60 protein-coding genes, 1 other RNA gene, 1 riboswitch and 1 other annotated feature (2 of these 63 cut by a window edge) are annotated in these 57,671 nt (G+C 32.1%); of the genes, 53 read left to right on the plus strand and 8 right to left on the minus strand.

The genetic code is table 11. The features are described 5' to 3' along the window. A protein-coding gene (gene groL, locus G540_RS0103145; protein WP_027106845.1) for a chaperonin GroEL crosses the window boundary here: on the plus strand, positions 1-260 show its 3' portion. 1,360 nt of this gene lie to the left of the window's left edge; the window shows 260 of its 1,620 coding nt (coding positions 1,361-1,620); its start codon lies off the left edge, out of view; its stop codon occupies positions 258-260. A gap of 161 nt (positions 261-421) precedes the next feature. Then, complete coding sequence (locus tag G540_RS0103150; protein WP_027106846.1) at positions 422-1,624, plus strand: lipid II:glycine glycyltransferase FemX; 1,203 nt, start codon at positions 422-424, stop codon at positions 1,622-1,624. A gap of 48 nt (positions 1,625-1,672) precedes the next feature. On the opposite strand, the gene G540_RS06985 is transcribed toward G540_RS0103150, so the two are convergent. Continuing rightward, a complete protein-coding gene (locus tag G540_RS06985; protein WP_051188948.1) occupies positions 1,673-3,004 on the minus strand; it encodes an LCP family glycopolymer transferase in 1,332 nt (443 codons plus the stop codon). Between the two features lie 430 nt (positions 3,005-3,434). Here G540_RS06985 and G540_RS0103160 point away from each other — a divergent pair, with 430 nt between their 5' ends. The 17 genes from G540_RS0103160 to galU all read left to right on the plus strand — a co-directional run bounded on the left by G540_RS0103160 (position 3,435) and on the right by galU (position 23,112). Beyond that, positions 3,435-4,370, plus strand: a complete 936-nt coding sequence (locus G540_RS0103160; RefSeq protein ID WP_027106847.1) for an NAD-dependent epimerase/dehydratase family protein — start codon at positions 3,435-3,437, stop codon at positions 4,368-4,370. Positions 4,371-4,438: 68 nt separating this feature from the next. Next, entirely contained in the window at positions 4,439-6,460 is a 2,022-nt protein-coding gene (locus G540_RS06990) for a polysaccharide biosynthesis protein (protein ID WP_202804127.1), read from the plus strand. 22 nt (positions 6,461-6,482) lie between these two features. After that, a complete protein-coding gene (locus tag G540_RS0103170; protein WP_027106848.1) occupies positions 6,483-7,685 on the plus strand; it encodes a DegT/DnrJ/EryC1/StrS family aminotransferase in 1,203 nt (400 codons plus the stop codon). Continuing rightward, entirely contained in the window at positions 7,676-8,362 is a 687-nt protein-coding gene (locus G540_RS0103175; protein WP_027106849.1) for a sugar transferase, read from the plus strand. Before G540_RS0103170 ends, G540_RS0103175 begins: the two co-directional genes overlap by 10 nt. A 23-nt stretch (positions 8,363-8,385) precedes the next feature. Then, on the plus strand, positions 8,386-9,135 hold the full coding sequence (locus G540_RS0103180) for a glycosyltransferase family 2 protein (protein WP_191975847.1): 750 nt from the start codon (positions 8,386-8,388) through the stop codon (positions 9,133-9,135). Positions 9,136-9,160: 25 nt separating this feature from the next. Next, positions 9,161-10,198, plus strand: coding sequence for a glycosyltransferase (locus tag G540_RS0103185; RefSeq protein ID WP_027106851.1), 1,038 nt, complete (start codon positions 9,161-9,163; stop codon positions 10,196-10,198). 19 nt (positions 10,199-10,217) lie between these two features. After that, positions 10,218-11,321 (plus strand): glycosyltransferase family 1 protein, encoded by a 1,104-nt coding sequence (locus G540_RS0103190; protein WP_027106852.1) that lies wholly within the window; start codon positions 10,218-10,220, stop codon positions 11,319-11,321. A gap of 3 nt (positions 11,322-11,324) precedes the next feature. Then, the gene (locus G540_RS0103195) at positions 11,325-12,422 is read left to right on the plus strand and encodes an EpsG family protein (RefSeq protein ID WP_027106853.1); all 1,098 of its coding nucleotides are present in this window, start codon (positions 11,325-11,327) and stop codon (positions 12,420-12,422) included. A gap of 21 nt (positions 12,423-12,443) precedes the next feature. Beyond that, positions 12,444-13,571, plus strand: coding sequence for a glycosyltransferase (locus tag G540_RS0103200; protein ID WP_081653535.1), 1,128 nt, complete (start codon positions 12,444-12,446; stop codon positions 13,569-13,571). A gap of 2 nt (positions 13,572-13,573) precedes the next feature. Continuing rightward, the gene (locus tag G540_RS07250; RefSeq protein ID WP_051188951.1) at positions 13,574-15,094 is read left to right on the plus strand and encodes a lipopolysaccharide biosynthesis protein; all 1,521 of its coding nucleotides are present in this window, start codon (positions 13,574-13,576) and stop codon (positions 15,092-15,094) included. Positions 15,095-15,110: 16 nt separating this feature from the next. After that, entirely contained in the window at positions 15,111-16,013 is a 903-nt protein-coding gene (locus G540_RS0103210; RefSeq protein ID WP_027106855.1) for an ATP-grasp fold amidoligase family protein, read from the plus strand. A 312-nt stretch (positions 16,014-16,325) separates the two neighbouring features. Further along, positions 16,326-16,874 (plus strand): serine O-acetyltransferase, encoded by a 549-nt coding sequence (locus G540_RS0103215; RefSeq protein WP_027106856.1) that lies wholly within the window; start codon positions 16,326-16,328, stop codon positions 16,872-16,874. A 25-nt stretch (positions 16,875-16,899) separates the two neighbouring features. After that, complete coding sequence (locus tag G540_RS0103220; RefSeq protein ID WP_027106857.1) at positions 16,900-17,970, plus strand: NAD-dependent epimerase/dehydratase family protein; 1,071 nt, start codon at positions 16,900-16,902, stop codon at positions 17,968-17,970. A gap of 16 nt (positions 17,971-17,986) precedes the next feature. Beyond that, on the plus strand, positions 17,987-19,228 hold the full coding sequence (locus G540_RS0103225; RefSeq protein ID WP_027106858.1) for a nucleotide sugar dehydrogenase: 1,242 nt from the start codon (positions 17,987-17,989) through the stop codon (positions 19,226-19,228). A gap of 39 nt (positions 19,229-19,267) precedes the next feature. Further along, on the plus strand, positions 19,268-20,485 hold the full coding sequence (locus G540_RS0103230) for a YveK family protein (RefSeq protein WP_027106859.1): 1,218 nt from the start codon (positions 19,268-19,270) through the stop codon (positions 20,483-20,485). 236 nt (positions 20,486-20,721) lie between these two features. Beyond that, positions 20,722-22,176 carry an N-acetylmuramoyl-L-alanine amidase gene (locus G540_RS07450; protein WP_162139324.1) on the plus strand — a complete coding sequence of 485 codons (1,455 nt, stop codon included), beginning with the start codon at positions 20,722-20,724 and terminating at the stop codon, positions 22,174-22,176. 57 nt (positions 22,177-22,233) lie between these two features. After that, entirely contained in the window at positions 22,234-23,112 is an 879-nt protein-coding gene (gene galU, locus G540_RS0103240; protein ID WP_027106860.1) for a UTP--glucose-1-phosphate uridylyltransferase GalU, read from the plus strand. 100 nt (positions 23,113-23,212) lie between these two features. On the opposite strand, the gene G540_RS0103245 is transcribed toward galU, so the two are convergent. From G540_RS0103245 to G540_RS0103255, 3 genes are all read right to left on the minus strand, one after another. Continuing rightward, positions 23,213-24,547 carry a C1 family peptidase gene (locus G540_RS0103245; protein WP_027106861.1) on the minus strand — a complete coding sequence of 445 codons (1,335 nt, stop codon included), beginning with the start codon at positions 24,545-24,547 and terminating at the stop codon, positions 23,213-23,215. A 149-nt stretch (positions 24,548-24,696) separates the two neighbouring features. Then, positions 24,697-25,380, minus strand: a complete 684-nt coding sequence (rpiA, locus tag G540_RS0103250; RefSeq protein WP_027106862.1) for a ribose-5-phosphate isomerase RpiA — start codon at positions 25,378-25,380, stop codon at positions 24,697-24,699. A 30-nt stretch (positions 25,381-25,410) separates the two neighbouring features. After that, complete coding sequence (locus tag G540_RS0103255; protein WP_051188953.1) at positions 25,411-25,689, minus strand: GNAT family protein; 279 nt, start codon at positions 25,687-25,689, stop codon at positions 25,411-25,413. A 146-nt stretch (positions 25,690-25,835) separates the two neighbouring features. Between G540_RS0103255 and G540_RS0103260 the strand changes: the two genes are divergently transcribed. From G540_RS0103260 to mprF, 18 genes are all read left to right on the plus strand, one after another. Next, positions 25,836-26,375 (plus strand): dCTP deaminase/dUTPase family protein, encoded by a 540-nt coding sequence (locus tag G540_RS0103260; protein ID WP_027106864.1) that lies wholly within the window; start codon positions 25,836-25,838, stop codon positions 26,373-26,375. A gap of 38 nt (positions 26,376-26,413) precedes the next feature. Continuing rightward, positions 26,414-27,787 carry a DNA repair protein RadA gene (gene radA / locus G540_RS0103265; RefSeq protein WP_027106865.1) on the plus strand — a complete coding sequence of 458 codons (1,374 nt, stop codon included), beginning with the start codon at positions 26,414-26,416 and terminating at the stop codon, positions 27,785-27,787. A 35-nt stretch (positions 27,788-27,822) separates the two neighbouring features. Beyond that, positions 27,823-28,977 (plus strand): PIN/TRAM domain-containing protein, encoded by a 1,155-nt coding sequence (locus G540_RS07000; RefSeq protein WP_035463590.1) that lies wholly within the window; start codon positions 27,823-27,825, stop codon positions 28,975-28,977. A gap of 116 nt (positions 28,978-29,093) precedes the next feature. Further along, complete coding sequence (gene gltX, locus G540_RS0103275; RefSeq protein ID WP_027106866.1) at positions 29,094-30,584, plus strand: glutamate--tRNA ligase; 1,491 nt, start codon at positions 29,094-29,096, stop codon at positions 30,582-30,584. 80 nt (positions 30,585-30,664) lie between these two features. After that, positions 30,665-32,074: a cysteine--tRNA ligase gene (gene cysS, locus G540_RS0103280; protein WP_027106867.1), complete on the plus strand. Its 1,410-nt coding sequence runs from the start codon at positions 30,665-30,667 to the stop codon at positions 32,072-32,074. Beyond that, on the plus strand, positions 32,059-32,472 hold the full coding sequence (locus tag G540_RS0103285) for a Mini-ribonuclease 3 (protein WP_027106868.1): 414 nt from the start codon (positions 32,059-32,061) through the stop codon (positions 32,470-32,472). Before cysS ends, G540_RS0103285 begins: the two co-directional genes overlap by 16 nt. Then, complete coding sequence (gene rlmB / locus G540_RS0103290) at positions 32,473-33,237, plus strand: 23S rRNA (guanosine(2251)-2'-O)-methyltransferase RlmB (RefSeq protein WP_051188954.1); 765 nt, start codon at positions 32,473-32,475, stop codon at positions 33,235-33,237. Position 33,238: 1 nt separating this feature from the next. Beyond that, entirely contained in the window at positions 33,239-33,760 is a 522-nt protein-coding gene (locus G540_RS0103295) for an NYN domain-containing protein (RefSeq protein ID WP_027106870.1), read from the plus strand. A gap of 66 nt (positions 33,761-33,826) precedes the next feature. Continuing rightward, the gene (gene rpmG / locus G540_RS0103300) at positions 33,827-33,979 is read left to right on the plus strand and encodes a 50S ribosomal protein L33 (RefSeq protein WP_191975849.1); all 153 of its coding nucleotides are present in this window, start codon (positions 33,827-33,829) and stop codon (positions 33,977-33,979) included. Positions 33,980-34,015: 36 nt separating this feature from the next. After that, positions 34,016-34,183, plus strand: a complete 168-nt coding sequence (gene secE, locus G540_RS0103305; protein WP_027106872.1) for a preprotein translocase subunit SecE — start codon at positions 34,016-34,018, stop codon at positions 34,181-34,183. A gap of 173 nt (positions 34,184-34,356) precedes the next feature. Continuing rightward, the gene (gene nusG, locus G540_RS0103310; protein ID WP_035463591.1) at positions 34,357-34,905 is read left to right on the plus strand and encodes a transcription termination/antitermination protein NusG; all 549 of its coding nucleotides are present in this window, start codon (positions 34,357-34,359) and stop codon (positions 34,903-34,905) included. Between the two features lie 30 nt (positions 34,906-34,935). Continuing rightward, on the plus strand, positions 34,936-35,787 hold the full coding sequence (locus G540_RS07005) for an alpha/beta hydrolase (RefSeq protein WP_051188955.1): 852 nt from the start codon (positions 34,936-34,938) through the stop codon (positions 35,785-35,787). A 116-nt stretch (positions 35,788-35,903) separates the two neighbouring features. Continuing rightward, a complete protein-coding gene (gene rplK, locus G540_RS0103320) occupies positions 35,904-36,329 on the plus strand; it encodes a 50S ribosomal protein L11 (RefSeq protein WP_027106874.1) in 426 nt (141 codons plus the stop codon). A gap of 108 nt (positions 36,330-36,437) precedes the next feature. Next, a complete protein-coding gene (gene rplA, locus G540_RS0103325) occupies positions 36,438-37,130 on the plus strand; it encodes a 50S ribosomal protein L1 (protein ID WP_027106875.1) in 693 nt (230 codons plus the stop codon). 75 nt (positions 37,131-37,205) lie between these two features. Then, positions 37,206-37,325: a sequence feature (ribosomal protein L10 leader region), on the plus strand. A gap of 31 nt (positions 37,326-37,356) precedes the next feature. Further along, positions 37,357-37,863: a 50S ribosomal protein L10 gene (rplJ, locus tag G540_RS0103330; protein WP_027106876.1), complete on the plus strand. Its 507-nt coding sequence runs from the start codon at positions 37,357-37,359 to the stop codon at positions 37,861-37,863. A 76-nt stretch (positions 37,864-37,939) separates the two neighbouring features. After that, complete coding sequence (gene rplL, locus G540_RS0103335) at positions 37,940-38,308, plus strand: 50S ribosomal protein L7/L12 (protein ID WP_027106877.1); 369 nt, start codon at positions 37,940-37,942, stop codon at positions 38,306-38,308. 186 nt (positions 38,309-38,494) lie between these two features. Continuing rightward, positions 38,495-38,794 (plus strand): hypothetical protein, encoded by a 300-nt coding sequence (locus G540_RS0103340; protein WP_027106878.1) that lies wholly within the window; start codon positions 38,495-38,497, stop codon positions 38,792-38,794. A gap of 182 nt (positions 38,795-38,976) precedes the next feature. Beyond that, entirely contained in the window at positions 38,977-41,574 is a 2,598-nt protein-coding gene (mprF, locus tag G540_RS0103345; RefSeq protein ID WP_027106879.1) for a bifunctional lysylphosphatidylglycerol flippase/synthetase MprF, read from the plus strand. Between the two features lie 35 nt (positions 41,575-41,609). Here mprF and nrdF read toward each other — a convergent pair whose 3' ends face one another. The 4 genes from nrdF to nrdH are packed head-to-tail and all read right to left on the minus strand — an operon-like array spanning position 41,610 to position 45,365. Beyond that, positions 41,610-42,572, minus strand: coding sequence for a class 1b ribonucleoside-diphosphate reductase subunit beta (gene nrdF / locus G540_RS0103350; RefSeq protein ID WP_027106880.1), 963 nt, complete (start codon positions 42,570-42,572; stop codon positions 41,610-41,612). 33 nt (positions 42,573-42,605) lie between these two features. Beyond that, entirely contained in the window at positions 42,606-44,777 is a 2,172-nt protein-coding gene (gene nrdE, locus G540_RS07010) for a class 1b ribonucleoside-diphosphate reductase subunit alpha (RefSeq protein WP_035463592.1), read from the minus strand. Further along, a complete protein-coding gene (gene nrdI, locus G540_RS0103365) occupies positions 44,764-45,138 on the minus strand; it encodes a class Ib ribonucleoside-diphosphate reductase assembly flavoprotein NrdI (protein ID WP_027106881.1) in 375 nt (124 codons plus the stop codon). The genes nrdE and nrdI overlap by 14 nt, the downstream gene beginning before the upstream one ends. Then, positions 45,135-45,365, minus strand: coding sequence for a glutaredoxin-like protein NrdH (gene nrdH / locus G540_RS0103370; protein WP_027106882.1), 231 nt, complete (start codon positions 45,363-45,365; stop codon positions 45,135-45,137). The genes nrdI and nrdH overlap by 4 nt, the downstream gene beginning before the upstream one ends. A gap of 206 nt (positions 45,366-45,571) precedes the next feature. Here nrdH and G540_RS0103375 point away from each other — a divergent pair, with 206 nt between their 5' ends. From G540_RS0103375 to G540_RS0103445, 16 genes are all read left to right on the plus strand, one after another. Then, positions 45,572-46,177 carry a class I SAM-dependent methyltransferase gene (locus tag G540_RS0103375; RefSeq protein WP_027106883.1) on the plus strand — a complete coding sequence of 202 codons (606 nt, stop codon included), beginning with the start codon at positions 45,572-45,574 and terminating at the stop codon, positions 46,175-46,177. A 12-nt stretch (positions 46,178-46,189) separates the two neighbouring features. After that, positions 46,190-46,675, plus strand: a complete 486-nt coding sequence (gene tadA, locus G540_RS0103380) for a tRNA adenosine(34) deaminase TadA (protein ID WP_027106884.1) — start codon at positions 46,190-46,192, stop codon at positions 46,673-46,675. 47 nt (positions 46,676-46,722) lie between these two features. Further along, an RNA gene (gene ffs, locus G540_RS07335) (signal recognition particle sRNA small type) lies at positions 46,723-46,809 on the plus strand. Between the two features lie 102 nt (positions 46,810-46,911). Further along, positions 46,912-48,654: a DNA polymerase III subunit gamma/tau gene (dnaX, locus tag G540_RS0103385; RefSeq protein ID WP_027106885.1), complete on the plus strand. Its 1,743-nt coding sequence runs from the start codon at positions 46,912-46,914 to the stop codon at positions 48,652-48,654. 25 nt (positions 48,655-48,679) lie between these two features. Continuing rightward, positions 48,680-48,988 (plus strand): YbaB/EbfC family nucleoid-associated protein, encoded by a 309-nt coding sequence (locus G540_RS0103390; RefSeq protein ID WP_027106886.1) that lies wholly within the window; start codon positions 48,680-48,682, stop codon positions 48,986-48,988. 25 nt (positions 48,989-49,013) lie between these two features. Further along, complete coding sequence (gene recR / locus G540_RS0103395) at positions 49,014-49,613, plus strand: recombination mediator RecR (protein WP_027106887.1); 600 nt, start codon at positions 49,014-49,016, stop codon at positions 49,611-49,613. Between the two features lie 16 nt (positions 49,614-49,629). After that, complete coding sequence (locus G540_RS0103400; RefSeq protein WP_035463593.1) at positions 49,630-49,872, plus strand: YaaL family protein; 243 nt, start codon at positions 49,630-49,632, stop codon at positions 49,870-49,872. 81 nt (positions 49,873-49,953) lie between these two features. Beyond that, positions 49,954-50,586: a dTMP kinase gene (gene tmk / locus G540_RS0103405; protein ID WP_027106889.1), complete on the plus strand. Its 633-nt coding sequence runs from the start codon at positions 49,954-49,956 to the stop codon at positions 50,584-50,586. A 17-nt stretch (positions 50,587-50,603) separates the two neighbouring features. Further along, entirely contained in the window at positions 50,604-51,599 is a 996-nt protein-coding gene (gene holB, locus G540_RS0103410; protein WP_027106890.1) for a DNA polymerase III subunit delta', read from the plus strand. A gap of 19 nt (positions 51,600-51,618) precedes the next feature. Then, positions 51,619-51,960: a DNA replication initiation control protein YabA gene (locus tag G540_RS0103415; protein ID WP_027106891.1), complete on the plus strand. Its 342-nt coding sequence runs from the start codon at positions 51,619-51,621 to the stop codon at positions 51,958-51,960. After that, positions 51,960-52,850 (plus strand): 16S rRNA (cytidine(1402)-2'-O)-methyltransferase, encoded by an 891-nt coding sequence (gene rsmI, locus G540_RS0103420; RefSeq protein ID WP_027106892.1) that lies wholly within the window; start codon positions 51,960-51,962, stop codon positions 52,848-52,850. The genes G540_RS0103415 and rsmI overlap by 1 nt, the downstream gene beginning before the upstream one ends. 22 nt (positions 52,851-52,872) lie before the next feature. Next, positions 52,873-53,616 carry an acyl-[acyl-carrier-protein] thioesterase gene (locus tag G540_RS0103425; protein WP_027106893.1) on the plus strand — a complete coding sequence of 248 codons (744 nt, stop codon included), beginning with the start codon at positions 52,873-52,875 and terminating at the stop codon, positions 53,614-53,616. A gap of 69 nt (positions 53,617-53,685) precedes the next feature. Continuing rightward, the gene (locus G540_RS0103430) at positions 53,686-54,435 is read left to right on the plus strand and encodes a class I SAM-dependent methyltransferase (RefSeq protein WP_035463594.1); all 750 of its coding nucleotides are present in this window, start codon (positions 53,686-53,688) and stop codon (positions 54,433-54,435) included. Positions 54,436-54,541: 106 nt separating this feature from the next. Next, on the plus strand, positions 54,542-55,009 hold the full coding sequence (locus G540_RS0103435; protein ID WP_027106895.1) for a Dps family protein: 468 nt from the start codon (positions 54,542-54,544) through the stop codon (positions 55,007-55,009). 108 nt (positions 55,010-55,117) lie between these two features. Continuing rightward, a riboswitch (SMK box riboswitch) is annotated at positions 55,118-55,214 on the plus strand. After that, positions 55,212-56,399 (plus strand): methionine adenosyltransferase, encoded by a 1,188-nt coding sequence (gene metK / locus G540_RS0103440; RefSeq protein WP_027106896.1) that lies wholly within the window; start codon positions 55,212-55,214, stop codon positions 56,397-56,399. It overlaps the preceding riboswitch by 3 nt. A 183-nt stretch (positions 56,400-56,582) precedes the next feature. Next, positions 56,583-57,671 carry the start of a LysM peptidoglycan-binding domain-containing protein gene (locus G540_RS0103445; RefSeq protein WP_027106897.1) on the plus strand. Its footprint extends 1,101 nt past the window's final position, so 1,089 of the gene's 2,190 nt are visible here — the first part of the coding sequence; the start codon lies at positions 56,583-56,585; its stop codon lies off the right edge, out of view.

Below are 57,671 nucleotides of genomic sequence, written 5' to 3' on the forward strand. Positions count from 1 at the left end.
ATGCAGGTCGTGAAGGCTCTGTAATTGTTGAAAAATTAAAAGAAAAAGATGCGGGAATTGGTTATAATGCGGCTGATGATACATGGGTTGATATGGTTGAAGCCGGAATTATCGATCCAACTAAAGTAACACGTTCCGCTTTACAAAATGCAGCGAGTGTTTCCGCTATTTTATTAACAACAGAAGCAGTTGTTGCTGATAAACCTAGCGAAATGCCAGAAATGCCACCAATGCCAGGTGGAATGGGCGGCATGATGTAAAAATCATAAGTTGAATTAAAACAGTGAGGTTGATTGACCTCGCTGTTTTTTTGTTGGAAATTAATAATTTACTAAAGGAAGGATAAATTCAAACTGAATGAATTCAGTTATGATATAATGTTGAAGATATTAATAATTTTATTATTAAAGGAGCTATCTAAATGTTAAGAATAACAGATCAGATTAATAAAGAAGAGTATGTAGAGTTTTTTAAACAATATGACAATGCTAATATTTTACAAAATTATGATTGGAAAGGCGTTAAAGAAGGTGAAGGTTGGACTTTTACTTATTTAGGCGTTTATGATGATGATAAATTAGTATTAGTAGCAGCGTTACTCAAAAGAACAATTAAAAAAATCTTTAAAATGGCATATATTGCACGTGGCCCAGTCGGGATGATTGATAATAGTGAATATATGCAATATTTTATTGATAATGTGAAACAATTTGTTCAAGATTGTACATTTTTGAAATTTGATGTGAACTGTCTTGAAAGTTCAAGTTTATTAGGCAATGATCAAAGCGTAAATGAATATGCTAAAATCATTGATACAACGTTCAAAAAATCTGGCTATACTAAAGTAGCTAGTGAACATATGTCTGATACAATTCAACCACGCTATAATGCGAATATTTATATCACAGAAGAATCATGTGATTTGAAAAGTTATAATTCCAAATTAAGAAGTTCATTATCTATTAAAAACAAGCCTTATTTAAGTTTTGAAAATGTCGATGAAAAGAATTTAGATGATTTTATTGATTGTATAAATGATACAGAAAAACGCCAAGGAATTCATTTACGGAATCGAGATTATTTCTTGAAAATGATGCAATCTATGCCAGATAATTACTTGTTAACATTAACAAAACTTAATTTGAAAACGGCAGTAGAATATACTAAAGAAAATATAGCGCAATTAGAAAACGAAATTGAAAATGCGCCAAAAAGACAAGTTAAGGCATTGCAAAGCCGTTTGAAAAAACAAAATGAGTTATTAGAGTTTTTCGAAGAAAAATTAGCCGCAGCAGACACTGAGACAGTCTATATTAATGGGCAAATGGTTTTAATTAGTGGTAAAGTCGCTGAAGGTTTATATGCCGGAAATAAAAGTGAATTTATCAACATTCGTGCGATGAATGCTTTGTATTTCTACCAAATTCAACAATGTTATAATCGTGGATTAAAAGTATTCGGCTTAGGCGGGATTGATAATAGTTTATCAGATGGTTTATATCGCTTTAAGAAGAAATTTAACCCACATGTCGATATTTATTTAGGTGAATATGACTTTGTGATTAAACCAATGAAATATAAGTTATTTAATTTCTTGTTAAACGTACGTAAAAAAATGAAATAATAAATAAAAAAACTGCAACATTCATTTGAATGTTGCAGTTTTTTTGTTTTAAGTTGGATTAACAACAACAGCTTGACTATCTTGAGCAGGTTTACTTGGTTGTGGTTTGACCGGATCTGGTTTTGGCACAACAGGTTTCACTGGTTCAGGCTTCACAGGCTGAGGTTGTGGTTTGACTGGTTGAGGTGTAACTGGTTTTGTTTTAGGCTTTTCAACTACCACTTCTTCGTTTGGTTCAGGCCTCGCTGCCGGTTTAGCAGGAACAGTTGGACTAGGAGCAGGGGCATAGTTACCATAATTACCACCAGCAAAAGATGTATAGAAGCTCTTATTAGATGGTTTTAAATCTAAAGCTTTGCGAATACGATCAGAGTTCTTTTTCTTTTCAGCTGGAGAGACAACTTGATAAGAACTACCATTAATCATCGCACCAACACCTTGAACAGTGTAAGATTTGATTGATTTACCAGCATCTGTATAATCAGAAACAATTGTCATCATATCATCATAAGTTAAATCAGTTTTGACGTTATGTTCGATTGTTTTTAAAATCTTCTTATATTGAGTAATTGTTGTTGTTGAAAGTGACTTTTTAATAATCGCAGAAATGATTTGTTTTTGACGTTTTTGACGACCATAGTCACCTTCAGGATCATCATAACGCATCCGAGCATAGTCAAGCGCAGGTGTTCCTTTAAGCGTGATTTTTTGACCTTTCACAACGTGACATGATTCGTAAGTAAATGTTAATGGTGGAGTCACAGTGACACCGCCTAAAGCATCAACTAATTTAATTAAACCTTCCATATCAACTAAGATATAAAAATCAATTGGAACATGTAACATATGTTGAACTGTTCTAATTGAGCCATCAATTCCATCATAAGTATAAGCAGCATTGATTTTGGCGAATGGTACATTGGAACCGATAATTTTAACTTGAGAGTCACGTGGAATACTTGTTAAGGTAACTTTTTCAGATTTAGGATTAATTGTTGCGATAATCATTGTATCTGTCCGACCTTTATAAGAACGGTTCTTAGCACCGGTATCAGTACCTAAAAGCAAGATTGAGAAAGGTTTGCCTTCTTTTAAAACATCGGAAACATTACGAAGTTTTTTAACTTTGGTTTTTTCGTAAGTTTTATTGATAGTTTGTTTCGTATTACTTAAAACAGTTAACCCCCAAAAACTGACTGTGAAAAAGCCAATTAATGAGATGATAAGTAAAATAGCGCAAGTGATTTTTCTTTTTTTATGTGATTTTTTACGAGTTAAATTTGTTGTTGAATAGATTTGAGAATCATTTGATTGTTCTGTTTCGACAGAATTTTGATTTAAATCTTGGTTATCTGTGTTTTTATCCATGTTTTTATCCATGTCATTCTCCTTAGAATATTAAAATTTACAATATACGCTTAATTATACATGGTATTTTGAAAAAATAAAATAATAACTAGCAGTTCAAGGGGTATTTTAATAAAAAGTTAGCTTTTTCAGAAATTAAATATTTAATTTATTTGAAATTTTAAATGATTATATGATGGATAAAGAATATAAATGATAGATAAATTAGTAATTTATTTTGATTTAAGTTATTTAAAGAGTATTATGTTGTAGTGTAATAATATTGAAACTATCTATTTTATATAGGTAGTATGTTTTTTAGATATAGTAGTGTGCATAATAAATATTGTATCAGTATGTAATAAAACAACAGATATTTTATATTACTATAATGAATATGATAAAATAATAACTAATATCAGGTATAAAAAATTTTTAATAAAATTGAAGGATAGTGAATATAATGAACAAATATTTAGTTACTGGAGGAGCTGGATTTGTTGGATCTAACTTAGTACAAGAATTAATTAAAGATGGAAATGAAGTTGTCATTGTGGATGATTTATCCATGGGTGATTTGAATAATTTAAAAAATGTAGATTCCAATAAATATACTTTTTATCAAAGAAGCATTACGGATAAACAATTTATGGAAGAGTTATTAGTTAAAGAAAATTTTGATTATATAGTTTTATTAGCTGCAGTCGCAAGTGTGGCTGATTCAATTGAGCGTCCTTATGAAACACATTTAATTAATCAAGAAGCAAATATTGATATTATCGAAGCTGTACGAAAGAATAAATTAACACCTAAAAAAGTGTACTTTGCGTCATCAGCAGCTGTATATGGGGATGAACCTACTTTACCGAAGAAAGAAACTTCACAAATTAAACCTTTAACACCATATGCAATCGATAAATTTGCGAGTGAAAGATATTTAATTACGTATGGTAAATTATATAATATTCCAACCGTAACAACGCGCTTTTTCAACGTTTATGGACCAAATCAAAATCCAAGTTCACCGTATTCGGGAGTATTGTCGATTATACAAGATAAATTACAAAAAAATACGGAATTTACTTTGTTTGGTGATGGAGAACAAACACGTGATTTTGTTTATGTGAAAGATGTTATTCAAGCTATTCGGATTTTATTAGAAGACGAAAGAGCAGTTTATGATGTGTACAATGTAGCGACAGGAACATCTGAATCTTTAATTAATGTGATTCATCATTTTGAAAAAAATATGAATAAGGAACTACAAATACAATATTATCCTGCTCGAGTTGGGGATATTAAGTATTCAGCAGCAGATATTAGTAAATTAAAAGCATTAGGGTATCAACCTGAATATGATTTAGCAAGAGGATTAAAGGATTATATTACACATTCATAATAGATAAAATATACTGAAAATATGGTATTATAAAGTGATAATGCAGATTGTTTTAAATGGAGGCAAATATGAAATCTATAAAAAATAAAAAAAGGGGCTTAGAGCACTGGCAAGTGATTGCGATGTTGCTATTAGCGTATGATATTTTCGCAGTTAATATTTCGTATTTAATTGCGTTATGGTTAAGATTTGATTTTAGGATATCTTTAATACCAGCAACTTATGTTAATACATGGGAATTAATGGCACCATGGTACACAATCTTTGCCATACTTGTTTTTTATGGTTTAAGACTTTATAAGAGTATTTGGCGTTTTGCTAGTTATAGCGAATTGATGCGGATTGTATCGGCCACGTTAATTACGACAATTTTTTATGTCGGGGTTACTTTGGCACTAGGACAACGGATGCCAATTTCTTATTATGCAATCGGGATGATTGTTCAAGGTGGTTTAGTTTTAGGAATTCGCTTCTCATATCGTTTCTATTTATTCGAGAAAAACAGACGTGGTGTTGAAGAGAAAAAACGCGTTATGTTAGTAGGTGCCGGCATTGCTGGACAAACTATTTTAAGAGAAATTCGTCAATCACATTTAGATAGTGAAGTTAGTTGTATTATTGATGATAACTCTAATAAATGGAATCGTTATATTGAAAATGTGCCAGTTGTTGGTGGTCGAGAAGATATTTTATTAAATGCTAAGAAGTATAATATCGATGAGATTTACATTGCAATGCCAAGCGCTAGTTTGGAAGATAAACGAGATATTTTAAATATCTGTAAAGAAACTGGTTGTGAACTTAAAAACTTACCAGGGATTTATCAATTAGTGAATGGTGAAGTTAATGTTGCTGCGATGCAAAATGTTCGTATCGAAGATTTATTAGGTCGTGATCCGATTAAAGTCGATATGAGTGAAATTTTCCATTCGTTAGAAGATAAAGTTATTTTAGTTACAGGTGGTGGTGGTTCAATCGGGAGTGAGTTATCACGTCAGATTGCAAGTCATAATCCTAAACAATTAATTATCTTTGATATTTATGAAAATAACGCTTATGAAATTGAACAAGAATTAAAGAAAAAATATCCAAGTTTGAATTTAAAAGTCTTAATCGGTTCTGTGCGTGATGGTCGACGAATGAATCAAGTGTTCCATGATTATCGACCAGATGTTGTTTATCATGCAGCCGCTCATAAACATGTACCTTTAATGGAAGGTAGTCCATGTGAAGCGATTAAGAATAATGCCATCGGGACATATAAGACAGCTTATGCAGCTGCAGCGTATGGTTGTTCGAAATTTGTTTTGATTTCAACTGATAAAGCTGTTAACCCAACGAATATTATGGGTGCTTCAAAACGACTTTGTGAAATGGTTGTCCAAAGTTTCGATGCTATGATTAAAGATGGTAAAACAAAGCAATTACCAATTTTAGAAACACATGCAGATGCTGATGAAGTTTTAATTCCAGCTGATGCTAAAACAGAATTCGTGGCAGTTCGTTTCGGTAATGTTTTAGGTAGTAACGGTTCAGTTATTCCCCTTTTCAAAAAACAAATTGAAGCAGGCGGACCATTAACAGTTACTCACCCAGATATTATTCGCTATTTCATGACCATTCCAGAAGCAGTTTCCTTAGTATTACAGGCAGGAACCTATGCTCATGGTGGAGAAATTTTCGTTCTAGATATGGGTGCACCAGTTAAAATTGATACCTTAGCACGAAATCTAATTAAATTATCCGGTTTAAAACCAGATGTAGATATTAAAATTGTTTATACAGGATTACGTCCTGGTGAAAAATTATTTGAAGAAAAATTAATGGCTGAAGAAGGCATGAAGAAAACTCCAAATGATTTAATTCAAATTGGTAGTCCAATTCCATTTAACAATGAAGAGTTTTTAGCATCATTACATGGACTTTTAGAAATTAGTTATGCAAATGATGAAGCCGATATTCGCGCTGCTGTAGCACAAATTGTGCCGACATATCATCCTGCCGGGGAACATGGTTCAGAGAATAAAGGTGCTATGTATCATAAATTACGTGAAATTATGGAAGAAGATCAAACTGATTTAAAAGATTAAGTAATAAAGAGAGGTAATAAAGATGAAACAAATCCCATTTAGTCCTCCTGATGTAGGACAAAAAGAAATCGATCAAGTTATTGAAGCATTACAAAGTGGTTGGATTACAACAGGACCTAAAACAAAAGAATTCGAACGTCAAATTGCAGATTTCTGCCATGTAGATAAAGCTGTTTGTTTAAATTCAGCGACAGCATGTTTAGAATCTATTTTACGTGTTTTAGGAGTAGGACCAGGGGATGAAGTTATTACTTCAGCCTACACATATACAGCATCAGCAAGTCCAGTTTGTCATGTAGGTGCTAAATTAGTAATGGTTGATACACAACCAGATAGTTTAGAAATGGATTATGATCAATTAGCTGCAGCTATTACACAAAAAACAAAAGTTATTATTCCTGTTGATTTAGGTGGTGTAATGTGTGATTACGATAAACTTTTTGAAATTGTGGAAAGTAAAAAAGATTTATTCCACCCAACAAATGAAATTCAAAAAGCTTTAGGCCGGATTGCAGTTGTTGCAGATGCTGCTCATGGTTTTGGTGCTCAACGTAAAGGTGAAAAATGTGGATCAGTTGCTGATTTTACTAGTTTCTCTTTCCATGCTGTTAAGAATTTAACAACTGCTGAAGGTGGCGCCTTAACATGGAAGAATATTCCAGGGATTGATAATGAGGATCTTTATAAGGAATTCATGTTGTTATCATTACATGGTCAATCAAAGGATGCCTTGGCTAAAACTAAATTAGGTGCTTGGGAATATGATATTGTCTCACCTGCTTACAAATGTAATATGACTGATATTATGGCTGGAATTGGTTTGGCACAAATGGAACGCTATCCAACATTGTTGGCGCGTCGTCAAGAAATTATCAAAAAATATGATGAAGCATTACGTCCTTTAGGTGTACAAACATTGCCACATTATACAGATGAAAATCAATCAAGTGGACATTTATATATTACGAGAATTCCTGGTATTACAGAAGAACAAAGAAATGAAATTATTATTAAAATGGCTGAACGTGGTATTGCCACAAATGTTCACTATAAGCCATTACCAATGATGACTGCATACAAAAATTTAGGCTTTGATATTAATAATTATCCAAATGCTTATCGAATGTATGCTAATGAAATTACATTGCCATTGCATACAAAATTAAGCGATGAAGATGTACAATATGTCATTGATAATTTAGTGGAGATTTTAAAATGTTATTAAAAAAGTGGGATGATTTGCCTGCTAAGATGAAAACTCCTGAAGTTAAAAAGTATTATGATGAATTATCAAAAAAGAAGTTTAGTTTAGTTATGAAACGTTTTTTTGATATTATTTTAGCTACAATACTATTAATTTTATTATCACCAATTATGTTGGTGATGATGATTTTGATTAAAACTGGTTCTGAGGGACCAGTTTTTTATCGTCAGGAAAGAGTTACAACTTATGGCAAAAAATTTAAAATTCATAAATTTAGAACAATGGTAGTGAATGCTGATCAAATTGGTTCGCAAGTTACAGTCGGTCGTGATCCACGAATTACTAAAGTGGGGCATTTTTTACGGAAATATCGTTTAGATGAGTTTCCGCAAGTGATTGATGTATTGCAAGGAACGATGACTTTTGTAGGTACAAGACCAGAAGTTCAATTATATGTTGATGCATACACTCCAGCAATGATGGCGACATTATTATTACCAGCTGGAATTACATCAGAAGCAAGTATTAAATATAAAGATGAAGCTAAATTATTAGCTGATGCAGCTGATGTTGATCAAGTGTATATTGAAAAAGTTCTACCAGGTAAGATGCAATATAATTTGACGGCATTAGAAGAGTTTAGTGTTTGGAATGATTTTAAAACAATGATTAATACGGCAATCGGTGTTCTAAAATAATAATGAGAAAGGAGTAAATTACAATGATTAAAGATTTGGTTTCTGTGATAATGCCAACTTATAATAGTGGTAAATATATTAAAGAAACAATTGAAAGTGTAAAACAACAAACTTATACAAATTGGGAAATTATTATTGTTGATGACAAATCTACAGATAATACAAAAGAAATTATTAAAAATTATGTAGATGGCATAAAAATTAAGTATTATTGTTTATCAGAGAACTCAGGAGCAGCTGTAGCCAGGACTAAAGCGATGGATTTAGCAGAAGGTGAATATATGGCATTTTTAGATAGTGATGATTTATGGGAACCTGATAAATTAGAAAAACAATTGCAATTTATGCATGAAAATGATGTAGCTTTTTCTGCTACGGGATATGAACAAGTTGATGAATTTGGTGACAGATTAGATAAAAAAATACTTCCACCTATCAAAACTGATTACAATAGAATGTTATTAGATTGTCCTGTAGGGAATTCTGCGGTTATGTATAACGTGGCAAAAATGGGGAAATTTAAAGTACCTAATATACGAAAACGAAATGATGATGCGTTATGGTTACAAATGTTGAAAAAAGAGTCATATATATATGGAATGGACGATGTTTTAATGCAATACAGAGTTCGTGATAATTCTATATCTAGTAATAAATTTAAAGTTATAAAATATCACTGGATATTGTATCGGGATATTGAACATTTAAGTATTATGAAATCACTATACCATATAGGATATTGGATTTTTATTAAATTATTTAAAATCAAATAAAAATTTTTAAGGAATTAAAATTAATATGGAAAAAATAGGAATAATTGGTCATTTTGGTAAAAATAAAAATTTATTAAATGGTCAAACAATTAAAACAAAAATTATTAGTGAAGGTTTAGTAAAAAGGTATGGTCGAGAAAATATTAGTTATCTGGATACATACAATTCTAAAAAAGAATTTATAATCAAAATAATAATGTTGATTAGGTTAATGCGTAAATGTGAAAATATTATTATGTTGCCAGCTCATAATGGATTAAGAATCTTTGCACCTTTAATGGTACTAATTAATAAATTTTATAAAAGAAATTTATATTATATTGTAATAGGAGGGTGGTTACCTTCCTTTTTGGAAAAGAGACCTAAATTAAAGAAAGATTTAAAAGAATTTACAACTATTTATGTAGAAACTAAAATTATGGCAGCAAATTTAAAAGAACAAGGTTTTAAAAATATTGATATTCTACCTAATTGTAAAGAATTAAAACATGTAAAGGGAAATGAAATTCAATATTATGAAAAAGCACCGTATAAATTATGTACTTTTTCACGAGTTATGCAGGAAAAAGGTATTGAAGATGCCATAAATGTAATTATAAATATCAATGAAAAAAATAATAAAATCATTTATACATTAGATATTTATGGGCAAGTTGATGTACAACAGCAACAATGGTTTGATGATTTAATGAATGAAGTTCCTGATTATATACAATATAAAGGGATGATACCATTTGATCAGTCAACTCAGATTATAAAGAAATATTTTGCATTATTATTTCCTACTAAATTTTATACAGAAGGAATTCCAGGGACTATTATAGATGCTTATTCAGCAGGGATACCTGTAATTGCATCTAGATGGGAAAGTTATGAAGATGTTATTGATGAAAATATTACTGGTATAGGATATACCATGAACGATTTAAATGATTTTCAAAAAAAATTAGAAATGATTATGAATAAACCAGAATTGATTAATAACTTAAGAAAAAATGCTTTAAAAAAAGCTAAAAACTATGATATTACACATGTAGTTGATAATAAATTAAATCATTTTTAAAACGGAGATGAAAAAACATATGAAGAGAATATTATGTTTGGTATCTAGTATGAATACTGGTGGAGCAGAAACATTTTTAATGAAGGTGTATAGAGAATTAGATAAAACAAAATATCAAATGGATTTTTGTGTAAATACTTCTGACAATTTTTATGAAAATGAAATTAAACAATTAGGTGGTAAGATTTTTGTAGTCCCTATGAAGTCTAAACATCCTATAAAGTCATTTTTAACATTAAAAAAAATAGTAAGAACAGAAAAATATAATTATGTAATGCGAGTTAATGAACATTCTTTGGCTACATTAGATTTAATGGCTGCTAAATTAGGCGGTGCTAATAATTTAATTATGAGATCGAGCAACGCTTCATCGGGGAATAAACTATCTGTATTTTTGCATAAAGTATTTAAATTTATGCCTAACAAGATACCTAATATTAAATTAGCGCCATCTATAAAAGCTGCAGAATATACTTTTGGTAAAGGAACTGTTGAAAATGAAGAAACAAAAATCTTGCACAATGGTTTGGATATTAAAATGTATACATTTAACGAAGCTGTTCGACACCAGTTACGACAAGATATGAATATAGATGATAAGTTTGTAATTGGACATGTAGGAAGATTTTCAGAACAAAAAAATCATAAATTTTTAATAAATGTATTTTATGAAATACACAAAAAAAATTCTAATGCTATATTATTATTAATTGGCAAGGGTGAATTGGAAACAGATATAAAAAAACAAGTTGAAACATTGGGATTAACAGATGCAGTGCGCTTTTTAGGAATACAAAGTAATGTTAATGAATTATTAAATGTTATGGATGTATTTTTATTTCCATCTTTTTTTGAAGGTATGCCAAATACGGTTATTGAAGCACAAACTAATGGTTTACCGTGTGTTATTTCTTCAGAAATAACACAAGAAGTAGAAGTTACAGATTTAGTTATACGTAAATCTTTAGGGAATCCACAAGAGTGGGCGGATTTAATCATTAGTTTATATAATGAACGAAAAAATATAGATAGAACTATATACAGTAATAAAATGAAACAAAAAGGTTACGATATTAAAGATTGTGTAAATAATTTTGAAAAGTGGGTATTTAAGAGAGGGTAATTTATGTCGATATATATATATAACATTTTAAGTGTGTTTGTATATAAATTTTTTATAAAAAGCAAAAAAATATATATAACTATCGTATCAATGCAATTATTTTTAATATTAGCATTAAGAGATGTGACTGTAGGGTATGATTTAGATAATTATATTGCAGGGTATAATTATATTAACACTTTAAATTTTCGAGAAATGTTAGCGACTTTAAAGCTAGGACATGCTAATTTAATATATCCATTTAAATATGAAAGTGGTTATGTAGTATTTAATTGGATTGTAGGACATTTAGGATTTGATTTTCATAGTTTTTTGATAATTGTAGCCGGTATATGCATAACATCTATTACAATATTTATATATAAATATTCAGATAACGTTATGTTAAGTTATATAATTTATCTGGGAATTGGTGGATATATATATTGTTTTAGTATTTTAAGACAAAGCTTAGCGTTAGCGATAGTGTTGTTATCTGTAACGTATATTTTAGATGAAAAATATTATAGAGCCATGATGTTTATAATATTAGCTGTTACGTTTCATATTACTGCTATACTATTTATCCCATTATTAATATTAAGAAAATTTAAAATAACAAATAAATTATATAGAATTTATTTGTATGTTGTGGTATTGATTTTTTTAAGTAGTTATCAATTATATTCTAGAGTGATCTTACCATTTTTAAATAGCATTGGTGATCAAAGGTATACGCATTTAAATTTCCAAATCAATAATATGATGATAGTGTTATTATTTTTAAGTGGTATTATATATTTTTTTGTGAAAGATAAATTTTATAATAATACCAAAAATAATTTTATGTTAGCAGCATTTAGTATGGCTACATTATATGAAATTTTTGGATTATATAATGACGGGTTAGCTAGAGGTATTATTTATTATATGATTTTTAGTATTATTGTTATACCGAATACGATAGAAGAATATTTGTATAGAAGTTATAAATTAGGATATGATGCTAAAAATATTGGATTGCAAAAGAAAATTATATATTTTGTTATTTTAATAATAATGTTAGGGTTGATGTATATTAGTATGAAATATACACCAATGAATCCATATAAAATATATTAACGAAAATAGTAGGTAAAAAAGATGATAAAAATAGTACAATTTATACACGGTTTTAACATGGGAGGGGCTGAGACTTTAGTTAAAGAATATGCTTTGAAAATTGATAAAAATCAATTTGATTTAACTATTGTATGCTTAGATAATATGCATTCACCCTGGGATGAAATGTTGAAAAAAAACGGTATTAAAGTTATTTATATTTCAGATTATCAAAAACGATATACTAAAAAAGATATATTATCTAGAGCATATAATAAAATACAAAGATATTATTTGGTTAAGAAAATATTACGTCAACTATCACCAGACGTCTTGCATTATCATTTAAGTTTAAGTGATTATGTACTGTATGCTAAACTGCGGAAAAATACTAATATATTTTATACTCAGCATTTTCAATTTGAAAATATTAGTCAAAAAAATAAAAATTATTTAAAAAAGGTAATTGCACGATATCCTGTTACTATAATTGCATTAGATAACGAAATGAAGCAAGAATTAATTACAGAGTTAAATTATACTAATGTTGTAGTTTTAAACAACGGGATAGATATTGCAAAATTTCAGTGTGTTAAAAATCGAGACTTAGTTCGTAAAGAATTAGGTATTCCAGCAGATGCTTTTGTAGTTGGACATGTTGGTAGATTTAGTGAAGTTAAAAATCATAAATTTATTATAGAAATATTTGAAAAATTAGTTGAAATTAATCCGAATGCATTTTTATTATTAGTGGGTGCTGGAGAAAAAGAGTATGAAATCAAAAATATGCTCGAAACAAAAAAATTAGATAGTAAAAGTATGATGTTAACCAATAGAACCGATATTCCAGATTTATTAAATATAGTAGATAAAATAATTTTCCCGTCTATTAGTGAAGGGATCAGCGTTGCTTTAATAGAAATGCAAATAGCAGGTAAAATTTGTATTATTTCCGATACAATTCCTAAAGAAACAGCAATTTCTAATTTATTATATCCATTGAGTTTAGAAAAAGATGCAAAGTATTGGGCTAATGTGGTTAATAATTATATTGTTAATGATGTGATATATACAGATTTAGAAGCATGGGATATGGTATCGATTGTTGAAAAATTAGAAAAAATGTATATACAAGCAATTGAAAATACAAAAGCAAGGGAAAGAAACTAATAATGAGTAATACTAGAACTAAAAATGCTATGCGAAATTCAATGGTTGCATTAGTCAGTCAGTTATTGTATATAGTAGTAAGTTTTGTTTGTAGAACTGTTTTTACCAAAGTGTTAGGTACTGCATATTTAGGTATTAATGGATTATTTACTAACATATTGACAATATTATCATTTGCTGAGTTAGGTATTGGGAGTGCGTTAGTATATAGAATGTATAAGCCTTTGGCTAGTAATAATGTACAAAAAGTAGCTCAATATGTAAACTTGTACAAAAAAGTATATAATTATATTATGTTAATAATAACAGTAATTGGTTTAGCAATAGTTCCGTTTTTACAGTATTTAGTAGATGCACCTAATGTTAAAGAAAATATAATTTTATTGTATTTGTTGTATTTAATGGATACGATTACATCGTATATGTTTGTATATAAAAAATCTGTTTTAATTGCAGATCAAAAAGATTATATAGTATCAATATATACTCAAATTTTTAATATTATTATGAATGTATTGCAAATGATTATTTTAGTATTAACACATAGTTTTATTATATATTGTTTAATTAGAACAGCATGCAACGTATTGAATAATTTAGTAACTTCAAGATATGTGGATAAACATTATCCTGACATTGAAAGAGCAAAAGTCGATAAATTAAGTAAGAATGAAATCATATCATTAAAAGAAGATGTTAAAGGACTAATGTTAAGACAAGTAGCAGCAGTGTCATTTGATGGTACTGATAATATTATTATTTCGAAATTTATAGGTATAACTACGGTAGGTGTTATATCAAACTATACCTTGTTAACAACTACTTTTAATGGAATAATGAATAAAATATTTTCATCAATTACTGCGTCTATAGGAAATTTAACAGTTGAGGGCGATAAAGATCATATAGAGTCAGTGTTAAAAAAATTATTTTTCATTAATATGACACTATATGGGTTTTTAAGTGTAGGTTTATATACATTATTACATGATTTTGTTACCAAAATTTGGTTGAATAATCAATTTTATTTAACACAAAGTGTTATTTTTATTATGGTATTAGAAGTGTTTTTAAGAGGAATACATTATCCGTTATTTACAACGAGAAATGCATCAGGAAAATTTTATCAATTAAAATGGATGAATTTGGTATGTGCTATTTTAAATATAGTTTTAGATTTAATATTCGTTCAATTTTATGGGTTAATAGGAGTATATATTGCAACTTTAATTGCTTATGTATTACATAGATATGCAGATATTTATGTAGTATATAAATATATTTTTAATAAATCTGTATTAAGTTATTATAAAATGGTTATAAAGTCTTTGATTTATATGATGTTATGTAGTTTTGGTATACAAGGGCTGTTTAATTATATACCAACTACTGGGATATTAATGTTTATTGTTAAGATTATAGTGGTAACTATTATTTATTGGATTGGAATTTATATATTATATAGAAAAACTAGTGAATATAAATATTTCAAAAAATTAATTTTAGGAATGTTAAAATTATAGACAACAAGGAGAATATATGAAAAATAAAATCAACAAATTTTTCTTTGATGAAAAAGCACGTATGGGATATTTAACTGAATTAGGATTTTATAATAAATTATCTGATCAGAAATATTTAAAAAAGAAATTCAAAGCACTTATGGGATATGAATTAGATTTAGATAATCCAAAAACATTTAACGAAAAATTGCAATGGTTGAAGTTACATGATAGAAAAAAAATATATACTAAAATGGCTGATAAATATGCAATGAGAGACTTTGTAGCAGAGAAACTAGGTAATGGATATACTATACCTTTATTAGGTGTGTGGGATAAACCAGAAGATATAGATTTCGATAAATTACCAACAGAGTTTGTTTTAAAATGTAATCATAATTCAGGTAAAGGTATGATTATTTGTCATGATAAAAACAAATTAAATATTAATAAAGTACGAGATGAGTTGAATGAAGGGTTAAACGAAAACTACTATTTAAAAAATAGAGAGTGGCCGTATAAACATATACCCAGAAAAATTATCTGTGAACAATTTATGCGAGATGATTCAGAAGAAAATTGTTTAACCGATTATAAATTTTATTGTTTTAACGGAGAACCTAAATTGATGTATTTATCACATGATAATGCAGAAAATCCAACTACTGATTTTTTTGATATGTCTTTTAATAGACTTGATATTAGAATGAAAGATCCTAATTCTGATAAAATATATTCTAAACCAGAAGCTTTTGAAGAAATGAAAAGAATTGCTAAAATTTTAGCAAATGGAACTAAGTTTTTAAGAGTAGATTTTTATTATATTGATGGAATAGTATATGTTGGTGAAATGACATTTTATCATAATGCTGGATATACAGAATTTGCTAATTTTGAAGATGATAAAACATTAGGAAGTTGGATAAATATAGAAAATTAAATTAATGTAGTCGCGGAAGTGTTTTATAATTCTTATATATGTCAAATAAGATAATTTCAAGTATCCAATGAACTTTTAGTAGAATGTTGCAGAATTTTTGAAGTGATGTTTATATAGGATGAAATATTATGCAGACAAACATTGAAGTTTTGATTGAATATAAATTAATACAATTATAAGGTTTATTGTTCTTAACGGCCAATTTTTATTGAGGATTCTTTCATTTGAAAGGGTAATTATTTACGTAGAGAAAACTTGAGTAGAAGTAATTGATTTGGCAAAAGTAAAATCAAATATAAAAGGAAGTCATTAATGGTGAACGATTTAATTAAAGAAGATTTATACAGGTATTACGGAAGTACAAGTTTTAAAAGCTTTTTAAAAGCTTTATATCGCAATCCTGGATTTAAATACATGTATTTTCATAGAAAGATTAATTCAACAAGACTAACATTTATGAAAATTATATATAAAATAATTTTAAAGCATTTATCTATCCGATATCATTTTCAAATTCCAACAGCGGTCGAAGTAGGAGGAGGATTTTACATTGGGCATTTTGGTGCAATAGTAATAAATCCAAAAGCTAAATTAGGAAAAAATATCAATATTCATCAAGGCGTTACTATAGGACAAACAAATCGTGGAAATAAAAAAGGAACGCCTATCATACAAGATGAAGTTTGGATAGGTATAAATTCTGTTATTGTTGGTGCGATAACCATTGGAAATAATGTTTTGATCGCCCCGAATAGCTATGTGAATTTTGACGTTCCGGATAATTCCATTGTTTTAGGAAATCCTGGGAAAATAATTCCAAAACAAGAAGCTACGTATGCGTATATTAATAGAAAAGTATAAAAATGTCATGTAATGAGGGAGAAAAATGCTAAATAAAATAAAGTTAGAAAATAGAATGATTTTCGTTACAGGTGTGGCAGGGTTTATTGGATCTAATTTAGCGAAATATTTACTACAATTAGATGATAATATTCAAATTGTAGGAATTGATAATTTAAATGATTATTATGATGTGCAACTGAAAGAAGATCGATTGAAAGAATTAGATAAATATGCTAATTTTACCTTTATTAAAGGTAGTATTGCCGATAAGACTTTGGTGGATAATATATTTAAACAATATCAACCTAGTATTGTGGTGAATTTAGCGGCTCAAGCTGGAGTTAGATATTCTATTTTAAATCCAGATGTTTATATGGAATCTAATATTATTGGTTTTTATAATTTATTAGAGGCTTGTCGACATTCTTATGATGATGGTAAAACAGGGGTTGAGCATTTTGTATATGCATCATCATCATCTGTGTATGGATCCAATAAAAAAGTTCCATATTCCACAGAAGATAAGGTTGATAATCCAGTTTCTTTATATGCTGCAAGTAAAAAGAGTAATGAATTGATGGCACATGCCTATTCAAAATTATATAATATTCCATCAACAGGATTGCGATTTTTTACAGTATACGGTCCAGCAGGTCGTCCAGATATGGCATATTTTGGTTTTACAAATAAATTGAAAAATCATGAAAAAATTCAAATTTTCAATTATGGTAATTGTAAACGGGATTTCACTTATATTGATGATATTGTGGAAGGGATTGTTCGAGTGATGACAAAAGCTCCTGCTAAACAGCAAGGAGAAGATGGTCTTCCAGAACCACCATATGCTATTTACAACATTGGTAATAATCACCCAGAAAACTTATTAGAGTTTGTAGATATTTTACAACAAGAATTAATTCGTGCAGGGGTGTTACCGGAAGATTATGATTTTGAACGATATAAAGAATTAGTTCCGATGCAACCGGGCGATGTACCGGTGACTTATGCAGATACAAGTTCACTAGAACGCGATTTTAATTTTAAACCTTCAACGAGTTTACGAACAGGTTTGCGTGCTTTTGCAGAATGGTATAAATCATATTATAAAGATTAGTAAAGGGGAGTTTTAGATGAGTGGAAAGAAAATAGCAGTTGCAGGAACAGGGTATGTTGGTTTATCCTTAGCGGTTTTATTGGCTCAGCACAATGAAGTTACGGCGGTTGATATTATCGAAGAAAAAGTTAATTTAATTAATCAACGACTTTCACCGATTCAAGATGTAGAAATTGAAGATTATTTAAAAACAAAAGAATTGAATTTAGTAGCAACATTGGATGCTAAAAAAGCATATTCTGAAGCAGATTATGTAATTATTGCTGCACCAACTAACTATGATAGCCAAAAAAATTATTTTGATACAACGGCTGTAGAGACAGTAATCGATTTAGTTATGAAATATAATCCAGAAGCTATTATGATTATTAAATCAACAATTCCTGTTGGATATACTGATGCAATTAGAGAAAAAACCGGTAGTAAAAATATTATTTTCAGTCCAGAGTTCTTACGTGAAAGCAAGGCTTTATATGACAATTTATATCCTAGTCGAATTATTGTGGGTACTGATGAAAATGATTTAAGATTAACTGAAGCCGCTAATGAATTTGCATCATTGTTAGCAGAAGGTGCCATTAAAGATAATATAGATATTTTGTTAATGGGATTTAAAGAAGCTGAAGCTGTAAAATTATTTGCTAATACTTATCTTGCTATGCGAGTATCTTATTTTAATGAATTAGATACATATGCAGAGTTAAAACAATTAGATACAAAAAAAATCATTGAAGGTGTTTGCTTAGATCCTAGAATTGGTACTCATTATAATAATCCGTCATTTGGATATGGTGGATATTGTTTACCGAAAGATACTAAGCAATTATTAGCAAATTATGCAGATGTTCCAGAAAATATTATTGGAGCTATTGTTCAATCTAATAGAACACGCAAAGATTTTATTGCTAATCAAGTATTAAAGCAAGCAGGGTATTATAGTGACAATAGTTCCTTTGATGAAGTTTTAGAAAAACCAATTGTCATTGGTGTATATAGATTGACTATGAAGAGTAACTCAGATAATTTTAGACAAAGTAGTATTCAAGGTGTAATGAAAAGAGTTAAAGCAAAAGGTGCAGAAGTTGTAATCTATGAACCTACGTTAGAAAATAATTCTACATTTTTTGGAAGTCGTGTAGTTAATGATATTGATGAATTTAAACAAATGACAGATGCGATTATAGTTAATAGATATGAAGATAAATTAGACGATGTTTTGGATAAAGTATATACACGCGATTTATTTAGAAGAGATTAATATTATTAAATCGTATTAATCTTTAAGGAGTATAAATCAATGGATAATAATGAAATGACACACAATATTAATCGATTATTTGAAATATTTATCAAGTATATTTATTTAATAATTATAGGTATTATTATAGGTGGGGTGGGAATGTTAATTTTAACAAGAACCACTCATAATAAAAATACAGATAGTTATGTTGCAAATGTATCGGTTTTAATTAGTCCTAATAAGCAACTCAATAATACTGAACAAAAAACAGGTATGGTTTCAATGGGAACTTATGAAGAACTAGCTAAAAAAAGAGTTATATTACAACCATTATCAGATTATTTAATTAATCATGGTTATAATGTAAAACCTAATAAACTAATTGAAAAAATAACAGTTAATAATACTAATAATTCACAAATTTTAAATTTTATTATTAAAGATAATAATAAAACTCATACTACGCAAATAGCTAAACAGTTTATTAACATATATATAAAAGAAACGTCAACATTAATACCTAATAATAAGATTAGTGTGCTTTCTAATGTAGATGTTCATAAAGTTAACATACCGAAAAAAAGTGAGTTAAAGAGAGTATTACTGGGAGTGTTTATAGGTGGTTTATTTGCTTATATACTTGCTTATTTTTTAGATTTAAGAATTAAAAATAAAAAAGATTTGAATAAATTTGTAAGCAGAAATAAAATTTCTAACTTAGGTTTAGTAAGCAAATCACACGTTAACGATGACAATTTTATAAAAAAACTTTCTCAAAAAATAGAATTAGTGATAGGAAAAAATAAAGCTGTATTAATTAGTTCGATAAAAAATAATGTTTATCAAAATAGAATTATTGAGTTGTTGAGTAGTAATTATAAACAACAAGGTTTAAAAGTGGCTATAATTGATTTTAATAATATTAATATAGCTAATGACTCAGATAAGGTAAATATCTGGGATGTTTTAACGGATCAAGTGAATTTAAATGAACAATTATTAAAAAAAGAGTTATTGGTTTTAAATGCAGATGAAGACAATGATGTTTTTCTTGTGTTAAAATCAGCGAAATTAGATGTACTGATTGGTCAGTTAAATGAATATTATGATATTGTTATGATTAATATTCCAAGTGAGTTAAAATATGAACATGATATCAAAAAAGTAAATGATATTGTTTTTGTTGTGGATATTTCTAAAGATAACAAAAAACAAATTGTTGAAAAATGTCAAGAATATTCTGACATGGAGCAATTGGGTATTTTTATTAAATAATATATTAATTAAATATGATTTAAAGAAAAGATATTATACAGATAATATGTGTATAATATCTTTTTTTAGTAAAATTTATTACATTTTGAACAAGATAATATTTAAAGAATGTATTAAGATGTTTATTTGACAAGGTGTATAATTTGCTATATTTTTAGTTTATGTGATTAAAAATATAAAGAAGCATTTAGTAGGAGTGAGTTAGGTTGAATAGAAAATTTTTAATAAGTAGTTTTTTGACGATAAGTATATTAATGTGTATTAATGATAATTTTATTTCTGCAGATGTAATCAAAAAAACAGATACACAAAATATAACTGTAGTAAATAAAGATACGCATCAAGTAAATGATAGAAATGATATTTCACAAAATAGTCAATATAAAACAACTGAAAAACAAAGTTATATTAAGTACAGTGATAAAAATAAAATAACAAATGATAAAACTGTTAATGAACTAACGTATAGCCATAAGAGTGTAAATGATAAAAAATATGGACAACAAAAAATAAACGGACATTGGTATTTATATAATGAAGAAGGAATAATGCAAACAGGCTTTCAATATATTAAAGACCAAGATAAAACAGTTTATTATAATGAAGCTGGACAAATGCAGTATGGACAACAAAAAATAAATGGACATTGGTATTTGTTTAGTACAACCAATGGTGCTATGCAAACAGGCTTTCAATATATTAAAGACCAAGATAAAACAGTTTATTATAATAAAGTTGGTCAGATGCAATATGGACAACAAAAAATAAATGGACAATGGTATTTATTTAGTACAACAAATGGTACTATGCAAACAGGCTTTCAATATATTAAAGATCAAGATAAAACAGTTTATTATAATGAAGATGGACAAATGCAGTATGGACAACAAAAAATAAATGGACAATGGTATTTATTTAGTACAACAAATGGCAATATGCAAACAGGCTTTCAATATATTAAAGACCAAGATAAAACAGTTTATTATAATGAAGCTGGTCAAATGCAATATGGAAAACAAAAAATAAATAATAAGTATTATTTATTTAATCAATTTAATGGGAAAATGATGACTGGATGGATTCTTTTGAATGGTGTTCAATATTATTGTTATTCAGATGGACATATGGCAATTGATGAAATTATAGATGGTAAAAAATTAGATATTAACGGTAAGTATATTGCAGTAAAATTATTTGTTATTTCTGGGCATGGAGCAGGTGATCCTGGCGCATGTGCTAATGGTTACAGAGAAGCAGATTTAACAAGGTTATTAGCAAAACAAATTAAACAATTAGGTGGTAATCGTGTATTAATAAGTGAATATGATAGAGATTATTATCAAGATAATGGTATAACAAAATTAAAACTACCTATAACAACATCTATTATTGAACTTCATTTAGATAGTGCTAGTCCTACTGCGCGTGGTGGCCATATTATCAAACAAAAAGGTACGAAAGCTACAGAAAGTGATATTAAGTTAGAAAAACTTATAACTAAATATCTTCCAGGTAGAAGTAAAAAAATTGTTTATAGAGATAATTTAGCTAACCCCAAGCGTGCGATGAAACAAGGTTATGATTATAGATTGATGGAATGTGGTTTTATAACTAATAAAAAAGATGTTAAGGAATTTCATGAATATTTAAGTGAGTTAGCAAAAGGAATATTGGAAGCATTTGGAGTATAAATGTGCTAGTATATTTATAATGAGTATATTTATAAATAGGTGAAAGGAACTTAAAATATGAAAGTAAGAAAAGCAGTGATTCCAGCAGCTGGTTTAGGAACACGATTTTTACCAGCAACTAAAGCGATGGCTAAAGAAATGTTACCAATTATTGATAAACCAACAATTCAATATATTGTTGAAGAAGCTAAGAAATCAGGTATTGAAGATATTTTAGTAGTTACAGGTAAAGGTAAACGTCCTATTGAAGATCATTTTGATTCTGTTCCAGAATTAGAACAAAATTTAAAGTCTAAAGGTAAAACTGAACTTTTAAAATTAGTTGAAGAAACAACTGATATTAATTTGTTTTTTGTACGACAATCTCACCCACGTGGTTTAGGTGATGCTGTTTTAATGGCGAAAGATTTTATCGGAGATGAACCATTTGTTGTTATGTTAGGTGATGATTTAATGGATGATGAAGTTCCATTAACTAAACAATTAATGGATCGTTATGATGAAACACAAGCTTCAACATTAGCTGTTATGCGTGTGCCTCATGAAGAAGTTAATAAATATGGTGTGATTGATCCTATTACAGAAACAAAACCAGGGTTATATGATGTGAAAAAATTTGTTGAAAAACCACCAGTTGATCAAGCTCCATCTGATTTAGCAATTATTGGACGGTATTTATTAACACCTGAAATTTTTGGAATGTTAGAAACTCAAAAACCAGGTCAAGGAAATGAAGTTCAATTAACAGATGCAATTGATCGTTTGAATAAGATTCAAAGAGTTTTTGCACATGAGTTTAAAGGTGAACGTTATGATGTAGGTAACAAATTTGGTTACCTTAAAACATCAATTGATTTTGGATTAGAACATCCAGAAGTTAAAGATGATTTAAAAGCTTATATTAAACAATTAGCGCAAAAATTAGATGAAGAATAAACTGATATTTTTAGTGTATCTATTATAAATTGTTTATTATAATCTAAACTAAAAAAGTCCCACCTTACATTGTGTAAGGTGGGACTTTTTTATTGTTTGCTTAAGCTAATGAACCCATTGGATCCCAAGGAGCTAAAACAGTTGCTTTTTCATCTAAAACAGCTTGTAATTCAGCTGGTAAGAATTTCTTGTTAATAACGATTTGGTAACAGAATTCTTCCATCCAGTCATCACTCATGACGAAGAAACCTTTTGTACCAACTTTAGGTCCCCAAGAGTTTTCGACTTTCCATTTTGTAGGTTGACCTTCAACTAAGTCAACACCTGTTAAAACCATAGCGTGAGTCATTAAGCTTTCGCCGTATTCGAGGCGTTCAGCTTTAGACATGGATAAGTCAATATCAAGTAATTCTTCTTTCTTGTAAAGTTCTGTATCCATAATACCTTTTTGACGATCAGATTCTTGACCAACATCACAACCGAACCAGATGCTTTCGCCGGATTCTAATTGTTTGATAGCTAATTTACGGAACATATCCATATCAACGTTTAAGTGGCGAACTTCACGGCCATCGACAACGTTACCTAACATTTCTACTGTGTAGATATGGTTATAAGGTTTATCTGTTGTAGGAGCGTTAATAATTGAGACATAGTCATTCAAGTTCCAACCAACATATTTTTCTAAGAATGTTTTTGGAGTTAAGTCGCGTTCGATATGATAGTTCTTATCTTTATCACGATATTCAAAATCAAATGTTTCTGGAGGTGTACCGAAGCTATAACTTGCTAAGCGGTAAACTTCATCTAACATTTTTTCTTTTGTTTCAGCAATACGTTCTGCTGATTCGCCAGCTTGAACTAATTCACGTAAACGAGTTGCATCTTTTCTTAATTTAAGATTTAATGTAGCGTTGAATTCACGTGATGCAGATGAACTGAAAGTTTCTGGCATAACTGATTTAGGAACTACACCATATTTTTCGATGATGCTGACAATCATATCCCATTGTCCGCCATCTTGTTGAGGTGTTTGTAATAACCAAGCAACTTTACGATCTGTTGTTGGTAATTCAGCTGTTGTTAAGATGTTTTCATAGAAATAGTTAGCTTTTTCTAATTTATCCCAGAAGAAAGTAAAGTTTTGTGATAATTCAAAATCATCTGGTAATGAGAAACGATCACGTAAATCATGACGCATTGTGTTTAAGGCTGCGAACATCCAGCAACGACCAGATTGTTTTTGGTTAGATACTTTACCAGTATCAATGTCGATAGAGAATGTTGGGTCCATTTTAGCGATTGATTTATAATTTTCACTTGTTGCGAAAATACCGTTTTTTGTAACGGCTCTTTCAATCACATCGTGTTTTGTTGTTTTATGGAATGAATCTTTAAATTTATTAAGTTCTGTTGTATTAATTGCTTTAGTCACTAATAACAACCTCCTATATAATTAAAATTAAGCTTAAAACTATTGTAAGCCAAATTGAGAAAATAGTAAATAAGATTAAAAAACAATGTTAAAACAATAATAAAAAATTAAAAAATCCCCCTTACCAAAAGGTGAGGGGGATTTAGCTATTAGCGAGCTTCTAAAACTTCGGGGCCATCTTGGCGGCCTACGATAACAGTATTAACTGTATCTAAGAATAAACCGTGTTCAACAACGCCGACTTGGTTAATTAAGTAATCGGCTAAAGCATGAGGATCTTCAATTCGTTTCAAGTGAAGATCAATAATATAGTTTTTGGAGTCTGTTAATAAGAATTCACCGTCATCCAATTTTCTAAAAGTTGGATTTAAGCCAGCTTTTTCGAATTTTTCAAAAACTTTTTGGCTACCATATGGAATAACTTCAACTGGGAGTGGGAAAGCGCCAAGTTTTTCGACTAATTTTGTTTCATCAACAATCCATAAGTTACGATCGGAGTTTGTTGCGACAATTTTTTCGAAAAGTAAAGCAGCACCGCCACCTTTGATCCCGTGGAAATCATCACTAATTTCGTCGGCACCATCGATTGTAAGATCGATGTGATCAACTTCGTCCACTGATTTCAAAGGAATTCCAAGGGCTGTAGCTTGTTCTGCTGTACGAATGGAAGTTGTGACACCAGTAATCTTAAGGCCTTCTTCTTGAACACGACGTCCAACTGCATCTACCATAAACTTCACAGTTGATCCGGTCCCTAAACCTACGATCATGCCATCCTCAACCCATTCAGCTGATTTTTCACCGACTAATTTTTTAAGTTCATTTTGATCCATTTTATAAAACGCTCCTAAAAATATGATAATTTATTTGTTGAAGAGTAAGTCATTGTAATCCATATGAATTTTGAAAAAAGATTGTGCAAATGGTGTTAACGGGAGTACCGTTTTGTTTTCGTCTTTGATTCTTTTTAAGAAATTCAACCAAATTTTATCACGGGCGTCATTTGTTAAATGTTCGTGTTTCCAGCAACGCTCGATGACATATGTTTGCTCATGATTAATTAAAAAGAAACCAATTTCGAGTAACTTTTCACCATTTTTTTGATAGTAAATTAAAGGATTTTCATTTAATTCATAGTTCATAACAGTATGACTCCTTTCTTTAGGTATTATAACATAAAAATAGATTATTTTTTTCTAAAAGTCGTGCTTAAAATAGTGCTTATTTGTGGTAAATGGTGTTATGATAATATGCGTACTATATTATACTGAAGCGAGGTGACTTTAACGTGAAAAAACGTGGTTTTGAAGTTGTATCCAAGTATCAAGAACAAGGTTTAAAACTTCCCGTTCGGGCGACTAAAAGCGCAGCGGGGTATGATTTTTATGCCGCAGAAGATTTTGTTTTACCAAGTATTTGGAAAACGAATTTTATAAAAATTTTATATTTATTATGGCACAAAAAACCATTACGCCCAGACGCAGTTACAAAAGCCCAAAAAACATTAAAGCCGTATCTCGTTCCAACGGGAATTAAAGCATATATGCCGGCGGATGAATTTTTGCTATTGGCGAATCGTTCTAGCAGTCCTTTGAAAAAAGGTTTGGTTTTACCAAATGGGATCGGTGTTGTTGATGCTGACTATTATAATAATGCAGCTAACGAAGGTGAGATTTTCTTCCAACTTGTAAACTTAAATATTACTGATCAAGTTATTAAAAAAGGTGAACGCGTTGGCCAAGGTATTTTTATGCCGTATTTATTAGCTGATCAAGATCAAGGTGGTTTAACAGAACGTACAGGTGGTTTTGGATCATCTGGTAAATAAATTCTTGTTTCAGAAATTAGTAGAAGGGAGTTGTTAAGATGGCAAAAGCCAAAACACGTTATACATGTCAAAATTGTGGTTATGTTTCACCACGGTATCTCGGGCGTTGTCCGAATTGTTCTGAATGGAATACTTTAGTAGAAGAAGTGCAGACACCTCAGAAAAAAGAAGTTGCAGCACCTCGGACAAGTATTTCTGGTACAAAGGTACGTCCGCAAAAATTAAACGAAGTTACTACACAAGAAACGCCCCGTGTTTCGACATCTTTAGGTGAATTAGATCGTGTCTTAGGTGGTGGGATTGTTCCTGGTTCTTTAATATTAATTGGTGGTGATCCAGGGATTGGTAAATCAACGCTGCTCTTACAACTCTCTGGTCAATTAGCGAATCAAGCTGGGAAAGTCTTATATGTTTCTGGGGAAGAAAGTGCAACCCAAATCAAAATGCGAGCAAACCGTTTGAAAGTGGCGAGCTCAGATTTTTATTTATATCCGGAAACTGATATGGCGAGCATTCGGCAAGAGATTAGTGATTTGAAACCCGATTACGTGGTAATTGATTCCGTGCAAACGATGCAAGAACCTGATATGAATTCTGCAGTTGGTAGTGTGGCACAAATCCGGGAAGTGACAGCGACTTTAATGCAAATCGCTAAAACGAACGGGATTACTATTTTTATTGTGGGACATGTTACTAAAGGTGGAGCTATTGCGGGACCGAAGATTTTAGAACATATGGTTGATACGGTGTTATATTTTGAAGGTGATCAAAATCAACTCTTTAGAATGTTACGTGCTGTGAAAAACCGTTTTGGTTCGACTAATGAAATCGGCATCTTTGAAATGCGGCAAACCGGTTTAGCCGAAGTTTTAAACCCTTCGGAAATCTTTTTACAAGAAAGAATGCCCGGAGCGACTGGTTCGGCGGTCGTTGTTGCGATGGAAGGGACACGGCCGTTATTAGCTGAAATTCAAGCTTTGATTACGCCAACCGCTTTTGGAAATGCCAAACGCACTACGACAGGGTTAAATCAAAATCGTGTTTCTTTGATTATGGCCGTTCTAGAAAAAAGAGTTGGTTTATTATTACAAAATCAAGATGCATATTTAAAAGCAGCCGGTGGGTTGAAACTTGATGAACCTGCGATTGATTTAGCTTTAGCGATGAGTATCGTTTCAAGTTATCGTGATCAAGAAACGCAACCTACGGATAGTTTTATTGGTGAGATTGGTTTAACAGGTGAGATTCGCCGTGTGAACCATATTGAACAACGTGTTATCGAAGCGGCTAAACTTGGTTTTAAACGAGTTTTCGTACCGAAAAATAATCTCGATGGCTGGGTACCACCAGCTGAGATTGAAGTAGTTGGTGTTTCAACTTTACGCCAAGCTGTTAAACTTGTTTTTAGTTAATTTTAGTCGTAAAAATAGAAAGGAGTTGAGAAATTTTGCGCAAAAGAATTATTAAAGTAGCTTTTTCCATTTTAGGAATTGGAATTGGTTATACTTTCTTTCCATTAGTTTGGGAGTTGATTGGGATTGGCGATGATCGCTGGCTCAATAACTGGGCCGTGAATATTTTATTAGGGATTCTCTTGATTTCTTTAATCGGATTAGTCTTGGTGGATCCACTTGATAAACTTTGTGGCAGAATTGAAGTTAATTTTATCCAACAAAAACCAGAAGTTGTTTTATCGACTATTATTTCCGTAGTAGTTGGTTTGATTATCGCGGTTTTAGTATCATTATTATTTACGCATTCGCAATTATTTTTATTGAATACGATTATCCCGATCGTTTTAGTGATTATTTTTGGTTATGTTGGATTTGTCATTGGTAAAGAGCGTTTCTTAGATTTTCGTCGTGTCTTTTCGTTTAAAGGGAAAAATAACGATAAGAAAAACGAAGAAAAAGAACAGCTTTTAGAACGCCGTGCCGGTGAGAATTTTTATAAATATAAGTTAATCGATACAAATATTTTAATTGATGGCCGCATTTATGATTTAGCTAAATCAGGCTTTTTAGAAGGCGTGTTGATGGTGCCTAATTTCGTCTTAAATGAATTGCAATATATTGCTGATTCATCTGATCATATTAAACGTGTTCGGGGACGACGTGGGTTAGATATTTTGAATAAATTACAAACTGAAAATGTAATTCCAATTCAAATGACAGATCAAGACTTTGAAGAAATTAAAGAAGTTGATAGTAAATTAGTGCGGCTCGCTAAAGAGTTAGACGCGGTTATTATTACTAACGACTATAATTTAAATAAAGTGAGTCAATTCCAAAATGTGAAAGTTTTAAACTTGAACAATTTGGCTAAGTCATTGAAACCACGGGTGATTCCGGGTGAAAAACTCCAAGTTCAAGTTATTAAAAACGGTAGTGCCCGCCAACAAGGTGTGGCTTATCTTGATGATGGGACAATGATTGTTGTGGAAGATGGACGTTATTACATTAATAAGGTTATCGAAGTCGAAGTCACAAGCGCATTACAAACTGATGCCGGACGGATGATTTTTGCGAAACCAACACATTCTCGTCGTGAATTAAAAGAAAAATTCGAAGAACATCAAGGAAAAGATCGTTCAGATCGTTAGAAATTACGTTCAAACATTTATTTTTTAAGCTATTCATTGTAAAATTAAAAGTAAGAGTTTTTAAATTGAGTAAAAATTTAAATTCATTTCAGAAAGTATAGAAAGAGGCGCTTATTTTGGCAAAGAAAAAAATTCGTGTACGTTATGCACCAAGTCCAACAGGACACTTGCATATTGGTAATGCACGAACAGCATTATTCAACTATTTATATGCACGACACAATAAAGGAACATTTGTAATTCGAATTGAAGATACAGATACAAAACGTAACATTGCAGACGGTGAAAAAAGTCAGCTTGATAACTTACGTTGGTTAGGTTTAGATTGGGATGAAGGTCCGGATAAACCAGGTAACTTTGGTCCTTACCGTCAATCCGAACGTAAAGATATTTATGAACCATTAATTCAAGAATTATTAGCTAAAGATTTAGCTTATGAATCATACATGACAGAAGATGAATTATTAGCACAACGTGAAGAACAACAAGCACGTGGTGAAGCACCTCGTTATGTTTATGAATATGCTGGCATGTCAGCGGAAGAAATCGCTCAAAGTCAAGCAGCAGCCCGTGAAAAAGGCATTAAACCAGTTATTCGGATTCGTGTCCCACAAAACGTCACATATACATGGGATGATATCGTTAAAGGTGAAATTAGTTTCCAATCTGATACAATCGGTGGCGACTTTGTTATCCAAAAACGTGATGGTATGCCAACATATAACTTCGCAGTTGTAGTCGATGATCATATGATGGAAATTACACATGTTTTACGTGGTGATGATCACGTAGCTAACACACCAAAACAATTAGCTGTATATCAAGCATTTGGTTGGGAAGCACCAACATTTGGTCATATGTCCTTAATTATTAATACTGAAACAGGTAAAAAATTAAGTAAACGTGATGAATCTGTTTTACAATTTATCGAACAATATCGTGAATTAGGTTACTTACCAGAAGCAATGTTTAACTTCATTACTTTATTAGGTTGGTCACCAGTCGGCGAAGATGAAATTTTCACTCGTCAACAATTCATTAAGATGTTCGATCCAAAACGTTTAAGCAAGTCACCAGCTGCTTTTGACGGTAAGAAATTAGAATGGATTAACAACCAATATGTGAAAGCTGCTAAAGATGATGAAATCGTGGATTCAGCTTTACTTCAATTAATCAAAGCTGGTAAATTACCTGCTGATCCAGACTGCATGACAATTGAATGGGGTCGTAAATTAATCGACTTATACAAACAACAAATGTCATATACAGGTCAAATTGTCGAAATGGCTGATATCTTCTTCAATGAACCACTTGAATTAACAGAAGAAGCCACAGCTGAATTAGCTAATGAAGACGCTAAAACAGTTATTACTGAATTTGCGAAACGTGCACAAGATTTAACGATTTTTGATGCAGCACAAATTCAAGCGATGATTAAATCAATTCAAAAAGATACTAAGATTAAAGGGCGTAAATTATTTATGCCAATTCGAATTGCGACAACACGCGAAATGCATGGTCCTGAATTAGCACCAGCAATCGAATTATTAGGTCGTGAAAAAGCTCTTAGTCATTTAGAAAAGACTTTAGCAGAAATGGATAAATAATTTCACAATCTGCTTACTCGGGGCAATTTGTATTGTTCCGAGTTTTGTTGTATATACTGAAGTTAAAGGGGAAGATTTAGATGATTAACATTTATAATACTTTAACCGGACAAAAAGAAGAATTTAAACCAATTGAAGCTAACAAAGTTAAAATGTATGTTTGTGGCCCAACTGTGTATAACTATATTCATATTGGAAATGCGCGGAGTGCGGTGGCTTTTGATACTGTGCGTCGTTATTTTGAATATCGTGGTTATCAAGTGGATTATGTTTCTAATTTTACGGATGTTGATGATAAGATTATCAAAGCTAGTCAAGAACAAAACATGAGCGTAAAAGAGTTAACTGATAAATACATTGCCGCTTTTTATGAAGATACAGCTGCTTTGAATGTTAAAAAAGCAACTTTGAATCCACGGGTTATGGATTGTATGGATGATATTATTGAATTTATTCAAGAATTGATTGATAAAGGTTATGCTTATGAAGCGCAAGGTGATGTTTATTATCGGACACGTAAATTCGCTAACTATGGTAAATTATCCGGTCAAGCAATCGATGAATTAGAACAAGGTGCCAGTGCTAGAACTACAACTGTCGATCAAGCGAAAAAAGAAGATCCACTTGATTTTGCTTTATGGAAAGCCGTGAAACCAGGTGAAATTTCTTGGCAAGCTCCTTGGGGTGAAGGTCGTCCTGGCTGGCATATTGAATGTTCCGTTATGGCGGAAAAATATTTAGCACCAACAATTGATATTCATGCGGGGGGACAAGATTTAGCTTTTCCACACCATGAAAATGAAATTGCGCAAAGTGAAGCTAAACATGATCAAACATTTGCTAATTATTGGATGCATAATGGTTTTGTGACAATTGGTGACGATGATGAAAAAATGAGTAAATCATTGGGTAACTTTGTAACAGTGCATGATTTAGTTCAAGAAGTTGATCCACAAATTGTCCGTTTCTTAATGGCGACAACGCAATATCGTCGTCCGATTCGTTATAGCTTAGCGAATTTACAAGAAGCTGAAAATAATTTACAAAAATTACAAATGGCTGTGGAAAACGTTAAATATCGTTTGGAATCAGCTCCAACAGCAGACTTAGATGAACAAGAAGTTCAAGCTTTAAAACAACATGAAGCTGATTTTGTAACAGCGATGGATGATGATTTTAATGCGCAAAATGGGATAGCTGTTTTATATGAAGTTGTTAAACAAATGAATGTTTATGCAGCTCAACCAGAAGTAGAAGCACAAACTTTACAAGCTTTATTAACAAGTTTTGAAAAGATGGCGGCTGTTTTTGGAATCGAGTTTTCTGATGCAGAATTATTAGATGATGATATCGATGCTTTAATCAAAGAACGTGATGAAGCACGTGCTAATCGTGATTTTGCACGCAGTGATGAAATTAGAGATGAATTAAAAGCCCAAGGTGTTATTTTAGAAGATACACCACAAGGGACAAGATGGAGAAGAGCATAGTGGATGTAGATTATCAACAATTAAATGGAATTGTGTTAGCTTATATGGGTGATTCAATTTATGAAGTTTATGTTAGAAGACATCTTTTAGAAAAAGGTCTAACAAAACCAAGTAAATTACATCAACGTGCAACACATTATGTATCAGCGAAAGCGCAAGCCTTTTTGGTAACAAAAATGGAAGAAGAAGGATTAATGACTGAAACGGAAGCTGGATTCTATAAACGGGGTCGGAATGCTAAAAGTCATACATCTGCGAAAAATACTTCTGTTTTAACATACCGTGTTTCAACGGGGTTTGAAGCTTTGATTGGTTATTTATATTTAAGTGGCCAAACGCAACGTTTAGAAGAAGTGATTGCTTGGTGTATCCAAACAGTCGAGAAAGAAGGTAAATAATTGCCAAACGAACAAACACAAAATAACGAACAACAACAAGATTTTATTATCGGTCGTCATCCGGCGGTCGCAGCTTTAAAAGGAAAACAAGCTGTTAATAAAGTATTTATTCAATCTGGTTTAAAATCAGATGCTTTGAAAGATATTGAAAAATTAGCTAAAAAACGTGGAATCATTGTATCTATCGTTCCTAAAAACAAATTAGATTTATTAAGTGATCAACAAAACCACCAAGGTGTTGTGGTTGCAGTCGCAGCATATGAATATGCGACTTTAGATGATTTATTTGCGAAAGCAGCAGAAAAAAATGAAGATCCATTCTTCTTAATTTTAGATGGAATTGAAGATCCGCATAACTTAGGTTCCATTATGCGGACAGCTGATGCGGTTGGTGTCCATGGAATTATTATTCCTAAGCGTCGTGCGGTTCAATTAACATCAACAGTTGCGAAAACATCAACAGGTGCGATTGAATATATTCCAGTGGCACGTGTTACTAACTTAGTGCAAATTGCCCAAGAATTAAAAGATCGTGGACTTTGGATTTTCGGAACTGATATGGAAGGCCAAGATTACCGTCAATGGAATGCTAAAGGACCAACAGCCTTAGTTATTGGTAATGAAGGTAAAGGTATTTCACAATTAATGAAGAAAACATGTGATCAAATGTTAACTATTCCAATGGTAGGACATGTTCAAAGTTTAAATGCCAGTGTGGCAGCTAGCTTATTAATGTATCAAGGATTTACTTCACGAGGCAACTAAAATGAAGAAAAATTATTTGATAGTTGATGCATATAATATGATTGGACATTGGCCTGAGTTAGAAAAGTTGAAAAAAATGGACGAGCTTGCGGATGCACGTGATTTATTATTGCAGATTTTATCAGATTATTATAAACAAAGTGGGGCAGATATTATCGTAGTGTTTGATGCGATGCATGTGCCGGGACTGACGAGAAGTTATCAACAATATAAATTGGAAGTTGTGTGGACAGCTGAAGGTGAAACTGCTGATAGTTATATCGAAAGTCTGACCGCTCAGTTGCAAACGCAATTCACGACGGTCACTGTCGCAACAAGTGATCAAGCGGAACAATGGGCTATCTTTTCGCAAGGAGCGATCCGGATTCCGGCTTGGGAATTGTATCAAAATATTAAACGTGCTCAAAAAGAAGTGAGTCAACAAGCAAAACAGTATCAAGCAGAAGTAACCGTGCGACGTTCTCCGTGGGATGATGGCCAGTTAGAAAAGTTAACAGATTTGATGAATCATTTGTCAGATTAGTTGATTTGACAGTTAACTTTAAAACATGGTACATTTGTTTTGATATCTATTAAGGAGAATTATATAATTATGGCTAAAAAGAAAATTGCTTTAGCGTGTTCAGTTTGTGGTTCACGTAATTATTCAATTACAGAAAACCCTAATCGTACTGAACGTTTAGAAGTTAAGAAATTTTGTAAATATTGTAATGAACATACTTTGCACCGGGAAACAAAATAATTCCGGGTTAAACTTTCGTTAAGAAGGGGATTTAAAATGAATTTTATTAAGAGTGTTTTTCAAACAATGCGCGAAACAACTTGGTTGAACGGACGTGAAACACGCCGCGATACAACAACAGTTGTGGCCACATCATTATTCTTTATTGCATTCTTTGCAATTGCGGATTACTGTGTGCAACTTGTTTTAAGTTTGTTAGCATAATCAAAATGAAATCAGGAGAAGGCTGGTCAGACTGGCCTTTTTTTGTTATAATTATTTTGTTAAGGGGCTTGGATTATTTTCGGGCTTTTTTATTTTGTCAAAAAGTAGTTAATTAGAAGTTAATATAATAGTAGAATTAGAACATTCAGTTATTAATAAGGAGATTTATACAAATGGAATCAATCGAAAAGAAATGGTATGTTTTACATACATATGCAGGTTATGAAAACAAAGTTAAAACTAACTTAGAATCACGTGCTCAATCAATGGGTATGGAAGATAATATTTTCCGTGTAGTTGTACCTGAAGAAGAAAAAACAGAAAAAACAAAAACAGGTAAAGAAAAAATTGAAAAATTAAAAACATTCCCAGGATATGTTTTAGTTGAAATGGCTATGACAGATCAATCATGGTATGTTGTTCGTAATACACCAGGTGTGACAGGTTTCGTTGGCTCTCATGGTGCCGGTAGTAAACCAGCTCCATTATTAGACGAAGAAATTTCACATATTTTAAGCCAACTTGATATGGATGCACGTCATGTTGACTTTGATGTTGAAATCGGTGAATCAGTGACAATCGTTAGCGGACCATTTGCTGGTATCATTGGTAAAATTACTGATATCGATGAAGAAAAAATGAAACTTCGTGTTAATATTGACATGATGGGTCGCGAAACAGCAACTGAATTAAATTATGATCAAGTTGATAAATTAATCTAATTTTTAATTTTAAGAAAAGGGGTCGTAGATATGAAAGCTCAAACCAAAGTTATCACGGGTGCAGCTGTCTTATCGGCGGCCTCTTTTTGTGGCTATAAATGGCAACGTTTAGGTGGAATTACTAAGAAAAATTATCGCCAAGTTAAAAATGACATTCCAACCTTATTTATTCATGGCTATGCCGGGACACGTTTGTCGACTGGTTTTATGTTACGGCGTTTTGAAAAGAAGGGCTGGGGTAGTAAGACTTGTGTTATTAAAGTTAAAGATCATCAAAAAATTAAAATTATTGGTGATCCAACGGTGCCGGGGTGTTTTATTCAAGTCCTTTTTGATGAAAATCGGGTCTCAGTTATGAAACAATCGAACTGGTTATGGCGGGTCATGGCGACTTTGAAATTAAAATACCATGTTAATGAAGTGAATTTAGTTGCTCATTCCATGGGCGGTGTTGTGGTGATGCGTTATTTAAGTTCACATGGTAATTATTATCGCTTGCCGCGAGTGAATAAAGTTGTAACAATCGGGTCACCGTTTAATGATTCTGATCCAGGTAAGACTACGGCTTTTATTGAAAGTTATTTGTTAACGCAAAAAGGTCCAGTTTTTGAAACGATGTTATTTAATCGGATGCGGCAACATAATTTTTTAGTGTCACCACAAATTAAGTTTTTAAATATTGCCGGTGATTTAGGTTACCAACCACATTCTGATGGAGCGGTCTCAGTTAATTCAGTCCGTTCTTTACGTTATTTAATTAAGAATCCGGAAAACTATACTGAAAAAATTATGTATGGAAAAAAAGCCGCGCATACTTTATTGCATGAAAATCCGGAAGTTGATCAATTAATTGGAGAATTTTTATTTAATGTCAAAAAATAGTTGCCACGTCAAAACTGATGTGCTATATTATTAAAGTATGCTTTTGGCATATACGTGGGAGGCTAAATTTTCGTGGCCATCCGTACCACACACGGACTTTTTAAGGAGGTATTACCGTGGCTAAAGAAGTAGTAAATGTTGTTAAATTACAAATTCCTGCTGGGAAAGCAACTCCAGCACCACCAGTTGGTCCTGCATTGGGTCAAGCTGGTATCAATATTATGGGATTCACAAAGGAATTCAACGCTCGTACAGCTGACCAAGCTGGTATGATCATTCCTGTTGTAATCAGTGTGTATGACGATCGTTCATTCACATTCGTTACAAAAACACCACCTGCTGCAGTGTTACTTAAGAAAGCTGCAGGAGTTGAAAAAGGTTCCGGCGAACCTAACACAAACAAAGTTGCAACAGTAACTAAAGCACAAGTTAAGGAAATCGCTGAAACAAAAATGCAAGATCTAAACGCTGCAGACGTAGAAGCTGCTATGCGCATGATTGAAGGTACTGCACGAAGCATGGGCTTTGTTGTAGAAGACTAATCTTATCTTTCTACGGCCACGCTTCTCAGTCGGACACTTTATGAAAATAAATGTGTCAAGTGGGAGGTTTATCCGATAGACCACATATTGCAAGGAGGAAATTCACTAATGGCTAACAAAAAAAGTAAAAAATATTTAGAAGCTGCTAAGCAAGTCGAAGCTGGTAAAAGCTACGACGCAAAAGAAGCAATCGCTTTAGTTAAAAAGATTGACTTCGCAAACTTTGATGCAACAATGGAAGTTGCATTTAACTTAAACATGGACACACGTCAAGCTGATCAACAATTACGTGGTGCTGTTGTATTACCAAACGGTACAGGTAAAGATCAAAAAGTTATCGTGTTCGCAAAAGGTGCTAAAGCTAAAGAAGCTGAAGAAGCAGGTGCAGACGTTGTTGGTGACGACGACTTAGTACAAAAAATCCAAGGCGGCTGGTTAGATTTTGATGTTGCAATCGCAACACCAGATATGATGGCTCAAGTTGGACGTTTAGGTCGTGTCTTAGGACCTAAAGGCTTAATGCCTAACCCTAAAACAGGTACAGTTACAATGGACGTAACAAAAGCTGTTTCAGAATCTAAAGCTGGTAAAGTTACTTACCGTACAGACCGTGAAGGTAACGTTCATGTTCCTATCGGTAAAGTATCATTTAGCGAAGACGCACTTATGGGCAACTTCACAACAATTTACGATGTGATTGCTAAAGCTCGTCCATCTACAGTTAAAGGTGTATACATGAAGAATGTATCACTTGCATCAACATTTGGACCTAGCGTTAAACTAGATACAACTAACCTTTAAGATAAAATTTAATTTTATTAAAAAAAGTTGTTGACCTTAATTGATTTATATGTTAAATTGATTAAGGTCAATTTTTAAATAATTATGATCTTACCGAAGACTCAGGTGGCTTTAGCCTTAAACATGCCTGCCGAGGAGAAGTATAAAAACTTTCTCTCTGTGTCTTGGTGGACATAGAGTTTTTTTATTAGAAAAACTCTGACACACTGACTAGGAGGTGAATCAATTGAGTAAAGAAGTTATCGCAAAAAAAGCTGCGATTGTTGAAGAAGTTGCTGCTAAGTTTAACGAAGCAGCTGCAGCAGTTGTAGTTGACTATCGTGGATTAACTGTGGAAGAAGTAACAGAATTACGTAAGGAATTACGTGAAGCTGGCGTTGAAATGCGAGTTATCAAAAACTCCTATTTAAAACGTGCTGCAGAACAAGCTGGTTTAGCTGAATTAAACGACACATTTGCTGGCCCAACAGCTATTGCATTTGGTGGTTCTGAAGATATTACTGCTCCAGCTCGTATCATGGTTAAATTTGCTAAAGACCATGAAGCATTAGAAGTTAAAGGTGGTATGATCGACGGCAAGGTAGTTAGCCTTGACGAAGTTACAGCACTTGCAACTTTACCAAACCGCGAAGGTATGCTTTCAATGTTACTTTCAGTATTGCAAGCACCAGTTCGCAATTTCGCTTATGCGCTTAATGCAGTTGCAGAAGCAAAAGACGAAGATGCAGCATAATATTGCAGCATAAAAAATAAATTAAAAAACAAACGAAATAATAATTAAATTATTATTCATTACGGAGGAAATATAAATGGCATTAGATATCGAAAAAATCATTGCTGATGTAAAAGAAGCAAGTATTCTTGAATTAAACGACTTAGTAAAAGCTATCGAAGACGAATTTGGCGTTTCAGCTGCTGCACCAGTTGCAGTTGCAGGTGCTGCTGGTGGCGATGCTGCTGCAGAAAAATCAGAATTTGATGTTGAATTAACATCTGCTGGTTCATCAAAAGTTAAAGTTATCAAAGCAGTTAAAGACATTACAGGTCTTGGCTTGAAAGATGCTAAAGGTTTAGTTGATGGCGCACCTTCAGTTATTAAAGAAGGCGTTGCTAAAGACGAAGCTGAAGAAATGAAAGCTAAACTTGAAGAAGTTGGCGCACAAATTACTCTTAAATAAGAATAATTTTTCGTTTAAAAGCAAATTAGAAGATCACACTTTCGGGTGTGGTCTTTTTTTATTACAATTAATCCTGACTATGCATTTTTCTATAAAAAGGTAACTAATGCAAAAAGATTGCTTATCTTAATAGCTGGTCCTATGATGAAGTTATAAAACCAATTATGGATAAAAGGAGACTTGAAGATGCAAAATTTACAAAAAGCACAAGCTGAAATTTCTGATTTTATTGCATGGTTAAATAATCAACAAGAATCCGCAGAAACAGCGCAAAAACTCACACTTTATGTCACACCAAATGAATTACAAACAGCACTAGAAACAGCGTATGAAAAAGGACAACCTATTACGTATAAAGATCAATGTTATATTCAATATCATCGCCATAATTTAAAAGTTAACAAAAGAAAAGTGTTGCGTACTAATGTTGAACACCCTGAAATTGATCATTTAGTTCAAGTGTTACATGATTTACAAACTCAATAATTAAACAACCAACTACGATTGATGAAACAAAGTGAGATTAAAAAGACATTTTGTGATGATCAAATCAGTAGTTGGTTTTTTGTCGTAATTTTAAATTGCGAAACAAACTAACAACTTTTGAATTTAATTTGAACTCTTAGCTAAAATTAGGGATAATAGATAAGAAGAAAGAAGGAGGCGTCATGAAAAATATAATTAATCAAATCAAAACTTTTGTTCAGGAAAAAGCTACTATTTTAAAAATAATATTTGTTATTTCCGTTTTAATATTTGTTATTTTTGAAGTGGGACGTGTTTTTCACGATATTGATTGGGCAAAAGTTGGTGAAGGTTTAGCTGATCAACCACCATTGAGTGTTATTTTGATGCTGGTATTAGGATTAGTCGCTGCATCACCAATGTTAATTTACGATTTTACAATTATTCAATTTTTACCGGGTAAATATTCGATACCATATATTATTCGGAGTGGTTGGATTACGAATAGTTATACAAATATTGCCGGATTTGGTGGGATTTTAGGGGCAAGTTTACGTGCTCATTTTTATAAGAAAAATGCTTCTAAAAAACAAATTCTCTATGCCTTATCTAAAATTGCTTTATTTTTAATTGCAGGGTTATCTATTTTATGTTGGGTTTCCTTAATTATGATTTTCGGGCTACATATTGCGACTGATTTTAGTCGCTATTGGATTTGGCTCTTAGGTGGGGGATTATATTTCCCGATTTTATTTACATTAACAAAATTCAAAAACAATGAATTTTTCCAAGATTTAACTTTGAAAAAAGAAATTGCTTTGATTTTAGGCTCATTATTAGAATGGGCTTTTGCAGGTGGATTTTTTGTTGTTATTGGTTATATTATGCATATCCATGTGCAATTAAGCGCTGTTTTTCCAATTTATATTATTGCGTCAGTGATTGGGATTGTTTCCATGGTTCCTGGTGGACTCGGATCTTTTGATGTCTTTATGATTGTTGGTTTAACAGGACTTGGTGTTAATAGTGAAATAGCTGTTGTTTGGCTTTTATTCTTTAGAATTTTTTACTATATTGTACCGTTTGTGATTGGGACAGTCTTTTTCGCTCATGAAATGGGTAGTCAGATCAATGAATTTTTTGATGGAATTCCTAAATCGATTTTACAAAAAACAGCTCATGTGATTGTAACAGTCTTTATGTATATTTCAGGGATCTTCTTATTATTAGAAGCTGCTGTACCTAATTTTGTCTTTTCTAACTCGTTTTTGATGAAGATTTATCCATATACATTATTCTTCTTACATCAAACAACGAATATTGTGTTTGCGGTGCTGTTAATCGGAATGGCACGGGCAATTCATGCTAAAGTTCAACGAGCTTTTTGGCCAACGTTAGTCATTTTAATGGTTGGTGTTGTGAATACTTTAGTGGCAACTTATACACCAGTTTTAGCTGGGTTCTTAATTGTCGTAATGATTTGTGTTATTTTAGCGCGTAAAGAACTTTATCGGAAACAATTACGTTATTCCGTTAATGAAATGATTTTAGATGGTAGTATCTTTATTACGACATTTATTATTTATGTGATTATTGGTGTGATTAACTCACCTAAATATTTAAAAACACACCGTATTCCGGATGGATTATTATTCCCAGGACAAAAGATTTGGCTTTCTGGATTTATGGGATTATTAATAGCTTCGGTCGTGGTGGCTGTTTTAATTAAATATTTTGCAGAATCACGTGATCCATTTAAGTATTCTAATTATTCTAATGACCGTTTGGATCGGATTTTAGCTAAATATCCCGGAAATGAAGTTAGTCATTTAGCGTATTTACGTGATAAGAATATTTACTTCTATACAGTTGATGGTGAAGATAAACTATTCTACATGTATCGCCGTGTCGCAGATAAGTTGATCATTATGGGTGAACCAGTGGGTGACTCTGCTTATCAAGAAGAATCATTAATTGAATTTATGGAAAAAGCTGATATGTATAATTATGAACTCGTCTTTTATGAAGTTGATCGTGATTTTACAATGTTATTACATGAATATGGATATGATTTTATCAAGATGGGTGAAGAAGGTTATGTAGAATTAGCTGATTTCACACTTCAAGGTAAGAAACGTCGTGCCCAAAGAGCTTTAATGAATAAATTCGAGCGTGAAGGATATACTTTTGAAATTGTGCAACCGCCATTTAGTACTGAATTTATGCAAGAAATGAAAGAAGTTTCTGATAGTTGGTTGAATGGACAAGTTGAAAAAGGGTTCTCTTTAGGTTTCTTTGATGAAGAATATTTGAACAAAGCACCTTTAGCCATTGTGAATGATAGTGAAGGTAAGTTAGTTGCTTTTGCGAACTTTATGCCAATGGATGGTAAAGAAGTATTATCAATTGATTTAATGCGTCATAGTAAGGAAGCTCCTTCTGGAATTATGGATAAAATCTTTATTAGTTTGTTCGAGTATGGACGAGATGAAGGGTATAAATACTTCAATATGGGGATGGCTCCACTTTCTAATGTGGGTCAATCACGTTATAGTTTTATTGAAGAACAAGTGGCCCATTTCATTTATGAATATGGTTATCGTTTATATGCTTTCCAAGGGTTACGAGCATATAAGAATAAATACGTAACAAAATGGTTTTCTAAATATACTGCCTATCGTAAACGAAGTTCAATTATCGTAACAATGTTAGAGTTAGTGTATGTTGTTAACCAAAAGAGTGATAAATCCTCTTTTGTGAAAGATAAAAAGAAACCAATCTTTTTACGAATTATTGAATAAACAAAAAAGCACTTACCTTAAGGTAAGTGCTTTTTTTATTTGAAATCAAAATCATAATCTGAATCTTCCATGGCTTCCACATTTCCCAGAAGATAACCATTTCCGACTTGGGAGAAGAAATCATGGTTGGAAGTACTTGTTGAAATTCCATTCATAACAACAGGATTAACATCTGCTGCTGTATCAGGGAAGAGTGGGTCTAAGCCGAGGTTCATTAAAGCTTTGTTGGCATTATACCGTAAAAAGACTAAAACGTCGTCAGTCCAACCTAATTTATCATATAAGAGATGACTGTATTTTTCTTCGTTTTCATAAAGATCATATAAGGTTTCGTAAATCCAACCTTTCATCATTTCTTGTTCTTCAGCAGGTAATTCTTGGAAACCGAGTTGGAATTTATAACCAATATAAGTTCCATGGACAGATTCATCACGTAAAATTAATTTAATAATTTCAGCCACGTTTGGTAATTTATTATGACCTAACCAATATAAAGGTGTATAAAAACCGGAATAAAAGAGAAAGCTTTCTAAGAATACGGAAGCTACTTTCTTTTGGAGTGGTGTGCCGGTTTGATAAATTTCATTAATCCGTTGTGCTTTATATTGTAAAATTTCATTATTATTAGTCCATTCAAAAATTTCAGCAATTTCTTTTGGTGTATTTAAAGTTGAGAAAATTGAAGAATAACTTTTGGCATGGACGGATTCCATAAATTGAATATTATTTAATACGGCTTCTTCTTGTTGCGTTCTGATGGCTGGTTTTAAAACAGCAACACCATCTTGTGATTGTAAAGTATCCAACAAGGTTAAACCACCGAAAACTTTTGCGACTACATCTTGTTCATCTAAAGTTAAGGTCCGCCAATCCGCTAAGTCATTTGAGAGGGGAATACGAGTATCTAACCAAAATTGTTCAGTTAATTTTTCCCAAGTAGCTTTATCGATGGCATCTTCGATTTGATTCCAGTTAATTGCGAGATAATTATTTTCCATAAAAACAACCTTTCTTATACAGCTGATTGGAGTTTAAATTGTGCAACTAGCACATTCGTTAACGCCAATTTCACCATCATCATCAGTAAATGTCCGCACATAGTAGACTGATTTAATACCTTTTTGATGGGCATAATTTCTTAAAATAGATAAATCACGTGTGGTCATTTTATTAGTGCGACCATTTTTCCATTCATATAAACCAGCTGGTAAAGTCGAGCGCATAAATAAAGTTAAACTCATACCTTGATCGATATGTTGTTGTGCCACAGCATAAGTATCAATGATTTTGCGCATATCCATATCATAGGCTGATTGATAGTAAGGAATGGTTTCATTTGATAAATAAGGTGCCGGATAATAAATTTTACCGATTTTTTGTTCTTGGCGTTCTTCAATGCGATTAATAATAGGGTGCAAACTGGCAGTCGTATCATTAATATAAGAAATTGAACCGTTTGGAGCGACAGCTAGACGATTTTGATGATAGAGACCATCTTTTTGAATGGCTAGTTTGAGATTTTGCCAATCAGTTTGTGATGGAATAAAAATATTTTGAAATAAATCTTGAACTTTTTTCGTTTGTGGTTGAAATTCATTTGTCAGATATTTTTCAAAATAAGATCCATCGGCATATTTACTTTTAGCGAAATTAACAAAAGTTGTTTGGCGTTCTTTAGCAATTTTATTGGAAGCAACTAAGGTCCAATAATTTAATAACATAAAGTAAATATTTGTGAAATCTAAAGCTTCCGTAGAACCGTATGCAATTTGATTTTTAGCTAAGAAAGCATGCAGCCCCATTGCACCTAAACCAATTGTATGAGCTTGGCGGTTGCCGTTTTGAATAGATGGAACAACATCAATATCAGAATGATCTGTTACAAAAGTTAAAGCTCGCGTCATAGTTTCGATTGATTTACCAAAGTCAGGTGATTGCATCAGATTTACGATATTAGTGGATCCTAAGTTACAACTAATATCAGTTCCTAAGACTTCATATTCTTGTTGGTTATTTACAAGTGATGGTTTTTGCACTTGTAATATTTCTGAACAAAGATTACTCATAATGATTTTGCCATCAATAGGATTAGCTTTGTTGGCAGTATCGATATTTATTACATAAGGATAACCTGATTCTTGTTGTAATTTTGAGATTTCTTCTTCTAAATCACGTGCTTTAATTTTTTTCTTGAGAATAGTTGGATCATTAACTAAGTTATCGTATTCGGCAGTAATATCAATATAAGAAAATGGTTTGCCGTATTTTTTTTCTAAGGACCAAGGATCAAATAAATACATATCAGCATTGGCTTTAGCTAATTCATAAAATTTATCCGGAATTAAAACACCTAAAGAAAGTGTTTTAACACGAATTTTTTCATCAGCATTTTCTTTTTTAGCTGATAAAAATTCAATAATATCCGGATGGAAAACATTTAAATAAACGACACCAGCACCTTGACGTTGGCCAAGTTGATTAGAATAAGAAAAACTATCTTCCAATAACTTCATAACTGGTAAAACACCAGAAGAAGCACCTTTAACATCTTTAATGGGAGCGCCCGCACCACGTAAGTTGCTGAGGGTAATACCAACGCCACCACCAATGCGTGAGAGTTGTAAGGCAGAATTAATACCACGGCCAATGGAATTCATATCATCAGTTAATTGAATTAAGAAACAAGATACTAATTCACCACGGCGTTTACGACCGGCATTTAAGAAACTAGGTGTAGCTGGTTGATAACGTTGATTAACTAATTCTAAGGCAATGTCTGTTGCTAATTGTTCATTACCATCAGCAAAATATAATGCATTTACTAACACTCGATCTAAAAATGTTTCTAAGTAGTAGGCTTGATCATTAGTTTTTAAAGCATATTGTGCATAAAATTTATAAGCAGCCATAAATGTTTTGAATTGGAAATTTTGGTCATTTAATTTTTGAGCGAGTTTTTCAATGAAAGCAAACGAATATTTATTAAGAAATTCAGCTTCTAAATAATCGTTTTGAATTAAATAATCAAAACGTTCTTTCAAGGAATTGAATTTCATAGTATTTGGTTCCACATTTTCTTTTAAAAAAGCTGTCAAAGCAGCTTGATCTTTTTCGAGTTGAATTTGATCATTTAAAGGTTGGTTTAATTTATTATTTAAATCATAATATGTGACTTTAGTTAAATCTAAATCAAGCAGACTCAATATCATTCACCACTTTCTGAAAGTTTAAAACATCTTGGTCAGTACCACTAAATTCAAAAGCGTAAAGTAAAGGAACTTGATAATCGCGTGCAATATCTTTAGCAGTAAAGATAAATAATTCAGCAAAATTACGATTACCAGTTCCCACAACACCTTTGAAATATTGTAAATTATTAGCGTATTCGAGAAAATCATTGACGGGTGCAGTGATCGCTGCCTCATAAGTTGGAACGACTAAAATAAAAGGTTCCCCCACTTGATAATCGGGATCAACCGCATCAATTTCATGGACGTTAGTTGTTGTTAGTTTTTTGATAAAGCGTCTTGTTTGTCCGGTGACGCTAAAGTAGACGATTTTCATAATGTTAACAACTTTCTGAGTAAATCTGGACGAAAACCATTAATAATTGGTTCAAAATTATTTTCTAATACTGGAACACTTTGGAGACCTTTATCTTTTAAATAAGTAATTAATTCTGGTTGATCAGATAAATTATGTTCTTTAAAAGGGATATTATTTTCATTTAAGAATTTTTTGGTCATAGTACATTGGATACAGTTGTTTTTTGTATATAAATCAAGATTCATTGTTAAGACCTACCTTTGCGAAATTTACGCAATAATTATATAATAAACAAGAACTCAATAAAAGTTAAAAAATACTACATATAGTGTTTAAGTTTTAAGGTGTACACTACATGTTGTTTTAAGTGGTGGTTAAGCTTCATAATACAAAAAGTTGATTTAATCATCTTTTCTCGCTATGATGGAAAGATGAGAAAGTAGGTTAAGGAATGACGAATTATTATTATACAAAGAATCCTGATGTGCAACATGAAGAAAAAAATTGGGAATTTAATTTATTAGGTCATGAATTTCGTTTTGTGACTGATAATGGTGTTTTTTCAAAAAATACTGTTGATTATGGTTCACGTGTTTTATTAGACGCATTGCAAGATGATCAAATTAGCGGAAAAATTTTGGATGTAGGTTGTGGATATGGCCCAATCGGTTTAGCTTTAGCCAAAAACAATCCTAATGCACAATTGACATTAGTTGATGTTAATGAATTAGCGATGGAATTATGTGCTAAAAATGCAGCTAATAATGGAATTGAAAATGTAACAATTTATGAATCAAGTTGTTATGATAATGTCTCTGAGACAGATTTTGATTTAATTGTGACAAATCCGCCAATTCGGGCAGGAAAACAAGTTGTGCATACGATTTTAGCAGAAGCCTATGATCATTTAAATCAAGGTGGTCGATTAGTTGCGGTATTACAAAAGAAACAAGGGGCTGCATCTGCCCAAAAGAAAATGACCGAAGTTTTTGGAAATTGTGAAGTCATCAAACGCGATAAAGGTTATTTTATTTTAGAAAGTATCAAAGAAGATTAAGGAGTGGATAAAGTGGCTTTAACACAAGCGCAAAAAGAAGCTTATATGCGAGAAGCTTTATATGAAGCCAAACGTGCGCAAGTCATTGGTGAAGTTCCGATTGGATGTGTCATTGTTTTAGATGGTGAGATTATTGGTCGGGGGCATAATTTACGTGAACATAGTCAAGATGCTACGATGCATGCTGAAATGTTAGCAATCCAAGAAGCAAATAATAAAGTTGCGAGTTGGCGTTTAGTAGATGCTCAACTTTTCGTGACGATTGAACCATGTCCAATGTGTAGTGGAGCAATTATTAATTCACGGATTAGTGAAGTTTATTATGGAGCACCTGATCCCAAAGCTGGAACAGTTGGGAGTTTGATGAACTTATTAACTGATGAACGTTTTAATCATCAAGCTGCTGTTGAAAGTGGAATTTTAAAAGATGATTGTCGCCAAATTATGCAAGATTTTTTTAGAAATATTCGCCGGAAAAGAAAGAAAAATAAAAAATAAGACTGGAAATTTTGAGAGAATTAAGGTATTATTATAATTACCGTAAGGTCTTGAGGCAATGTTATCCTTACGAACCGTGTCAGATCCGGAAGGAAGCAGCACTAAGTTTGGTATAGCATGTGCCTTAAGTTAATAAAATTATAAACTCTCGATCGCACGAAATTGATCGGGAGCTTTTTTTTGAAAAAGATTAGTTATTTAAAAATAATTTGGAACTAAGAAGGGAAAGTGACAAGATGAGTTATCAAGCATTATATCGTGTTTGGCGTCCGCAACGTTTCAGTGATCTTGTTGGTCAAGAATTAATAACAAAGACTTTAAAAAATGCTTTGATGACGCATCAAACAAGTCATGCCTATTTATTTACAGGCCCACGAGGAACCGGTAAAACATCAGCTGCGAAAATTTTCGCTAAAGCAATCAATTGTCCGCACCAAAAAGATGGTGAACCATGTAATGAATGTGAAATTTGTCAATTAATTACTAAAGGACGTTTGAATGATGTGATTGAAATCGATGCTGCTTCGAATAATGGTGTCGATGAAATTCGGGAAATTCGCGACAAAGTTAAATATGCACCAACACAAGCTAAATATAAAGTTTATATTATCGATGAAGTTCATATGTTATCCACAGGGGCTTTGAACGCTTTCTTGAAGACATTAGAAGAACCACCAAGTAATGTAGTCTTTATTTTAGCTACTACAGAACCACATAAGATTTTACCAACTATTATTTCACGGACACAACGGTTTGATTTTAAACGAATTACACCGCAAGTTATTTATGAAAGATTAGCGTATATCTTAACGCAAAAAGATGTTGCCTATGATGAAACAGCCTTAAAAGTCATCGCTCAAGCTGCTGAAGGTGGAATGCGGGATGCTTTAAGTATTTTAGATCAAGCAATTTCTTTTGGGGAAACAAATGTGACTTTAGAAAATGCATTGTTAGTGACTGGTAGTATTACGCGTGGTGATTTAGCTAAATATTTACGTTATGTTTTAGATGGTGATACCCCCAATGCGTTGTTGAGTGTGCAAGAGATTTTACAAAGTGGGAAAGATCCGAAACGCTTTTTAGAAGATGTGATTGCTTATTGTCGGGATATTTTGTTATATCAACAAGCACCACAAATTATTGAAGAAAATGCTTTAGGTAGCATTGATGATGAATTTAAAGAATTAGCGCAAGAAATGCCAGCAGAAAAAATTTATCAAATTTTGAATATTTTGAATCAACAACAAGAAAGTATGCGATATACTTCACATGCTTCGATTTATTTAGAAGTTGTCACGGTCAAATTAACGCAAATGTCATCTCAAACAGACGCATCGCAAGCTGTACCGGCCGTTGATCAAATTGCTCAACAACAAGTTGCTCAAATGCAAAAACAAATGCAAATATTGCAAAATAAAATTGAGCAGTTAACTAAACAAAAACAACCAGCCGGAACTTCTGCTGCGCCAAAACAAGTCAAACCAGTTAAGAATAAACAACAAAAAGAGTTTAAAGTTAATTTGAAACAAGTTGAAGGTGTATTAGCCCAAGCAACTAAACAAGACTTATTACAATTAAGACAAGTTTGGGACGAATTAATGAGTATGCTGACTGTGACACAACGAGCAATTATGCGTGTGAGTCGACCATTAGCAGCTAGCTCAACAGGTGCTGTCATTGGTTTTGAGTATGACTTTTTATGTCAAAAAGCGGCTAATGATCAAGAATTACAAGATATGTTGAATAATCATTTAGACCGTCTGTTAGGTAAAACATTTGATTTGGCCTTTATTCCGCAAGAGCAATGGCAAGGAATACGTGCTAATTATTTAGCGAATGGTCAAGCAGAAAAAGCACCATCAGAAAAAAATCTTGAAAACAAGCAAAAAACTGAGCCAAATGAAAAAGTAACTGCTAAAATAGTAAGTGAAGCTACAAAATTATTCGGTGAAGATGTAGTTGAAGTAATTACAGATTAATTAATTAGAAAGAAGGAAATATAAAATGCGTGGAATGAATATGCAAGGTATGATGAAACAAATGCAAAAAATGCAAAAAAATATGCAAAAGGATCAAGCTGCTTTAAATGAAACAGTCTTTACAGGTCAAGCGCCTAATGATTTAGTTATTGCTAAAATGACAGGTGATAAGAAATTACAAGATATCGAAATTTCTCCAGATGTAGTGGATCCTGAAGATGTTGATATGTTACAAGATTTTGTGATTGCAGCAGTTAATGATGCTTTAGTAAAAGTTGAAGCTGAAACAGAAAAAACAATGGGTAAATATGCTCGAAACATCCCTGGATTCTAAACTTAAGTAAAGGAAGTTAGCTCGTATGCAATACCCAGATCCAATTGCGAAATTAATCGAAAATTATATGAAATTACCAGGTATTGGTAATAAAAATGCAACTCGCTTAGCTTTTTTTACGATTGATATGGATGATGAAGCTGTTACAGATTTTGCAAAAGCTCTTGTTACAGCGAAACGTGATTTACATTACTGCCAAGTTTGTGGCAATATTACGGAAAGTGAACCATGTAATATTTGTTTAGATCAAACTCGTGATCAAAGTAAATTAATTGTTGTGGAACAACCTAAAGATGTTATGTCTTTAGAAAAGATGCAAGAATTTCATGGTTTATATCATGTCTTACATGGTGTTTTGTCTCCCACAGAAGGAACAACACCAGAAGAAATTAACATTGCCAGTCTTTTGAAAAGATTACAAACAAACGAAAAGATTCAAGAAGTTATTTTAGCAACTAATGCGACTCCCGAAGGTGAAGCGACAGCAATGTATTTGGCTCGTTTAATTAAACCAGCTAAAATTAAAGTAACTCGTTTAGCTCATGGATTAGCAGTCGGTAGTGATATTGAATACGCTGATGAAATGACTTTATTTAGAGCGATTGAAGGTCGTCAAGAAATCTAATTAGCAGGTGAAATCAATGTTTTTTAATAAAAAGAAGCATAAATTACGTAAAAAATATGATGAACAGCTTTTAAAAGATATTGATCAAGCTAAGGTACAATGGGATAATGCGAAAAAAACGGAAATGAACGTTTATGAAATTGATGATGAGTTAATTGCAGAAACCCAGTTAGCAAAAGCTAAATATCATTTTTTATATTTAGAAGCAAAAAAAAGAAAATTAAGAGGACGCATGCAGTCTTCAATAATTAGTCGCTAAAATAAAAGGCTATGTGTGGAAAAACGCATAGCCTTTTTTAGGAAAAAAGACTGATAAAAATAGTAGGTAGGAGTTTTTAATGTGGTTGGTAAATTTATAACCTTTGAAGGTTCTGATGGTTCCGGCAAGACAAGTGTTTTACAAGAAATTGTAAAATTAATGCAAAGCCAAAATAACACAGATTTTATTTTGACGCGTGAACCAGGTGGCAATAAAATATCTGAAGAAATCCGAAATGTGATTTTGGATAAAAGTAATCAGGCGATGGACGCACGCACTGAAGCCTTGTTATATGCAGCAGCACGACGTCAACATTTAGTAGAAACGATTTTACCAGCTTTAGCAGCTAATCAAGTTGTTTTATGTGATCGGTTTGTTGATAGTTCTCTAGCTTATCAAGGTGCTGGTCGTGATCTTGGTATGCAAGAAGTTTATGAAATGAATTTATTTGCAACAGATGGATTACAACCGGATTTAACTATTTATTTTGATTTAGAACCAGAAGTCGGTTTGGCTCGGATTAAAGGTCATCGCCAAGATGAAGTGAATCGGTTAGATGAAGAATCATTACATTTTTATCAAAAAGTCCATGATGCTTATGTGCAACTAGCTGATCAAGAACAAGCAAGGATTGTGGTTGTTGATGCTAGTCAACCATTTGCAGACGTGGTAGCAGATGTCGTAGCAATTTTAAAAGCTAAGTCGATTTTATAAAAGAAAGGAGCAGACGAATGAGGGAACAACAAACGGCCTTACAAGCAGAGATTAGCAATCATTTTGCACGTTTAATTGCGAATAAACAATTAGTCCATGCATACTTATTAACAGGTGCTAAAGGAATTGGTAAACGTGAATTAGCAATGTGGATTGCTCAAGGAATTTTTTGCCAAGAAAACCACCAAGGCCAACCTTGTTTAGTTTGTAGCGAATGTCAACGAATTCAAAACGAACAACATCCTGATGTCGTCATGATTGCTCCACAAGGATTATCGATTAAAGTCGATCAAATTCGTTATTTAAAAGCTGAGTTTAGTAAAAGTGGTGTGGAAAGTAAGCGGAAAATCTTTATTATTGAAGATGCTGAAAAAATGACCGTTAACGCAGCAAATAGTTTGTTGAAATTTTTAGAAGAACCAAGTGGTGAAGTAACAGCATTCTTGTTAACAAGTCATTTGAATCAAATTTTACCAACAATTGTTTCGCGTTGTCAGTTAGTAGAAGTTCCGGCATTGACAAAAGAGCAACTTAAAGCGAAACTAACAGCAACAGGGAACTTTACTAAAAATCAAGTTCAATTGTTAAGTCAATTAACTGATAGTGAACAAGCAGCTCAAGAACTTGGTTCAAAAGAAGGTTTTTCAGAATTAGTGGAAACTTTATGGCAATGGTTTTATAATATATTGCGTAACAAAGAGCGTAGTTTTGTTGATGTTCAAGTTAGTATTATGCCTTATGTGAATGATCGACAAGACCAAGAATTAATTTTAGAATTAATATCTTTGCTGGCGCGTGATATGATGTTAGTAAAGTACCAACGATATGAAGAAGTTGCTTTTGTAAAATATTTAGATAAGTTAGAAGATGCGAGTTTGCATTTAAAACCAGAACAAATTGTGAATGGGGTCGAGTTAGTTTTAACGACACCAAAGCAATTAAAGATGAATATAACTTTACAAAATATTTTAGAACATTTAACTTTGAAGTTGTCTGAATGTTATCATAGCTGATGAAGAGCGGGTGAAAAAAGTGGATAAAAGAGAATTATATGATAGTTTTAATGAAATGGGTCAACAGACACAAGTTTTATTAGAACAAATTGAATTAATTAAATATGAGATGACGCGAGTTATTGAAAAAAATGCAGAATTAGAAATCGAAAATCAACATTTACGAGAAAGATTACATGAATTAGAAGATAAAAAGAAAACTTCCAATGAAACTGGTTTATCCAAATCACGGCAAAACTTGGAAAAATTATACGAAGAAGGTTTCCATGTTTGCAACGTTGATAATATGTATGGCTCACGCCGCATTAATGATGAACCTTGCGTCTTTTGCCAAGATGTAATTTATGGGGAGAGAAGATAATGACGCTAAAAGCGCTAAGTAGTTTTAAAGGACAAGAAAATAAAGGATGTTTATCTTTAGTACCAACACCAATTGGTAATCTTGGCGATATTACATATCGAGCTTTGGAAACATTAAAAGAAGCTGATTTAATTGCTGCTGAAGATACACGTAATACACAACGTCTTTTAAATTATTTTGAAATTAAAACACCACAAATTAGTTTTCATGAACATAATACTCAAGAACGGATTCCGCAATTAATTGCTAAAATGCAAGCCGGAGCAAAAATTGCTCAAGTCAGTGATGCAGGGATGCCGTCCATTAGTGATCCAGGACATGAATTAGTTGTGGCATGTATTGAAGCGGATATTCCAGTTGTTGCTTTGCCAGGCGCGAATGCGGCTTTAACAGGTTTAATTGCTTCTGGGATTTGTCCACAACCATTTTTATTTTATGGTTTTTTAGCTCGTAAAAACAAAGAACAACAAGCTGAGTTAACGAAATTAAATCGTCAAACAGCAACTATGCTCTTTTATGAAGCTCCACATCGTTTGAAAAAAACATTAAAAAATATGGAATCAGTCTTTGGTTCTGAACGCCAAATTACACTTTGTCGTGAATTAACTAAACGATATGAAGAATATATTCGCGGAACAGTAGCTGAAGTTTTAGCATGGGCTGAAACAAGTGAAATTCGTGGTGAGTTTGTTATGATTGTGCAAGGAAATCCGCACCCTGAAGAATTAGCTGAGACTTCACCAGCTTTAGAATTAAGTTTTGTGGAACAAGTTAATTTATTGATGGAACAAGAAAATCTCAAACCAAATGCAGCGATTAAACAAGTTGCGAAAAATAATAACGTCAAACGCCAAGTTGTTTATAATGAATTTCATAAAATTGAACAATAAATATTTAGTTAGGAAGTAAATTATGACAAGTCAAGTTTATCGTGAAAAGCATCGTGTGTTATATTATGAAACAGATTTAAAAGGTCGCTTGAAAATAAGTAATTTATTCGATCTTTTAATGGTCGTAGCTGATAATCAAAGTACGCAATTAGGGTTATCATTAGAAGATTTAGCGCAAAGAAATCGTGGTTGGGTTGTGATGCAACATCATCTTGATGTGAAAAGAATTCCTAAAAATGGTGAATTATTGACTTTGACAACACAAGCTGACCATTATAATCGTTTTGTTGGTTATCGTGATTTTTATATTTATGATGAACAAGCAGTTGAAATTGCCCACTTACAAACTGTTTTAGTGATGATTGATCAAACAACACGCAAATTAATCAGTATTGAAGCAAGTGAGATTGAACCTTTTGGTGCTACTTATGTTAAAAAAAGGCGACGTCTACCAACACCACTGAAACAAACAACTTATCAATCTGATAAAACATATCGAGTACGTTATTTAGATATTGATATTAATCAGCATGTTAATAACGTTCGCTATTTAGATTGGATTTTTGATAGTTTAAGTTATGATTTTTTAAATGAACATGAGATTGTTAGTTTAAATATTCAATATAAAAAAGAAATTAACTATGGTAAAATAGTTCACAGTGAAATGACATATCAACCAGAGTTGTTGACAAGTTATCACCAAATAACCCAAGATAATGAAACAAGCTGCTTAGCAGAAATTAAATGGGTTCCAATAAAAAAATAAATCAAATTTTAAGTCTTATTCTAGGGGAATTGGACTTATTTTTTTAGGGAAATAGGGGGATTTAATTCGATGGCAGAAGCAGGTCACGATTTTTTAGCACGATTAGGTAAGAGAAGATTACGTCCAGGAGGAGTAGCGGCGACTAATTGGTTGATGGAACAAGGTGAGTTTCACCCAGGAATGCAAGTTTTAGAAGTAGCTTGCAATATGGGGACGACTTCGATTGAATTAGCGAAGAAGTATCAAGTTCAAATTACAGGGATCGATTTGAACCGTAAAGCGTTAGAAAAAGCACAAGTCAATATTAAAAAAGCTCATTTAGAAGATTTGATTCATGTTCAGCGTGCTAATGCTTTAAAATTACCGTTTCCAGATAATAGTTTTGATATTGTTATTAATGAAGCGATGTTAACAATGCTGCCTGAAAATGCTAAAGCAAAAGCTGTGCAAGAATATTATCGTGTTTTAAAACCAGGTGGGAAATTATTAACGCATGATGTTTCTTATTTAGATCGGAGTGTTGTTAGTGAGTTAGCAGCTTTGCGTCAAGCAATTAATGTTAATGTCACACCTTTATATATTGATGATTGGAAAGATTTGTTTAAACAGACCGGGTTCAAACAAGTTGATAGTATTTCTGGACAAATGACTTTAATGTCACCAAAAGGGATGGTACAAGATGAAGGTGTGCCTAATACGTTGCGGATTTTACGAAATGGTATCAAAAAAGAAAATCGACCTATGTTTAAAAAGATGTTTAAGTTTTTCAATACTAAAGGTAAAAAACTTCGTTATATTGCAGTTACAAGTACGAAATAATAGTAATTAATAAAAAGTTAAATTTACTTTAAACAAGTAAAAAGACTTTACTTTCGTAATTACATTGTGTACAATTGGTTTATAAAGTTTATAGGAGGTTTTTTTAATGAAATATGAAAAAACAAAAACAGTTTTAAACCAATTAGTCGCTGATCTTAGCCAAATGTCAATGGTAATTCATCAAACACACTGGTATATGCGTGGTGCTAATTTCTTAAAATTACATCCTTTAATGGACGATTTTATGGACGAAATTAACGATGAATTAGATGTTATTTCTGAACGTTTAATCACACTTGGTGGTTCACCATTCTCCACATTAGGTGAAATGATTGAAAATACAGGTATTTCTGATGAAAAAGGTGATTACAGTAAATCAAATCAAGATCACTTTAGAACATTATTAGCTAACTATCGTTATTTAGATGAAGTTTTCGCTAAAGGTATTGAAGTTAGTGATGAAGAAAAAGATTACTGCACACAAGATATTTTCATCGGTTTCAAAACAGATATCGAAAAGAAAATTTGGATGATTAGTGCAGAATTAAACGAAGCACCTCAATTAGATAAATAAAATTTAATTCCAAAAGAAGTTAGTTTTTATAGCTAACTTCTTTTTTTAATTTAATATAAAAATAGCAGAAATGACCTTTAAAAGAGTAGTTGGAATATGCTACACTTTAGAAGTTACAAAACACTTATTCCCGATAGGATTCACATCAGGTGAAAATGCCTTGTAACCAAAATAATATGAACAATTGGGGGAAATTTATACCATGAAAGAAAGACATTTATTTACATCAGAATCCGTTTCTGAAGGACATCCAGATAAAATTGCTGACCAAATTAGTGATGCGATTTTAGATGCGATTTTAGCTAAAGATCCAAACGCCCGCGTAGCTGCAGAAACAACAGTTACAACTGGTTTAGTTTTAGTTGTTGGTGAAATTACAACGAATGCTTATGTCGACATTCAAAAAGTTGTACGTCAAACAATTAAAGAAATTGGATATAATAACGGAAAATTTGGTTTTGATGGCGACAATTGTGCTGTTTTAGTTGCGATTGATGAACAATCTGCTGATATTGCACAAGGTGTGGATGAATCATTAGAAAAGAAAGCTGATGATCGTGATCCATTAGATGAAATCGGTGCCGGAGATCAAGGGTTAATGTTTGGTTATGCTGTTGATGAAACACCAGAATTAATGCCATTACCAATCGCCTTAAGTCATAAATTAACACGTAAAATTGCTGAACTTCGCAAGAGTAAAGAATTAGCTTATTTAGGCCCTGATGCTAAAGCACAAGTTACTGTTGAATATGATGATCATAAAAAACCATTACGAATTGATACAATCGTTATTTCAACACAACATACAGAAGATGTGACTTTAGATACAATTCGCAAAGATATGTTAGAAAAAGTTGTAGCTGCTGTTATGCCAGCTGAACTTTTAGATGATGAAACAAAATATTTTGTTAATCCAACAGGTCGCTTTGTAATTGGTGGACCTCAAGGTGATGCTGGTTTAACAGGTCGTAAGATTATTGTTGATACTTATGGCGGCTATGCACGTCATGGTGGTGGTGCTTTCTCAGGGAAAGATGCTACAAAAGTTGACCGTTCTGCTAGTTATGCAGCACGTTATATCGCTAAAAATATTGTGGCGGCTGGAATTGCTAGTGAAGTTGAAGTACAACTTGCTTATGCTATTGGTGTAGCACAACCTGTGTCGATTGCTGTTAATACATTTGGAACAAGTCAAGTTAGTGATGAAGCAATCATTGCTGCTGTCCGGAAAGTTTTTGATTTACGTCCAGCAGGTATTATCGAAATGCTTAACTTACGTCGTCCAATTTATCGTCAAACAGCAGCTTATGGTCACTTTGGTCGTCCTGATTTAGATTTACCATGGGAAAAGACAGATAAAGTTGATCAATTAAAAGAACTTTTAAAATAGAAGAAAATAATATTTTGAGACTTAGCTTTTTAGTTTATGAAACTAAAAAGTTAGGTCTTTTTTTAGTTTTCCACAAGATAATTTAAAATTTCTTTAAGAAATCAAGCTAAATCGAATGCATTTTTAAATTAGATGGGTTAATATTAAATATGTATAGGTATGCGTAGCAAGGGGGTCCGAACGATGAAGTCGAGAAAAGAACGAATTCAAGCGCAAAAAGAAGCGCTTTTAACAAAGAAAATAAAATCATTGAAAAAAGCAACTACATATATTGGAACATCTTTATTAGTAGGGACAGCAACTTTAAGTAGTTTAAAAGGGAATGCAAAAGCAGCTGATGCCAATGTTTTAAATCAAGAAAACGAAGATCAAAAAGATAAAAAAGAACAAACAACTGAAAATCCAACACCAACTGTTGTCACAGAACAACAAAAAGCAGCAACACCAAAAGTTATGGCACCAGCACCACCAGCCAGAATTTCACGGTATGCATCATACGCTGCTGTATCTGCGCCAACTAGATTTATTAATACGATTGGTGCTGAAGCAAAAGCAATTGCTGATCGTTATGGTATTTATGCATCATTAATGATTGCTCAAGCTGGATTAGAAAGTGCTTGGGGTCAAAGTTATTTAGCTACAAGTGCACATAATTTGTTTGGGGTTAAATGGCGTGGTACAGGTCAGTATATTATTTTACCAACACAAGAATATTATGGTGGTAAATATCATACAGTAAACGCCAAATTCCAACGTTATAATAGTTATTCTGAAGCTTTAACAGCTTATGCTAACTTAATTACACATAATTTTTATAATTCAACGCGTGCTAATGCGGGTAGTGTGCAAACTGCAGCCTATAATTTACGTCATGGTAAATATGGTTGTTATGCTACAGCACCAAATTATGCACCTTCATTATTAAATGTAATTAAAAATTACAACTTAACACGTTTTGATTTAGGCGGTTCAGCTGTAACACCAGCCCAACCAACAACGCCGGACCATAGTTCTAGTCATACGACAAGTGGTGGCACATATACAGTCAAAGCGGGTGATTCTTTGTGGGCTATTTCGCAAAGAACAGGTGTCTCAGTTAATAACTTGATTGCTTGGAATAATATTAAAGCTAACTTTATTTATCCGGGTCAAGTTTTGAAATTAAGTTATGCTACACCACAAACACCAAATAAACCTGTCACACCAGCTAAACCAAGTCATCAAATTTCAGCTAATGGCACATATACAGTTAAATCAGGTGATAGTTTATGG

This window comes from Ligilactobacillus ceti DSM 22408 (assembly GCF_000423245.1).
GTDB lineage: Bacteria > Bacillota > Bacilli > Lactobacillales > Lactobacillaceae > Ligilactobacillus > Ligilactobacillus ceti.

Bases quoted from the DNA above. Each gene is read 5' to 3' on its own strand.
- G540_RS0103375 (WP_027106883.1), top strand. From the start codon at position 45,572: ATGACGAATTATTATTATACAAAGAATCCTGATGTGCAACATGAAGAA.
- G540_RS0103255 (WP_051188953.1), bottom strand. From the start codon at position 25,689: ATGAACTATGAATTAAATGAAAATCCTTTAATTTACTATCAAAAAAAT.
- radA (WP_027106865.1), top strand. From the start codon at position 26,414: ATGGCAAAAGCCAAAACACGTTATACATGTCAAAATTGTGGTTATGTT.
- nrdI (WP_027106881.1), bottom strand. From the start codon at position 45,138: ATGAAAATCGTCTACTTTAGCGTCACCGGACAAACAAGACGCTTTATC.
- G540_RS0103285 (WP_027106868.1), top strand. From the start codon at position 32,059: ATGGAGAAGAGCATAGTGGATGTAGATTATCAACAATTAAATGGAATT.
- rsmI (WP_027106892.1), top strand. From the start codon at position 51,960: ATGACGCTAAAAGCGCTAAGTAGTTTTAAAGGACAAGAAAATAAAGGA.
- G540_RS0103175 (WP_027106849.1), top strand. From the start codon at position 7,676: ATGTTATTAAAAAAGTGGGATGATTTGCCTGCTAAGATGAAAACTCCT.
- G540_RS0103185 (WP_027106851.1), top strand. From the start codon at position 9,161: ATGGAAAAAATAGGAATAATTGGTCATTTTGGTAAAAATAAAAATTTA.
- nusG (WP_035463591.1), top strand. From the start codon at position 34,357: ATGGAATCAATCGAAAAGAAATGGTATGTTTTACATACATATGCAGGT.
- G540_RS0103200 (WP_081653535.1), top strand. From the start codon at position 12,444: ATGATAAAAATAGTACAATTTATACACGGTTTTAACATGGGAGGGGCT.
- G540_RS0103295 (WP_027106870.1), top strand. From the start codon at position 33,239: ATGAAGAAAAATTATTTGATAGTTGATGCATATAATATGATTGGACAT.
- G540_RS0103160 (WP_027106847.1), top strand. From the start codon at position 3,435: ATGAACAAATATTTAGTTACTGGAGGAGCTGGATTTGTTGGATCTAAC.
- G540_RS0103170 (WP_027106848.1), top strand. From the start codon at position 6,483: ATGAAACAAATCCCATTTAGTCCTCCTGATGTAGGACAAAAAGAAATC.
- G540_RS0103195 (WP_027106853.1), top strand. From the start codon at position 11,325: ATGTCGATATATATATATAACATTTTAAGTGTGTTTGTATATAAATTT.
- cysS (WP_027106867.1), top strand. From the start codon at position 30,665: ATGATTAACATTTATAATACTTTAACCGGACAAAAAGAAGAATTTAAA.
- metK (WP_027106896.1), top strand. From the start codon at position 55,212: ATGAAAGAAAGACATTTATTTACATCAGAATCCGTTTCTGAAGGACAT.
- G540_RS0103180 (WP_191975847.1), top strand. From the start codon at position 8,386: ATGATTAAAGATTTGGTTTCTGTGATAATGCCAACTTATAATAGTGGT.
- rplL (WP_027106877.1), top strand. From the start codon at position 37,940: ATGGCATTAGATATCGAAAAAATCATTGCTGATGTAAAAGAAGCAAGT.
- nrdH (WP_027106882.1), bottom strand. From the start codon at position 45,365: ATGAATCTTGATTTATATACAAAAAACAACTGTATCCAATGTACTATG.
- recR (WP_027106887.1), top strand. From the start codon at position 49,014: ATGCAATACCCAGATCCAATTGCGAAATTAATCGAAAATTATATGAAA.
- holB (WP_027106890.1), top strand. From the start codon at position 50,604: ATGAGGGAACAACAAACGGCCTTACAAGCAGAGATTAGCAATCATTTT.
- G540_RS06985 (WP_051188948.1), bottom strand. From the start codon at position 3,004: ATGGATAAAAACATGGATAAAAACACAGATAACCAAGATTTAAATCAA.
- nrdF (WP_027106880.1), bottom strand. From the start codon at position 42,572: ATGGAAAATAATTATCTCGCAATTAACTGGAATCAAATCGAAGATGCC.
- G540_RS0103425 (WP_027106893.1), top strand. From the start codon at position 52,873: ATGACAAGTCAAGTTTATCGTGAAAAGCATCGTGTGTTATATTATGAA.
- G540_RS0103430 (WP_035463594.1), top strand. From the start codon at position 53,686: ATGGCAGAAGCAGGTCACGATTTTTTAGCACGATTAGGTAAGAGAAGA.
- G540_RS06990 (WP_202804127.1), top strand. From the start codon at position 4,439: ATGAAATCTATAAAAAATAAAAAAAGGGGCTTAGAGCACTGGCAAGTG.
- G540_RS0103220 (WP_027106857.1), top strand. From the start codon at position 16,900: ATGCTAAATAAAATAAAGTTAGAAAATAGAATGATTTTCGTTACAGGT.
- G540_RS0103190 (WP_027106852.1), top strand. From the start codon at position 10,218: ATGAAGAGAATATTATGTTTGGTATCTAGTATGAATACTGGTGGAGCA.
- G540_RS0103215 (WP_027106856.1), top strand. From the start codon at position 16,326: ATGGTGAACGATTTAATTAAAGAAGATTTATACAGGTATTACGGAAGT.
- G540_RS0103230 (WP_027106859.1), top strand. From the start codon at position 19,268: ATGGATAATAATGAAATGACACACAATATTAATCGATTATTTGAAATA.
- G540_RS0103340 (WP_027106878.1), top strand. From the start codon at position 38,495: ATGCAAAATTTACAAAAAGCACAAGCTGAAATTTCTGATTTTATTGCA.
- G540_RS0103150 (WP_027106846.1), top strand. From the start codon at position 422: ATGTTAAGAATAACAGATCAGATTAATAAAGAAGAGTATGTAGAGTTT.
- G540_RS0103390 (WP_027106886.1), top strand. From the start codon at position 48,680: ATGCGTGGAATGAATATGCAAGGTATGATGAAACAAATGCAAAAAATG.
- G540_RS0103435 (WP_027106895.1), top strand. From the start codon at position 54,542: ATGAAATATGAAAAAACAAAAACAGTTTTAAACCAATTAGTCGCTGAT.
- mprF (WP_027106879.1), top strand. From the start codon at position 38,977: ATGAAAAATATAATTAATCAAATCAAAACTTTTGTTCAGGAAAAAGCT.
- G540_RS07005 (WP_051188955.1), top strand. From the start codon at position 34,936: ATGAAAGCTCAAACCAAAGTTATCACGGGTGCAGCTGTCTTATCGGCG.
- dnaX (WP_027106885.1), top strand. From the start codon at position 46,912: ATGAGTTATCAAGCATTATATCGTGTTTGGCGTCCGCAACGTTTCAGT.
- G540_RS0103210 (WP_027106855.1), top strand. From the start codon at position 15,111: ATGAAAAATAAAATCAACAAATTTTTCTTTGATGAAAAAGCACGTATG.
- G540_RS0103400 (WP_035463593.1), top strand. From the start codon at position 49,630: ATGTTTTTTAATAAAAAGAAGCATAAATTACGTAAAAAATATGATGAA.
- rplA (WP_027106875.1), top strand. From the start codon at position 36,438: ATGGCTAACAAAAAAAGTAAAAAATATTTAGAAGCTGCTAAGCAAGTC.
- galU (WP_027106860.1), top strand. From the start codon at position 22,234: ATGAAAGTAAGAAAAGCAGTGATTCCAGCAGCTGGTTTAGGAACACGA.
- G540_RS07250 (WP_051188951.1), top strand. From the start codon at position 13,574: ATGAGTAATACTAGAACTAAAAATGCTATGCGAAATTCAATGGTTGCA.
- rpiA (WP_027106862.1), bottom strand. From the start codon at position 25,380: ATGGATCAAAATGAACTTAAAAAATTAGTCGGTGAAAAATCAGCTGAA.
- secE (WP_027106872.1), top strand. From the start codon at position 34,016: ATGAATTTTATTAAGAGTGTTTTTCAAACAATGCGCGAAACAACTTGG.
- G540_RS0103225 (WP_027106858.1), top strand. From the start codon at position 17,987: ATGAGTGGAAAGAAAATAGCAGTTGCAGGAACAGGGTATGTTGGTTTA.